Origin of the sequence: Halorubrum distributum JCM 10118 (assembly GCF_000337335.1) — an archaeon.
GTDB lineage: Archaea > Halobacteriota > Halobacteria > Halobacteriales > Haloferacaceae > Halorubrum > Halorubrum distributum.
The window spans coordinates 1-56,098 of record NZ_AOJN01000055.1; the positions used below are offsets into that span (position 1 = coordinate 1).

53 protein-coding genes (1 of these 53 cut by a window edge) are annotated in these 56,098 nt (G+C 70.0%); 24 read left to right on the forward strand and 29 right to left on the reverse strand.

Translation table 11 applies throughout. The features are described from left to right. Positions 1-326 precede the first annotated feature (326 nt). Positions 327-539: a hypothetical protein gene (locus C466_RS12160; RefSeq protein ID WP_004595684.1), complete on the reverse strand. Its 213-nt coding sequence runs from the start codon at positions 537-539 to the stop codon at positions 327-329. An 80-nt stretch (positions 540-619) separates the two neighbouring features. Next, positions 620-1,102, reverse strand: a complete 483-nt coding sequence (locus C466_RS12165) for a hypothetical protein (protein WP_004595683.1) — start codon at positions 1,100-1,102, stop codon at positions 620-622. Between the two features lie 261 nt (positions 1,103-1,363). Here C466_RS12165 and C466_RS12170 point away from each other — a divergent pair, with 261 nt between their 5' ends. From C466_RS12170 to C466_RS12190, 5 genes are all read left to right on the forward strand, one after another. After that, entirely contained in the window at positions 1,364-2,086 is a 723-nt protein-coding gene (locus C466_RS12170; protein ID WP_004595682.1) for a DUF726 domain-containing protein, read from the forward strand. A gap of 92 nt (positions 2,087-2,178) precedes the next feature. Then, positions 2,179-3,021, forward strand: coding sequence for a translation initiation factor eIF-2B (locus C466_RS12175; RefSeq protein ID WP_004595681.1), 843 nt, complete (start codon positions 2,179-2,181; stop codon positions 3,019-3,021). 145 nt (positions 3,022-3,166) lie between these two features. Further along, entirely contained in the window at positions 3,167-4,153 is a 987-nt protein-coding gene (locus C466_RS12180; protein ID WP_049908333.1) for a DUF7260 family protein, read from the forward strand. Positions 4,154-4,316: 163 nt separating this feature from the next. Continuing rightward, on the forward strand, positions 4,317-6,446 hold the full coding sequence (locus tag C466_RS12185; protein WP_004595679.1) for an AMP-dependent synthetase/ligase: 2,130 nt from the start codon (positions 4,317-4,319) through the stop codon (positions 6,444-6,446). Between the two features lie 63 nt (positions 6,447-6,509). Continuing rightward, complete coding sequence (locus C466_RS12190) at positions 6,510-7,685, forward strand: sensor histidine kinase (RefSeq protein ID WP_004595678.1); 1,176 nt, start codon at positions 6,510-6,512, stop codon at positions 7,683-7,685. A gap of 44 nt (positions 7,686-7,729) precedes the next feature. On the opposite strand, the gene C466_RS12195 is transcribed toward C466_RS12190, so the two are convergent. The 6 genes from C466_RS12195 to C466_RS12220 all read right to left on the reverse strand — a co-directional run bounded on the left by C466_RS12195 (position 7,730) and on the right by C466_RS12220 (position 15,734). After that, a complete protein-coding gene (locus tag C466_RS12195; RefSeq protein WP_004595677.1) occupies positions 7,730-9,055 on the reverse strand; it encodes a tRNA (N(6)-L-threonylcarbamoyladenosine(37)-C(2))-methylthiotransferase in 1,326 nt (441 codons plus the stop codon). A gap of 82 nt (positions 9,056-9,137) precedes the next feature. Then, positions 9,138-9,458, reverse strand: coding sequence for a helix-turn-helix domain-containing protein (locus C466_RS12200; protein WP_004595676.1), 321 nt, complete (start codon positions 9,456-9,458; stop codon positions 9,138-9,140). A gap of 73 nt (positions 9,459-9,531) precedes the next feature. Then, positions 9,532-12,102 carry a hybrid sensor histidine kinase/response regulator gene (locus C466_RS12205; RefSeq protein WP_004595675.1) on the reverse strand — a complete coding sequence of 857 codons (2,571 nt, stop codon included), beginning with the start codon at positions 12,100-12,102 and terminating at the stop codon, positions 9,532-9,534. A 114-nt stretch (positions 12,103-12,216) separates the two neighbouring features. After that, positions 12,217-13,086, reverse strand: coding sequence for a succinate--CoA ligase subunit alpha (gene sucD, locus C466_RS12210; RefSeq protein WP_004595674.1), 870 nt, complete (start codon positions 13,084-13,086; stop codon positions 12,217-12,219). After that, positions 13,083-14,228 (reverse strand): ADP-forming succinate--CoA ligase subunit beta, encoded by a 1,146-nt coding sequence (sucC, locus tag C466_RS12215; RefSeq protein WP_004595673.1) that lies wholly within the window; start codon positions 14,226-14,228, stop codon positions 13,083-13,085. The genes sucD and sucC overlap by 4 nt, the downstream gene beginning before the upstream one ends. A gap of 96 nt (positions 14,229-14,324) precedes the next feature. Then, positions 14,325-15,734, reverse strand: a complete 1,410-nt coding sequence (locus C466_RS12220; protein ID WP_004595672.1) for a class II fumarate hydratase — start codon at positions 15,732-15,734, stop codon at positions 14,325-14,327. A gap of 195 nt (positions 15,735-15,929) precedes the next feature. Between C466_RS12220 and C466_RS12225 the strand changes: the two genes are divergently transcribed. Beyond that, on the forward strand, positions 15,930-16,640 hold the full coding sequence (locus C466_RS12225; RefSeq protein WP_004595671.1) for a hypothetical protein: 711 nt from the start codon (positions 15,930-15,932) through the stop codon (positions 16,638-16,640). A 24-nt stretch (positions 16,641-16,664) separates the two neighbouring features. On the opposite strand, the gene C466_RS12230 is transcribed toward C466_RS12225, so the two are convergent. The 4 genes from C466_RS12230 to C466_RS12245 all read right to left on the reverse strand — a co-directional run bounded on the left by C466_RS12230 (position 16,665) and on the right by C466_RS12245 (position 20,119). Beyond that, positions 16,665-17,192, reverse strand: a complete 528-nt coding sequence (locus C466_RS12230) for a hypothetical protein (protein WP_004595670.1) — start codon at positions 17,190-17,192, stop codon at positions 16,665-16,667. Positions 17,193-17,231: 39 nt separating this feature from the next. Next, complete coding sequence (locus C466_RS12235; protein WP_004595669.1) at positions 17,232-17,555, reverse strand: BolA family protein; 324 nt, start codon at positions 17,553-17,555, stop codon at positions 17,232-17,234. A 39-nt stretch (positions 17,556-17,594) separates the two neighbouring features. Continuing rightward, positions 17,595-18,692 carry a TrmB family transcriptional regulator gene (locus C466_RS12240; protein ID WP_004595668.1) on the reverse strand — a complete coding sequence of 366 codons (1,098 nt, stop codon included), beginning with the start codon at positions 18,690-18,692 and terminating at the stop codon, positions 17,595-17,597. Positions 18,693-18,763: 71 nt separating this feature from the next. Further along, positions 18,764-20,119 (reverse strand): sulfatase family protein, encoded by a 1,356-nt coding sequence (locus C466_RS12245; RefSeq protein ID WP_004595667.1) that lies wholly within the window; start codon positions 20,117-20,119, stop codon positions 18,764-18,766. A 195-nt stretch (positions 20,120-20,314) separates the two neighbouring features. Here C466_RS12245 and C466_RS12250 point away from each other — a divergent pair, with 195 nt between their 5' ends. Beyond that, a complete protein-coding gene (locus C466_RS12250) occupies positions 20,315-21,568 on the forward strand; it encodes an ABC transporter substrate-binding protein (protein WP_004595666.1) in 1,254 nt (417 codons plus the stop codon). A 2-nt stretch (positions 21,569-21,570) separates the two neighbouring features. Then, a complete protein-coding gene (locus C466_RS12255) occupies positions 21,571-21,876 on the forward strand; it encodes a hypothetical protein (protein ID WP_004595665.1) in 306 nt (101 codons plus the stop codon). A gap of 314 nt (positions 21,877-22,190) precedes the next feature. Here the strand turns inward: C466_RS12255 and C466_RS12260 are convergent, their stop codons facing one another. From C466_RS12260 to C466_RS12270, 3 genes are read right to left on the reverse strand one after another with little or no spacing between them, the layout of a single operon-like run. Further along, positions 22,191-23,156: a carbohydrate ABC transporter permease gene (locus tag C466_RS12260; protein ID WP_004595664.1), complete on the reverse strand. Its 966-nt coding sequence runs from the start codon at positions 23,154-23,156 to the stop codon at positions 22,191-22,193. Positions 23,157-23,162: 6 nt separating this feature from the next. Next, the gene (locus C466_RS12265; protein ID WP_004595663.1) at positions 23,163-24,101 is read right to left on the reverse strand and encodes a carbohydrate ABC transporter permease; all 939 of its coding nucleotides are present in this window, start codon (positions 24,099-24,101) and stop codon (positions 23,163-23,165) included. A 4-nt stretch (positions 24,102-24,105) separates the two neighbouring features. Beyond that, the gene (locus tag C466_RS12270) at positions 24,106-25,155 is read right to left on the reverse strand and encodes an ABC transporter ATP-binding protein (protein WP_004595662.1); all 1,050 of its coding nucleotides are present in this window, start codon (positions 25,153-25,155) and stop codon (positions 24,106-24,108) included. A gap of 156 nt (positions 25,156-25,311) precedes the next feature. Between C466_RS12270 and C466_RS12275 the strand changes: the two genes are divergently transcribed. Next, complete coding sequence (locus C466_RS12275) at positions 25,312-26,835, forward strand: trehalase family glycosidase (RefSeq protein ID WP_004595661.1); 1,524 nt, start codon at positions 25,312-25,314, stop codon at positions 26,833-26,835. Positions 26,836-26,910: 75 nt separating this feature from the next. Then, a complete protein-coding gene (locus C466_RS12280) occupies positions 26,911-27,594 on the forward strand; it encodes a nucleotide exchange factor GrpE (protein WP_004595660.1) in 684 nt (227 codons plus the stop codon). A gap of 46 nt (positions 27,595-27,640) precedes the next feature. Here C466_RS12280 and surE read toward each other — a convergent pair whose 3' ends face one another. Continuing rightward, entirely contained in the window at positions 27,641-28,435 is a 795-nt protein-coding gene (gene surE, locus C466_RS12285; RefSeq protein WP_004595659.1) for a 5'/3'-nucleotidase SurE, read from the reverse strand. A gap of 147 nt (positions 28,436-28,582) precedes the next feature. Here surE and C466_RS12290 point away from each other — a divergent pair, with 147 nt between their 5' ends. Then, positions 28,583-28,888, forward strand: coding sequence for a DUF5798 family protein (locus tag C466_RS12290; protein WP_004595658.1), 306 nt, complete (start codon positions 28,583-28,585; stop codon positions 28,886-28,888). Between the two features lie 30 nt (positions 28,889-28,918). On the opposite strand, the gene C466_RS12295 is transcribed toward C466_RS12290, so the two are convergent. Continuing rightward, a complete protein-coding gene (locus tag C466_RS12295; RefSeq protein WP_004595657.1) occupies positions 28,919-29,467 on the reverse strand; it encodes an acyltransferase in 549 nt (182 codons plus the stop codon). 65 nt (positions 29,468-29,532) lie between these two features. After that, the gene (gene purD, locus C466_RS12300) at positions 29,533-30,816 is read right to left on the reverse strand and encodes a phosphoribosylamine--glycine ligase (RefSeq protein ID WP_004595656.1); all 1,284 of its coding nucleotides are present in this window, start codon (positions 30,814-30,816) and stop codon (positions 29,533-29,535) included. 142 nt (positions 30,817-30,958) lie between these two features. Here purD and C466_RS12305 point away from each other — a divergent pair, with 142 nt between their 5' ends. Together C466_RS12305 and C466_RS12310 are read left to right on the forward strand one after the other, a co-directional pair. After that, positions 30,959-33,187: a thioredoxin domain-containing protein gene (locus C466_RS12305; RefSeq protein ID WP_004595655.1), complete on the forward strand. Its 2,229-nt coding sequence runs from the start codon at positions 30,959-30,961 to the stop codon at positions 33,185-33,187. 94 nt (positions 33,188-33,281) lie between these two features. After that, positions 33,282-34,382, forward strand: a complete 1,101-nt coding sequence (locus C466_RS12310; protein WP_004595654.1) for a geranylgeranyl reductase family protein — start codon at positions 33,282-33,284, stop codon at positions 34,380-34,382. 61 nt (positions 34,383-34,443) lie between these two features. Here the strand turns inward: C466_RS12310 and C466_RS12315 are convergent, their stop codons facing one another. Continuing rightward, positions 34,444-34,929 carry a TRAM domain-containing protein gene (locus C466_RS12315; protein ID WP_004595653.1) on the reverse strand — a complete coding sequence of 162 codons (486 nt, stop codon included), beginning with the start codon at positions 34,927-34,929 and terminating at the stop codon, positions 34,444-34,446. A gap of 97 nt (positions 34,930-35,026) precedes the next feature. Here C466_RS12315 and C466_RS12320 point away from each other — a divergent pair, with 97 nt between their 5' ends. Both C466_RS12320 and C466_RS12325 read left to right on the forward strand, forming a co-directional pair. Further along, positions 35,027-36,265: a mandelate racemase/muconate lactonizing enzyme family protein gene (locus C466_RS12320; protein WP_004595652.1), complete on the forward strand. Its 1,239-nt coding sequence runs from the start codon at positions 35,027-35,029 to the stop codon at positions 36,263-36,265. A 168-nt stretch (positions 36,266-36,433) separates the two neighbouring features. Further along, positions 36,434-37,198 carry a DUF502 domain-containing protein gene (locus C466_RS12325; RefSeq protein WP_004595651.1) on the forward strand — a complete coding sequence of 255 codons (765 nt, stop codon included), beginning with the start codon at positions 36,434-36,436 and terminating at the stop codon, positions 37,196-37,198. 80 nt (positions 37,199-37,278) lie between these two features. On the opposite strand, the gene C466_RS12330 is transcribed toward C466_RS12325, so the two are convergent. Beyond that, positions 37,279-38,064: a PHP domain-containing protein gene (locus C466_RS12330; RefSeq protein ID WP_004595650.1), complete on the reverse strand. Its 786-nt coding sequence runs from the start codon at positions 38,062-38,064 to the stop codon at positions 37,279-37,281. Between the two features lie 198 nt (positions 38,065-38,262). On the opposite strand from C466_RS12330, the gene C466_RS12335 reads away from it, so the two are divergent. Beyond that, on the forward strand, positions 38,263-40,323 hold the full coding sequence (locus C466_RS12335) for a peroxidase family protein (protein ID WP_004599822.1): 2,061 nt from the start codon (positions 38,263-38,265) through the stop codon (positions 40,321-40,323). Between the two features lie 64 nt (positions 40,324-40,387). Here the strand turns inward: C466_RS12335 and C466_RS12340 are convergent, their stop codons facing one another. The 4 genes from C466_RS12340 to C466_RS12355 all read right to left on the reverse strand — a co-directional run bounded on the left by C466_RS12340 (position 40,388) and on the right by C466_RS12355 (position 43,743). After that, complete coding sequence (locus tag C466_RS12340; RefSeq protein ID WP_004595648.1) at positions 40,388-41,605, reverse strand: MFS transporter; 1,218 nt, start codon at positions 41,603-41,605, stop codon at positions 40,388-40,390. Positions 41,606-41,773: 168 nt separating this feature from the next. Further along, complete coding sequence (locus tag C466_RS12345; RefSeq protein ID WP_004595647.1) at positions 41,774-42,361, reverse strand: MOSC domain-containing protein; 588 nt, start codon at positions 42,359-42,361, stop codon at positions 41,774-41,776. Next, entirely contained in the window at positions 42,361-42,756 is a 396-nt protein-coding gene (locus tag C466_RS12350) for a hypothetical protein (RefSeq protein WP_004595646.1), read from the reverse strand. The genes C466_RS12345 and C466_RS12350 overlap by 1 nt, the downstream gene beginning before the upstream one ends. 57 nt (positions 42,757-42,813) lie before the next feature. Then, complete coding sequence (locus tag C466_RS12355; RefSeq protein ID WP_004595645.1) at positions 42,814-43,743, reverse strand: PLP-dependent cysteine synthase family protein; 930 nt, start codon at positions 43,741-43,743, stop codon at positions 42,814-42,816. Positions 43,744-44,008: 265 nt separating this feature from the next. On the opposite strand from C466_RS12355, the gene C466_RS12360 reads away from it, so the two are divergent. The 3 genes from C466_RS12360 to C466_RS12370 all read left to right on the forward strand — a co-directional run bounded on the left by C466_RS12360 (position 44,009) and on the right by C466_RS12370 (position 45,845). Continuing rightward, positions 44,009-44,392, forward strand: coding sequence for a DUF7475 family protein (locus C466_RS12360; RefSeq protein ID WP_004595644.1), 384 nt, complete (start codon positions 44,009-44,011; stop codon positions 44,390-44,392). Between the two features lie 142 nt (positions 44,393-44,534). Next, positions 44,535-45,152 (forward strand): glycosyltransferase family 2 protein, encoded by a 618-nt coding sequence (locus tag C466_RS12365; RefSeq protein WP_004595643.1) that lies wholly within the window; start codon positions 44,535-44,537, stop codon positions 45,150-45,152. 306 nt (positions 45,153-45,458) lie between these two features. Continuing rightward, complete coding sequence (locus tag C466_RS12370) at positions 45,459-45,845, forward strand: TlpA family protein disulfide reductase (protein WP_049908332.1); 387 nt, start codon at positions 45,459-45,461, stop codon at positions 45,843-45,845. Positions 45,846-45,856: 11 nt separating this feature from the next. Here the strand turns inward: C466_RS12370 and C466_RS12375 are convergent, their stop codons facing one another. Further along, a complete protein-coding gene (locus C466_RS12375; RefSeq protein ID WP_004599823.1) occupies positions 45,857-46,072 on the reverse strand; it encodes a hypothetical protein in 216 nt (71 codons plus the stop codon). A gap of 92 nt (positions 46,073-46,164) precedes the next feature. Between C466_RS12375 and C466_RS12380 the strand changes: the two genes are divergently transcribed. Continuing rightward, a complete protein-coding gene (locus tag C466_RS12380) occupies positions 46,165-46,908 on the forward strand; it encodes a ThuA domain-containing protein (RefSeq protein ID WP_004595641.1) in 744 nt (247 codons plus the stop codon). A 79-nt stretch (positions 46,909-46,987) separates the two neighbouring features. On the opposite strand, the gene C466_RS12385 is transcribed toward C466_RS12380, so the two are convergent. Beyond that, entirely contained in the window at positions 46,988-47,656 is a 669-nt protein-coding gene (locus C466_RS12385) for a helix-turn-helix domain-containing protein (protein ID WP_004595640.1), read from the reverse strand. A gap of 84 nt (positions 47,657-47,740) precedes the next feature. Here C466_RS12385 and C466_RS12390 point away from each other — a divergent pair, with 84 nt between their 5' ends. Continuing rightward, complete coding sequence (locus C466_RS12390; RefSeq protein ID WP_004595639.1) at positions 47,741-49,393, forward strand: NADH-quinone oxidoreductase subunit D; 1,653 nt, start codon at positions 47,741-47,743, stop codon at positions 49,391-49,393. A 306-nt stretch (positions 49,394-49,699) separates the two neighbouring features. Continuing rightward, a complete protein-coding gene (locus C466_RS12395; RefSeq protein ID WP_004595638.1) occupies positions 49,700-51,526 on the forward strand; it encodes a cation:proton antiporter domain-containing protein in 1,827 nt (608 codons plus the stop codon). A 97-nt stretch (positions 51,527-51,623) separates the two neighbouring features. On the opposite strand, the gene C466_RS12400 is transcribed toward C466_RS12395, so the two are convergent. The 3 genes from C466_RS12400 to pyrB all read right to left on the reverse strand — a co-directional run bounded on the left by C466_RS12400 (position 51,624) and on the right by pyrB (position 54,211). Next, on the reverse strand, positions 51,624-52,484 hold the full coding sequence (locus tag C466_RS12400) for a glycoside hydrolase family 10 protein (protein WP_004595637.1): 861 nt from the start codon (positions 52,482-52,484) through the stop codon (positions 51,624-51,626). A gap of 324 nt (positions 52,485-52,808) precedes the next feature. Then, on the reverse strand, positions 52,809-53,267 hold the full coding sequence (pyrI, locus tag C466_RS12405) for an aspartate carbamoyltransferase regulatory subunit (protein ID WP_004595636.1): 459 nt from the start codon (positions 53,265-53,267) through the stop codon (positions 52,809-52,811). Further along, the gene (gene pyrB, locus C466_RS12410; protein ID WP_004595635.1) at positions 53,264-54,211 is read right to left on the reverse strand and encodes an aspartate carbamoyltransferase; all 948 of its coding nucleotides are present in this window, start codon (positions 54,209-54,211) and stop codon (positions 53,264-53,266) included. Before pyrB ends, pyrI begins: the two co-directional genes overlap by 4 nt. A gap of 186 nt (positions 54,212-54,397) precedes the next feature. On the opposite strand from pyrB, the gene C466_RS12415 reads away from it, so the two are divergent. Continuing rightward, the gene (locus C466_RS12415; RefSeq protein ID WP_004595634.1) at positions 54,398-54,715 is read left to right on the forward strand and encodes an ASCH domain-containing protein; all 318 of its coding nucleotides are present in this window, start codon (positions 54,398-54,400) and stop codon (positions 54,713-54,715) included. Positions 54,716-54,823: 108 nt separating this feature from the next. Next, on the forward strand, positions 54,824-56,098 hold the 5' portion of the coding sequence (locus tag C466_RS12420; protein WP_080505955.1) for a short-chain fatty acid transporter. 195 nt of this gene lie beyond the right edge of the window; the window shows 1,275 of its 1,470 coding nt (coding positions 1-1,275); the start codon lies at positions 54,824-54,826; its stop codon lies off the right edge, out of view.

The following is a 56,098-nucleotide window of genomic DNA, read 5'->3' on the forward strand; positions in this document are numbered from 1 at the left end:
GTCGGACACCGCTGACGCGGTGTCCTTGTCCTCTTCGACTCGACAGCAGCAGCTCAGCAGTATCAACAATCTCCTACAGAAGAGCGCTCGATTATTTATAAACGGGCGGTTAGGGCTTCGGCGGTAGTCACTGTCGATCTGCTGGCGTCGATTCATAAACAGGCGGCTGGGACTTTGGCGATTCCCGGTGGTCCGCGGCCGCTCATTTATAAATAATCCCACGAGACGAGGCGCGTCGCTCTCAGTTCAGCGGCAACTGCTTATAAATGCGAACTCATCGAAATCGACGCCGGACTGCCGAACCGCCCCGACAGTCCCGACGGCCGTCACTCGCTGATGAAGTACCGGTAGCCACCGAGCGCGACGGCGAGGACGGCGGCGGCCGCGCCGACGAGGAACAGCGCGGTGCTGCCGGAGTCGTAGCCGTACGGGACGGCGAGGTCGGTCCACCGGTCCAACGCGAGGAGGGCGACCGCGAGGAGGGCGACGGCCGCGCCGACGGCCCTCCCGAGCGGGGAGTTCGATCGGCTGCCGGGCATACGCGGCGATTCCGGCCTTCAACTGAAGTATTTTCCGGCGTAACGGATGCTGCCGCCCGAACGGGGGTCGACCCGACCGCTCACCAGAAGCCGCCGTCGGAGTCGTCCGGTCCGCCTGCCTCGCCCGGACCTCCCGGTCCGCGGGGTCCGCTCGGCCGCGGGTCGGGGTTGATCTCGACGGGCTCCGCCTCCGCTTCCGGATCAATCTCTCGCCCCTCCTCGTAGCGGACGAACGAGAGGTAGAACGGCTCGCCGCAGCCGACGCCCTCGGCGTCGGGTTCCCGGTACGGCTCGTCGCCGCCGACGTCGGTGCCCCGCACGCCGTCGTGCGGGTCCCAGTCGACGCCGTCGCTCTCGCCGCAGACGAACCGGACGCCGTCGGCCTCGACGGCAGTGTCATCGCTCTCGCCGTCCTCCTCCCCGTCGAACGGCTCCGTGGGCGCGACGTACGTCCATCCCTCCAGCGGGTACGGCGTCACCGACTTGTCCGCGAGATACCCCTCGCGGTCGAGCGCGACGAGCGTCCCGCAGTGCGGACAGTAGTACGTGACCGGGTAGCTCATACGCCTCGTACGGTATCCATTTATAAACAGCCGTCGCCGCCGCGTCAGCTATTTGATCGTCCGGGGCGACGTTCCGACATCTCATCCGATACCCCCGCTGACGGCTCGGACGCATCGGACGGTCCCTCTGGCCTCGTCACGCGACGACGCCTCCTCTACGGCGCCGCGGGTGGAATCGGCCTCCTCGGGGGCGGCGGCCTCTACGTCGCGAACGCGCTCGACGGCGACGCCGGCGGGTACGAGGCGCCCGAGACGCAGCCGATGGTGTCGACGCGGGGGCGCCTCGACGCCGGCGACCCGACGGAGCGGTCGGGGGCGTGGGCGTTCGACGGGGCCGACTCCGTGGTCCTGTTCGTCCACGGTCTGGGGGCGGACGCGGAGTCGGCCCGAGATCTGGCGTACACCGCTCGGCTCGGACTCGCGGCGGCGAAGGAATCCAGCGAAGAGACCAGCGCCCGCCCCGTGATCGGCTACTCGTGGGCGTCCAACGTCGACTGGGGACCGGCCAAGGAGACCGCCGACGCCAACGGCGTCCCGCTCGCCGATTGGCTGACCGCCTGGGCGGACGAGGACGGCCGACCTGTCCACCTGTTCGCCCACTCGCTCGGCGCCCGCGTGACGGGCGCGGCGCTCCGCGAACTCGCCGACTGCGGGCGGCCGGACGCCCTCGCCTCGGTCTCGCTGTTCGGCGGCGCGATCCCGCGCGACAGCGCCGCCGTCGACGGCCGATACGGCCCCGCGATCGCGGCGATCGACGCACCGGTCTACAACTTCCACAGCCGGAACGACCGCGTCCTCGGCTGGGTGTACCGCGCCTCGGACCGGACGCGAGCGGTCGGGCACGGCGGGCTCGCTGAGGGCGCGACGGCGCCCGACAACTACGCCGACGTCGACGTCACCGACCTGGTCGCGGACCACTACTCGTACGTCGAGCCGGAAGAGGGGTGTCTGCCGCGCGCGGTCGACCGACTCGGGTTCGAGTAGTCCGCCGGGCGCCTCGGCGCGCCGGCGGCGATTCGCTGCGCCGCCGGCTCGCCCCCGGAACCCCTTTTACCGGCGCGGCCGACCGTTCGGGCATGATCGACGAGACCGTCGCCGAGATCCGGGCGATGCGGACCCACAGCACGTCGGCGGTGGCCGTGAAGGCGACGCGGTCGCTCGCGGACCTGCTCGACCGCGAGTACGTGACCGTCGACGAGTTCGAGCGCGACCTCGAACACAACGCGGGCGTGTTGCGCCGGTCGAACCCCTCCCACGCCGCGCTTCACAACGCGATGCGCGACGTTGAGCGCTCCATCGTCGGCGAGGCGACGAGCGTCGAGGGCGCGAAGCAGCTCTTGGAGGACGTGATCGCCCGCGTCGTCGACGACATCGAGACGGCGAAGGGCGAAGCGGCCGCCAACGCGGCCGAGCGCATCGAGGACGGCGACACGCTGCTCGTCCACGACTACTCGACGACGGTGCTGGAGGCGATCGAGAACGCCGCGCGCGACGGCGCCCACCTCACCGTCTACGTCACCGAGGCGCGCCCGCGCACACTCGGGCGCAAGACCGCTCGCGTCCTCGCGGGGATGTCCCGCGTCGAGACGCGGATGGTCGTCGACGGCGCGATGGGGTACGCCCTCCGGGACTGCGACCGCGTCCTCCTCGGAATCACTTGTATCACGGGCGGCACCTACTACAACCGGATCGGCACCTTCCCCCTCGTGGTCACCGCCCGCGAACTCGGCGTTCCCGTCACCGCGGTCGGCTCGGGCGCGAAGACCATCGAGGAGTTCCGCTTCGAGAACGAGTTCCGCGACGCCGTCGAGGTGATGCGCGAGCCCGTCGAGGACGTGGAGATCGAGAACCCCAGCTACGACGCCACGCCGATCGGGATGATCGACACCGTGATCACCGACGACGGCGTCCGGAACTGAGCGGGCCACGGGCAAGTCGCGCGTGCCGCACCGGTCACCGTCGTACTTCTCGAGCGTCGCCGCAGCCGCTCGAACGCCGCGTAGCCCGTCGAACGACTCCGTGCGGCCCAAAACGCTTTGTGCGTGTACCGTGTTAACAGGTACAATGAGCGTTCATCCGGGTTCGACGGCGGTCTTTCAGATTCCAGATCAGGGGGTGACGGGCGCGAACTGCGGGAGCGGCTGGTGCGAGCTGTGGGCGGTCGCGACCGAGCCGAGAGTGATCACGGCGGTCGCGCTCGCCGGCGTGCTCGCGCTGCTGGGGTTCGCGTACGTCCGCGACGCCGAGTCGGCCTGTCGCAGCGAGCGGCGCCGCGTCCTCGACGAGCGGGACGCGTTCGAGTCGTTCGCCGACCGGGTCGCGGGGATCGACACCGTCTCCGTCGCGACGGACGCGACGCCCTCCGGCGTGCCCGCCGGCGCGCTCCGCGGACTCGACGGCGCCGGCGGCGGCCGGCGCCCCGGAAACGGGCCGGCGGGCGACAACGGGACGCTGAGGCGGGTGATGGCCGCGTACCACGACACCGTGTTGTCGCTGCCCCACTACCGGGCCGAGTACGACGAGTCGGCCGCAGAGAGCCTGGCCGCCGAGCTCGGCCCGGACACGGCGACCGCGCTGGCGTCCGACGGGGGGTTGTCCGCCGGCACCCGGTCGGCGCTCGTCGACCGGAGCCGCCGCGCCGCCGAGGCGCGCGAGCGACTCGTCGACGCGATAGACGAGGAGATCGGTGAGCTGGGCGACCGAGAGGCGACGCTGTCGTCGATCGACCGCCGCCGCCGACGGCTGCTCGGTCACTTGGAGGGGATCCGGTCCGGCCGCGAGACCGACGCGGCGATCGACGTCTGGAACCGGCTGGCGGAGCTCGAAGAGGAGTGCGACGACCTCGCCGCCGATCGCCAGCGCTCGCTGGACGACCCGCCGCTGACCCCCGAAACGGCGCTCGACGGCGACCGCGAGCGCCCGTTCTACGACTACCTCTACGGCTCCACCGACGGGCCGCGGTACCCGATCCTCGCGCAGATCGCGGAGGTCGCCGACGGCATCCGGACGGACAGAGACCGCGTCGGCACGCGGATCACCGGCGGCCGCTGACCGCCTGGTAGTCGCTGTTCGCCCGCTGTTCGCCCGCTGTTCGCCCGCTGTTCGCCCGCTGTTCGCCCGCTGTTCGCCCGCTGACCGCCCAGCGACCGCTCCGAGCGGAGAGAAACTCAAAACTACCGGATTGTTTATGAAGGTAGGGCGGGACTGAGCGTGTATGAGTTGGCAAGCGGCGGAACGAGCGTTCACGGACGACGCGGTCGCCCGGGAAACGCTCTCCGAGATGTTCGAACGCACCGCGGAGCGACACGCTGACCGGATCGCGCAGCGGTACAAGGGGGGGATCCACGACCGGTCGCTCGTCGCCGACGGGGTCGTTCCGGAGGCGCCCGCGGGCGAGTACGCCGACCTGACGTACGCCGAGATGCGCGGGATCGTCCGGAACCTCGCCGCGGGCTTCCGCGAACTCGGCGTCGACGACGACACGCGGGTGGCGATGTACTCGCAGACGCGCATGGAGTGGGCCCAGACAGACTTCGCGGCGCTGGCCGCGGGCGCCGTCGTGACGACGGTCTACGCCTCCTCGTCGCCGAGGCAGTTGCGGTACCTGCTGGAGGACCCCGAGGCGACCGTCGTCGTCGCCGAGAGCCGCGAGATGCTCGAGGACGTACTCGCGGTGCGCGGCGACCTCGAACACGATCTCGACGCGATCGTGACCGTCGACGACGTCGACACCGACGAGATATCGACCGCGGACGTCGGTGTCGACGCCGACGCGCTCGACGACGGCGCCCTCGACGACGTGTACACCCTCGGCGAGGTCCACGAGCGCGGCGCCGACGCGTTCGACGAGGCGACCTACGAGGGGTGGATCGACGCGGCCGACGTCGGCGACCTCGCCAGTCTCATCTACACCTCCGGCACCACCGGGAAGCCGAAGGGCGTCCGCCTCACGCACGCGAACTTCCGCGACAACGTCTCGCAGTGTTACCGTCGGTTCGCCGACCGACCCGACCGCGACCCGGGGGTACCCGGTATCTCCGCGGAGACGACCACCCTCTCGTTCCTCCCGCTGGCGCACGTCTTCGAGCGGATGGCGGGCCACTACATGATGTTCGCCGCCGGCGCGACGGTCGCGTACGCGGAGAGCCCCGACTCGCTCCGGGAGGACTTCGGGCTGGTGCGCCCGACGACGACGACCAGCGTCCCGCGCGTCTACGAGAAGCTGTACGACGCGATCCGCGAACAGGCGGGCGAGTCGCCCGTGAAGGAGCGCATCTTCGAGTGGGCGGTCGGCGTCGGCCGCGCGCACCACGAAGCCGACGACCCCGGGGCCCTGCTCGACGCCAAGCGCGCGGTCGCCGACCGGCTCGTCTTCTCGTCGGTCCGGGACGCGATCGGCGGCAACGTCGACTTCTTCATCTCGGGCGGCGGGTCGCTGTCGGCCGAGCTGTGCGCGCTGTACCACGCGATGGACCTCCCGATCCTGGAGGGGTACGGGCTGACGGAGACGTCGCCGGTGATCTGCGTCAACCCGCCCGAGCGGCCGCAGGTGGGGACCATCGGCCCGCCGGTCGTGAACACAGAGATCGCGATCGACGGCTCCGTCGTGGGCGAGGAGGTCGCGGACCTGGCCGGCGACGTGGGCGAACTCCTCGTCCGCGGCCCGCAGGTGACGGACGGCTACTGGAACCGCCCGGACGCGACCGCGGAGGCGTTCGTCGACGCGGACGACCTCCCCGACGACGTCGTCACCGCCGGGACCCCGGCCGACGAGCGCGTTGGCGTCGACGGGGAGGGATCCGACGACGCGGACGACGACAGGGCGGCCGAAGACGCGGCGCCGGCCGCCGCGGAGCCGTGGTTCCGCACCGGCGACATCGTCCAGCTCAGGCCGGACGGGTACGTCGCCTTCCGCGAGCGCGCCAAGCAGCTGCTCGTGCTCTCGACCGGGAAGAACGTCGCCCCCGGCCCCATCGAGGACCGCTTCGCCGCCAACGAGTTCGTCGAGCAGTGCGTCGTCCTCGGGGACGGCCGGAAGTTCGTCTCCGCGCTCATCGTGCCGAACTTCGAGAAGATCGCGGCGTGGGCCGACGCCGAGGGGATCGACCTGCCCGACGAGCACGCGGCGATCTGCCGCGACGACAGGGTCCGCGAGCGGATTCAATCGGAGGTCGACCGCGTGAACGAGGAGTTCGAGTCGTACGAGAAGATCAAGCAGTTCCGACTCGTCGAAGAGGAGTTCACCGAGGACAACGACCTGCTCACGCCGACGATGAAGAAGAAGCGGCGGAACATCTTAGACCGGTTCGCCGACGAGGTCGAACTGATCTACGAGGAGGACTAATGCCGTCCGTCTCGGCGGGTCTCCCGAGAAAGTCCTAAACGTCGGGAAGGAGTACCGCACTCGATGACCTCCCTGACCCCCCGCGTCGGATTCGCCGCGCTCGGCGTCCTCTCTGCCGGGCTCGGCGCCGGACATCTGGCGCTCCAGGGGGGTGGCGTGGGCTCGCTGCTCGAGTCGGCGCTGATCGTCGGGCTCTCCGGCTTCGTCTTCTACACGGTGTACGACCTGCCCGACTGGGGAATCTCGGTGTCCGGCCGGTGGCGGGCGGTCCGGATCGCCGCCCTGACCGCCCTCTCGTTCGCCGCGCTCGCCGGCGTCGTCTGGCTCATCTGGCTGCTCGAACACCACGCGTTCAAGCTTTCCTTTCTGATCTCGTTCGCCGCGAGCCTCGGCGCGGCGGTCGGGTCTCGTGCGGGACCGTACGCGGTGAAGGCCGACGAACAGCTCGCCGAAGCGCAGGAGCTCGCCACCCTGCTCTCCATCAACGACCGCGTGCTGCGCCACAACATCCGCAACGAGCTGTCGGTCGGGCTCGGCTACCTCGACGGGATCGAGGACGTCGAGGACGACGCGGAGGTCGCGGAGCGGGCGGCGATCGCTCGGACGCACCTCGAAGCCCTCGTCGAGACGAGCGAGCGGACCCGCCGGATCGCGTCGATCTGGCGGACCGAGTCGCGTCAGTCGTTCGACCTCGTCGCCGTCGTCGAGGAGCGAGTAGCGGAGTTGACCGCGGAGGCGCCCGGCGTCGCCGTCCGGACGGAGCTGCCGGACCGCTGTCTCGTCCGTGCGCACCCGTCGCTCCCGCTCGCGATCGAGGAGGCGCTGCGGAACGCGATCGAACACAACGACGACGACGTGACGGTCACGGTGCGCGTGGATCGGGACGACGACGCGACGACCCTCTCGATCGCGGACACCGGGCGGGGGATCCCGGAGATCGAACGGGAGACGCTCCGGAACGCCGAGGAGACGCCGCTGGAACACACCGAGGGACTCGGGCTGTGGCTGATATACTGGACCGTGACCCGGGCCGGCGGAACGGTCGAGTTCGCGGAGAACGACCCGCACGGGACCGTCGTCCGGATCCGGCTCCCGGATCACCTCGAATCCGACGGGTCGATCGGCCCGGTCCCGGAGGCCGTCGGACTCGGCGATCGGGCGGAGAGGCCTTCCGGATGGAGCGATTCTGACTTCGCCGGAACCGGGAGAACGGAGCCGGATCAGGACGGGCCCGCCTGAGCCGACGCCCCGGAGAAATACCGCTGGCGACGTGGCTCGGGTCGTTACGCCGACGAAGCCGTCGATTCCGGCCGGTCGTCGCGCTCGACCGAATCGCCGTCGACCGGGTCGCGCTCGGTCTCGACCGGGTCGCCGAACGCGTACACCGTGTTTTGGCCGGTCACCTCGACGGTGAGGAAGTCGCCGACCTCGACGCCGCGATCGGTCGCGTTCTGGACGATGATCTGTCGGTAGGCGCCGTCGCGGCACTTCACGGAGTCGCCGGTCCCCTCCTCGACGACGAGCGCCTCGAACGTCTCGCCGACCATCGACTCGTACGCCTCGCCGACGACCTCCATCTTCAGCTCGGACATCGCCTTCGAGCGCTCCTTCTTGACGGTCCCGCCGAGCCCCTTCATGTCGGCGGCGTCGGTGCCGGGGCGCTTCGAGAAGCGGGTGACGTTGATCTTCTCGGGGCGGACCTCGGCGAGCAGGTCCATCGACAGCTCGTGGTCGGCCTCGTCCTCGGTGGGGAAGCCGACGATGAAGTCGGTCGAGAGCGTCCAGTGGTCGAGGCGGTCGTCGAACGTCTCGACGACCTCGCGGAACTTCTCGACGCGGTGCTGCCGGCGCATGTCTTCCAGCACGTCGTCGGAGCCCGACTGGACGGGCGCGTGGATGAAGTCGTACAGCTCCTCGTTCTCGGCGAACACGTCGGCGAGCTCCTCGTGGATCCCGTGGATCCCGCCGGGGTTCGCCATCCCCAGCCGGACCCGGAACTCGCCGTCGATGTCGCAGATGCGGTCGAGCAGCTCCGGGAGCTTCCGGTCGCCGTTATCCCAGCCGTAGACGCCCGTGTCTTGACCGGTGACGCGGATCTCCTTCGCGCCGGCGTGGACCAGGGCCCGGGCCTTCTCGACGTTCTCCTCGACGGACGGGGAGTCGACGCGGCCGGTGGCGAACTTGGTGATACAGTACGAGCAGTTGCTCATGCAGCCGCGCGCGATGGGGAGGATGCCGACGACGCCGTCGAGGACCGGCTCGGCGTCCGGCGTGACCGTCGGGCACTCGCCGTTGAGGACGTAGGAGGGAACCTCGTCCCAGTGGAGGATCTCGGCGTCGACGTCCGCGTCGGCGAACATCTCGCCCTGCGCGAGCGCCATACAGCCGGTGACGACGAGTTCGGCCGTCATATCCGACAGCTCCTCGGCGCGGCGGAGCATGTTTCGCTCGGTCTTCTCGACGACGGTACAGGTGTTGAGGATGGCGACGTCCGCGTCTTTGGGGCCGTCGGCCGGGCGGTGCCCCCCGTCGCGGAGGGCGCGCTCGATCTCCCGGCTCTCTCCCCGGTTCGAGCTACAGCCGTAGGTTTCGATGTGGTACGTCGCCATCGGAGTGAGTTTGCTACCGGTCCCGGGGGCAAAAGCGCGACGGATCGGGGCGTCGGTGGGACGAGGCGAGCACCTTCGGGCCTCAGTCCTCGGCGACAGCGGCGGCCGGCGCGTCGGCATCGGAGGCCGACTCGGCGGTCGCCTCCGGCTCGTCGACGGGATCGCGCTCCGCGGGCGGCACGGCCTGGTAGACGGAGCGGCGGGCGTCGCGGGGGCACAGCCCCTCCTCGACGAGCCCGACCTCGGTGAGCTTCTCGACCGCGAACCGGACGGTGCGCGTCGAGAGGCGGGTCTCCTCGGCGAGGCCGGTCTGGTCGAACCTCCCCTCCGCGTCGAGCACGTAGTAGACCAGCTTGGCGCTCGGCGGGAGCGGTTCGAGCAGCTTCCGGGTACCTTCGTCCATACGTTACGTACAGGGGCGATTCGCGCATAACCGTGGCCCGCCTGTGCGCCGGCCGCGCACGCCAACCCGGTTTTTATATACCAGCTTGCTGGCGGAACTCGAACCGAGCGCCATCGTCGCCGTCGATCGACAGCTCCCAGCCGTGCGCGGTCGCGATCTCGCGCACGATCGCGAGGCCGAACCCCGTCCCGTTCGACGCGCTCGAACGGCCGTACTCCGTCGCCGCCTCCGGGTCGATGTCGAAGCCGGCCCCGTCGTCGGCGACGTAGAATCCGTCCGGGAGCGACCCGACGGAGACGGTGAGGTCGGCGGCGTCGGTGTCGCCTTCGGCGTCGGTGTCCGAGCCGAGCTCGGCGCTGTCGTCGGGCTCCGACCGACTGTTCGCGGACCCGTGTTCCACACTATTTATAAACAGGTTCTCGAACAGCGTGCGGAGCCGCTCCGGGTCCGCCTCGACCGCGGCCGTCGCCTCGGAGACGTCGAGCGTCGCGTCGTCGGTGTCGACGGTGCGCCACGCGCGTTCGGCGGCCTCGTCCAGCGGGACGGACTCGATCTCGTCGACCGTCCGGCCCTGCCGAGCCAGCGCGAGGAGGTCGTCTATCAGCTGGCTCATCCGGTCGTGCGCGTCCTCGGCCCGGTCGAGCTCTTCGATGACGGCGGCGTCGTCCGTCAGCGACCGGGCCAGGTCGGCCCGCCCGGCGGCGACGTTGAGCGGATTCCGGAGGTCGTGGGAGACGAACCCCGCGAACTTCTCCAGCCGGTCGATCTCCCGCTGGAGCGCGGCGTCGCGGTCGCGGAGCTGCTCGGTCCGCTCGGCGTGGTCGAGCGCGACCGTGACGTTCGCGGCGAGGACGCGGGCCAGCTGGAGGTCCGTCTCGTCGAAGAAGCCCGGTTCGCGCGCCCCGAGCGGCATCGCGCCGTGGTCGCCGAGCGGCACGACCAAGAGGCTCCTGAGTTCGCCGTACCCGACCGCGGTGTCGACCGCGGCGAGGTCGTCGACCACGACCGGCTGACCCGTCTCGAACGCCTCCCAGACGCGGCCGTCGCCCGGACCGAACGCCGGCCTGTCACCGAAGGCCTCCGTCGCCTCCTCGCTTATCGCCGTCGGGCGGAGGACGTTCGCCTCGGGGTCGTACAGCCGGACGCCGCTGTTCGGGAACTCGAGGATATCGATCGCCGCACGGGACGCCAGCGCCGCGATGTCCGCGCGGTCCTCGCCGCCGAACATCTCGCGGGTCGTCGCGTGGAGCCGGCGCAGCGTCCGCTCGACGCGCTTCTGGTCCTCGATGTCGGCGTAGACGCTGTAAATGACTGTCTCGCCCGACTGTTTGACGGGAATGACGTGGAGGATGAAGTCGCGCATCCCGTCGGCGGTCCGGCGGCGGACCTGGCGCCGCGATGGCTCGTCGCGTTCGAGCACCGCCTCCGGTTCGAGCCGCTCGGCGGCGGCCGGGATGATCGCGTCCCGAACCTCCTCGTACCCGCTGTCGGCGCCGTACCCGAACGTGCGCTCGAACGCCTCGTTGGCGGCGTCGAGGCGGCGACCATCCTCGCCGAGGGCGACGGTGCGGACAGCCGGGAGCGGTAGGTCGTGGAACAGCGCCGTCAGCCGGTCGCGCTCCCGTCGGAGCTCGGCCTCCGTCTCGATCCGCTCGATCGCGTTCGCGGCGTGCGAGGCGATCAGTTCAGCGAACTCCACGTCGCGCTCGTCGAACGCGGCGTAGCCGTCGGAGACTGCCTGTAACACGCCGTGCGAGCCGATCGGAACGCTGATCGCCGACCGAATGTTGTCGGCGACCGGGTCGGCCACCGCCGATCCCTCCCGTCGGTCGGTCCCGGATGCGGACCGGCCCGGAGAGGAGGGGTCCTCCAGTTCGTCCGGGTCCGCGGGGTCGACGCTGAGGTTGTCGACCACGATCGTCTCCTGGTCGGCGACCGTGGTCCCGACGACGCCCTCGCCGACGTCGAACGTCCGGACCTCCGCCTCGGTGACGCTCTCTGAGAGGACCGCGGGGACGACCCGGTCGCCGCGCCGGCGGGCGGTGACGCAGCGGTCGAATTCGAGGATCTCCTCGGCCGCGTCGACCGTGCGCTCGAACACCGTCGAAACCTCGGTCACGGACGCCAGCGCCGTCGCGAACTCGTGGATCGCCGTGACCTTCGCGTTCACCTCGCGGAGGTCGCGCTCCGCTCGGCGCCGGCCGAGCGCGTTCGCGACGCTGTTCGCGAGCATCTCGTAGCGGTCCCGCCCGGCGCCCTTCTGGAGGTAGTCGGTGACGCCGGCGGAGATGGCCTCGCTCGCGATCTCCTCGCTCCCCTTGCCGGTGAACAGCACGAAGGGGATCCCGGGGCCGAGCTCGCGGACCGATTCGAGCAGTTCGAGCCCGTCGGCCCCCGGCATGTCGAAGTCGCTGACGACGCAGTCGACGCGCTCGCTCCGGACCGCGTCGAGCGCCTCGTCGGGGGACGTGCGAGTGATCGTCTCGATGCCGTCCACGAGTCGCTCGACGTGAGTGGCGGCGAGGTCGGCCGCCCCGGGCTCGTCGTCGACGAACAGGACGCGGGTCGCGCCCTCGGTCGGTCCCGACGCGTCGGTTTCGGCCGCACCGGCGTCGGGCGGCGTCTCGTCGGGACCCGAATTCATGTGCGTGTGTTACCCTACCGCTAATTTTAGCTTTCGCTCCGGCTACCGATATTGAAAACCGGAGTCCGAGCCGAAACCGGAGCCGACGGGGGACGCGATGCGTCGCGAGGCGCCCTAAAGGAAGTCCTCGACGTGGTCGGCGACCTCCTCGGGGGTGTCGCCGACGGGGACGCCCGCGTCGTTGAGCGCGTCGATCTTCGACTGCGCGGTGCCCGTACCGGAGCCGGAGACGATGGCGCCCGCGTGGCCCATGCGCTTGCCCGGCGGCGCCGTGCGCCCGGCGATGAAGCCGGCGACCGGCGTGTCCATGTGCTCGCCGATGAACTTCGCGGCCTGCTCCTCGTCCTCGCCGCCGATCTCGCCGCACATCACGACGGCGTCGGTCTCGGTGTCGGCCTCGAACGCCTCGAGGGCGTCGACGAAGGAGGTACCGATGATCGGGTCGCCGCCGATGCCGATCGCGGTCGACTGGCCGAGCCCGCGCTCGGTGAGGTTGTCGACGACCTGGTAGGTGAGCGTGCCGGAGCGGGAGACGAGCCCGACGTTCCCCTCGGAGAAGATGTTGCCGGGGAGGATGCCGAGCTTCGCCTCGCCGGGGGTGATGATCCCGGGACAGTTCGGGCCGATGAGGCGGGTGTCGGTCTCGCCCAAGCGCTTGTTCACCTTCGCCATGTCCTGGGTCGGGATCCCCTCGGTGATCGCGACCGCGAGGTCGAGGTCCGTGTCGAGCGACTCGAAGATCGCGTCGGCGGCGAACGCCGGCGGCACGAAGATGACGGAGGCGTCCGCGTCCTCCGCCTCGACCGCCTCGTCGACGGTGTCGTAGACGGGGACGCCGTGGACCTCCTGCCCGCCCTTGCCGGGCACCGCGCCGGCGACGACGTTGGTGCCGTACTCGATCATCTGGCCGGCGTGGAACTTCCCCTCCCCGCCGGTGATCCCCTGGACCACCACTCTGGTGTCGTCGTCGACGAAAATGCTCATTGGGTCACCTCATCCGCGTTCTTCACCGCGCGCTGGACCGCGTCCTCCAGCGTCTTCTCGACCTCGACGAGGTCGGTGTTCAGAATCTCCATCCCCTCCTCGGCGTTCGTGCCGGCGAGCCGGACGACCACCTTCTTGGGGATCTCGTCGAACTGCTCGAGCGCCTCGTTGATCCCCTTGGCGACCTCGTCGCCCCGGGTGATCCCGCCGAAGATGTTGAACACGACGGCGTCGACGTTGTCGTCGGAGAACACCATGTCGAGCGCCTGCGTGACGCGCTCGGCCTTCGCGCCGCCGCCGATGTCGAGGAAGTTGGCGGGCGAACCGCCGTAGTAGTCGACCAGGTCCAGCGTCGTCATCACGAGCCCGGCGCCGTTGCCGATGATGCCGACGTTGCCCGAGAGGCGGACGTAGTCGAAGCCGTACTCGCCGGCCTTGCGTTCGAGGTCGTCCTCGTAGGACTCCTGGGCCATCTCGGCGAGGTCCGACTGGCGGAACAGCGCGTCCTCGTCGATGTTCATCACGGCGTCCGCGGCGACCACGTCGCGGTCGCCCGTGATCATGACCGGGTTGACCTCGATCTCGGAGGCGTCGTTCTCCTCGTAGAGGTCGTACAGCGTCGAGAGGATCGAGGCCACGTCGAGCGCGACGTCGGCATCGACGCCGGCCTCGTAGACGACCTTGCGGGCCTGATACGGGTGGAGCCCGAACGCGGGGTCGACGTGCTCGCGCGCGATCGCGTCGGGGTTCTCCTCGGCGACCTCCTCGATGTTCACGCCGCCCTCGGTCGACACCATCAGGACCGGCTTCCCCTCGCCGCGGTCCATCGTGACGCCGACGTACAGTTCGTCGACGAAGTCGACGCCCGCCTCGACGAGGACCTGATCGACCGTGTAGCCCTTCAGGTCCATGCCGAGGATCTCCTCGGCGTACTGCTCGGCCTCCTCGCGGTCGGTCGCGATCTTGATCCCGCCGGCCTTGCCGCGGCCGCCGACGTGGACCTGCGCTTTGATCGCGGCCGGGTAGCCGATCTCGTCGACGGCGTCGAGGGCCTCGTCGACGCTCGTCGCGAGCCGGGAGTCCGGAACCGGGATCCCGGCGTCCGCGAAGAGAGACTTCGCTTGATACTCGTGAAGTTTCATCCGTGTGGGATCGGTACCGACATCGGCTTAAATGGTTCCGATCCGGCGCGAACGCTCCCCCCGACGCCCGCGGGCGAAACGCGAACGTTGGGTCCCTCAGTCCTCGTCGCCGAGGATGACGCGGTGGGTCATCGCCTCGGGGTCGAGCACCTCGTCGGCCTCCTCCTCGGTGAGGTAGCCGGCCTCGACGGCGGCCTCGCGGACGCTCTTGTCCTCCTTCAGGGCCGTCTTCGCGACCTTGCTCGCCTTGTCGTAGCCGATCGCGGGGTTCAGCGCGGTCGCCAGCGCCATCGACTGCTCCACGCGCGTCTCGCAGTGCTCCTCGTTGGCCTCCAGCTTCCCGACGAAGCGCTCGCCGAACGTCTCGGCGACGTTCGAGAGCAGCTCCGCGGACTCGAGGAAGTTGTGCGCGATGACGGGCTTGTACAGGTTCAGGTCGATCTCGCCGCGGGCGGCGCCCGCGGAGACGGCGGCGTCGTTGCCGACGACCTGCTTGTGGACCTGGTTGACCGACTCCGCGACGACCGGGTTGATCTTCCCGGGCATGATCGAGGAGCCGGGCTGGTTCTCCGGCTGCTCGACCTCGCCGAGGCCGTTGCGCGGGCCGGAGGCGAGCAGCCGCAAGTCGTTGGCCATCTTGTTCAGGCTGCCGGCGATGGTGCGGAGCGCGCCGTGGCCCTCCGCCATCGCGTCGTGGGCGGCCTGCGCCTCGAAGTGGTTCGCCGCCTCGCGGAACTCCGTCCCGGTCTCGTCGGAGATGTACTCCGCGGCGAGCTCGGGGAACTCGGGGTGGGTGTTGAGCCCGGTCCCGACCGCGGTGCCGCCGAGGGCGAGCTCGCGGAGGTTCGACTGGACGCCCTCGGCGCGCTCGATCCCCTTCGCGACCTGCGTCCGGTAGCCGCTGAACTCCTGGCCGAGCCGGATCGGGGTGGCGTCCTGGAGGTGCGTTCGCCCGGTCTTGACGACGCCGTCGAACTCGGTCTCCTTGGCCTCGAGCTCGGCGTGGAGCGTCTCCAGCGCGGGGACGAGGTCCTTCTCGACCGCCTCCAGCGCGGCGACGTGCATCGCCGTCGGGATCACGTCGTTGCTCGACTGCCCGTAGTTGACGTGGTCGTTGGGGTGGACGACGCGGTCGCCGATCTCCGCGCCCGCGATCTCGGCCGCGCGGTTGGCGATCACCTCGTTGGCGTTCATGTTCGAAGAGGTGCCGGAGCCGGTCTGGAACACGTCGACCGGGAACTGGTCGTCGTGCTCGCCAGCGATCACCTCGTCGGCGGCGGCGATGATGGCGTCGGCGGTATCCTCGTCGATGAGGTCGAGGTCCCGGTTCGCCTGCGCGGCGGCCTTCTTCACGACGCCGAGCGCGCGGATGAACCGCCGGCTCATCGGGATCCCCGAGACGGGGAAGTTCTCGACGGCGCGCTGGGTCTGTGCGCCCCAGTAGGCGTCCGCCGGCACCTGCATCTCGCCGAGGCTGTCCTCCTCCGTGCGGTAGTCGTCACCCATGCGCCGACCTTCCCGCGAGACGCTGTAAAAGGTACTGGAAGGCGCCAGCGCCCGGGAATATGCGAACGAATACCGAATTGAGTGGTAGCATGCGACACGGGTCAGGGCGGCCGGGAAAATCGAACAAAAACGGCCGAAAATCGGCCCAAACGCTTCGCCCTTATATATCGCTCCGTCGGCAACGGCCGGGCGCACATGAGCTCGAACGACTCTGCGATCGGCACGGCGCTCGACCGCGACACGGTCCGGTCGACGAGCAAGTTCCTGATCGGCGCGCTGGCGGTGGTGGGCGTCCTCGCCGTCGTCACGCTCCTGCCGGGCGTCGACCGGCTCGTCCCCTTCGCGCCCGTGACGTTCGCCGCGGTCGCGACCGCCGTCGTCGCGCTCGCGGTGGCGGGCATCCTCCTGTACGCCGCGCCCAAGTTCGCGCTGCTGACGCGCCTGGCGCTCGGCGAGGCCGACGCGGAGGGGGACGCTCGCCCGGACCGGATCGTCGAGAACGCGGGCGGCGTGGTCCACTGGCTCGTCGTCTTCGGGGCCGTCCTCGTCGCGTACCGCGGGCTCGCCGGCGTCGCGGTACCGGTGTTGAACGGCGCCGCGTGGGCCTACGACGCCGCGTTCCTGTTCGTCGCGCTCGTCCCCGTCGTGTTCCTGGTCGCCCGCCTGACGGTCACGGTCGACCCGCTCGCCGAATTGGTCGCCGACCGCGTCGCGGGCGAAGACGGCACCGCAGATAACGACGGGGCCGGCGACGACGGCACCGCAGATAACGACGGGGCCGGCGAAGACGGCACCGCAGATAACGACGGGGCCGGCGACGACGGCACCGCAGATAACGACGGGGGCGGCGGCGACTCCGCGGATAAATCCGACAGGACGACCGCGAGCGAGACTGACGACGGCTGATCGAAGCGTCGACACGTCGGCGCCTTATTTAAATACGAACGGGAGCGTCACGAGCGCTCCGTTGAACCCAAACGCGACCAGCACCAGCAGTCCGAGCGGGGGATCGTCGCCCGGGTAGGTGGCGAGGACGACGAGCGAACCGACCCCCAGCGCGGCCAGCCCAACCGTAAGCGCGGCGTCCGACCACCGGTTCCAGGCGTCGTCGAGCGCGGGTTCGAGCCGCGCGAGCGGCCAGTCGGGGTCGGAGTCACCGCGGGCGCGGTCGGAGCGGTCGGTCCACGGCGTGTCGTCGGCCGGCTCGTCGAGCCACGCGTCGCTCTCGGTGTCCGGGTCCTCGCTGTTCGCCGGGGTCGACTCGCCTCGGCCGAGCAGCCGCCGGACTCCCGACCGGCCCGCGGCCGCGAGCAGCGTCGCGGTCCCGAGCGCGGCGAGCCCGCCGAGGACGGCCGGGGAGGTGACGCGCGCTTGGAGCGCGAGAAAGAGCGCGACGAACGACAGCAGCGAGACCGCGGCGAGGATCCCACGCGCGGCGCGTGCGAGGTCGGATCGCATCGGTGTGAGGTATTGAAGGGCTTACGACGCGGGTGGGGGTCAGGCGTCGTCGACCGGGAGCAGTCCCGCCTCGCGGAGGTCGTCGTCGAGCGTGCCGTCGCCGTGTTCCGCGTACGCCTCGGGCGTGTACGTCTTGATCTCCAGGGCGTGGACGGACCGCGTCATGTGGTCGCCGACCGCGTCGTACACGCGCTGGTGCTGGTCGACGAGCGACTCGCCCTCGAAGGCGGGCGAGACGACGACCGCGGCGAAATGGGCGTCCTCGTCCTCGTCGTCGTGGATCCGGGGCGCGGTCACGCGGGCGACCGCGTCGGAGAGGTGCTCCTCGATGAGGTCCGCGACCGCGTCGGGTTCGATGGTCATGGTCCCGGTGGGTCGCGGACGGGCAAAAGTTGACCGGCGTCACTCCGCCGGTTCGGCGTCGAGTTCGGCGCCGACGCCCGTCACGCGGATCCGGTTCGCCTCCACCTCCTCGTAGGTCGCGCCCCACCCGCCGACGGTCCAGCGCCGCTCGCCGTCGTCGACGATCATGGAGGCGGTGCCGGTCAGCGCCAGCACGCTCGGGGCGCGGGCCTCGTCGGCGTCGCCCTCGGAGAGGTTTTCGGCGTCGACGACCTCCCCGGTGATTGTCACGGATCGGTCGCTGTCGGTCTCGCGCCCTTCGATCTCGACGTGGAGAGGTTCGTCTCCGCCGATCCGATCGCGGTTCTCGAGCAGGAACTGCCGAATGTCGGCGTACCGCTTCGGGCCCGTCGCGTCGGCCTCGTACGCGACCGGGGAGGGGATCCACATGAAGAGCAGGAAGTGCCAGAAGAAGACGTACGTGAACGACCGGTTGCGGAGGATGAGGCCGTAGTCCTCGACTGCGGCGGGGTTCGGCGCGAACGCCGTGCGGCGGAGGTCGGAGGTGAGCACGAACGGGCCGGGCCGGGAGAGGCGGTGTGCGACGCTGACGGCGCCCTCGTAGTCGGCGTCGTCGAGCGGCTCGTCGCCGTCGAGGGCGAACATCGTGACGTTGACCGTGACGCCGCGGTCGCGGGCGTCGGCCAGGTCGCCACGAAGCGCGTCGAACTGGTCGGGAGTGAGCGTCGCGTGGATCTGGGTGTCGGCGTCGCGGACGAACGTCCGCGCCGCCTCGAGCACCGTGTCGAACCGCTTGACGATGCTGACCGTCTGGGTGTCCAGCGTCGGCCGCTCGTAGCGGTCCTCGATCTCGGCGGCGGCCGATTCGAGCGCGCTCGCGCGGTCGGTGAGCCCGGAGACGATCGTCTCGGGGTCGGTCGCGCGCGCCTGGAACGTCTCCTGCTCGTACAGCTCCACGTACCCGAAGTCGTCGAGGTCGCGGAGCACGTCGTAGATCCGCGCGTCGGGCACGTCGCTGGCCTGTGCGACCTCGGTCGCGGACGCGGTCCCCAGTCCGAGCAGCGTGACGTACGCGTTCGCCTGATAGTAAGAGAGGTCCGCGGCTTGGAGGGTCTCCAGGAGTTCCTCGGTGTCCATGACGATCGATTAACTACCTCGGTGTATAAAAATCACCGAGACGCTGTCACTTCGCGGCCGGCCGGCACGCCTCACTCGATGTCCGGGTACGGCACGGGCCCGTCGAGGAGGGGGTCGTCGGTCGACGCCATCCAACTCTCCAGTTCGTCGCGCAGTCGGTCGAGGGCGTCGACGTGGGCCGGGTCCGGGTCGCTCGCCTCGGCCGCCGGCTCGAACGGCTTCTTGTCCGAAGCGAGGTTCTCCGACTCGTCCGGGTCGGCTTCGAGGTCGTACAGCTCCTCTGCCGGGCGCTGGGGGACGTGGAACTCCTCGTGGACCTCGCGTCCCGAAGCCGTCGGCGCGACGTCCATCGGGACGAACACCTTCGGCAGCACGGAGAAGTTGCGGACGTACTTGTACCGCTCCGTCCGGATCGCCCGGATCGGGTTGTAGCGGTCGTGCCACGTCATCTCGGCGAAGATCCGGTCGCGCTCGTCGTGCGGTTCCCCGCGGAGCAGCGGCGCGAACGACTCGCCGGAGGCGTCCGTCGGCGGGTCGACGCCGAGCAGGTCCAGCATCGTCGGCGTGAAGTCGGCGTTGGTGACGAGCGCGTCGTGGACTTCGCCGCCCTCGACGGCGCCCGGCTGGTGAACTAAGAGCGCGGTCTCGATCCCCGGGTCGTAGCAGGTCCCCTTCGCGCGCGGTATCGCCAGTCCGTGGTCGGTCGTAAACACGAAGACCGTCTCCTCGGCCAGCCCGGCGTCGGCGAGCGACTCGCGGTAGCGACCCACCGCCGGGTCGAGCACCTCCTCGATCAGGGCCGTGAGGTCGGCGGCGTCCTCGCGAACGCCCGGTTCGTCGGGAAGGTACGGGAAGTCGTCGAGGTCGACCGCGTCGGGGTCAGCGCCCTCGTACGTCTCGTCGGGCAGGTACTCCCGGCGGAACGGGCGATGCGGCTCCTCGATGCCGATGGAGACGAAAAAGGGCTCGTCATCGTCCACGCGCTCGGCGAAGAAGTCGTCGACGACGTCGACGAGTTCGAGCGCGCGCTTCGTCCCGCTGTCGACGTAGTCGTAGCCGAGCCGCTCTGGTTCGTCGGGGACCTCGTGCTGGAAGCCGAGCAGGGCCGTGTCGTACCCGGCCGAGCGGAGGCGCTTCGGGAGAGTCTCCCAGTCGTCGCCGAGCGCCCAGCCCATGTGCGCGAGCCCCATGACGCCGTTCTCGTGGGGGTAGTAGCCCGTCATCATGCTGGACCGGCTCGGCGAGCACTGCGGGGCCGTACAGAAGCTGTTCGCCATCCGGGCGCCGTCGGCCGCGATCCGGTCGATGTTCGGCGTGTCGACGTCGGCCCCGTAGCAGCCGAGGTGTTGACCGAGGTCGTGACAGTGAACAAGGACGAGATTCGGGCGGCCCGACGTGTCGGAATCGGAGTCAGCTCTGTCCGTCATATCCTCCACTACCGCCCGATACATCCATAAATAGCCGTGGTCGGGCTTCGTCATCGATCGGTTGAGATTAGTAACTATAGCGGTAATTAATAACCAAATTTGAAGTAACTGGGCCGAGTGGGTTGGGACGACATGTCCGATGATCGATCCTGTACTACGCGGCGGGACGTACTGAAGACGACCGGCACCGCGTCGGTGCTCGGGAGCGTTGCGCTCGCGGGCTGTTCCGGCAACGGTGGCGACGGTGGGGACGGCGGGGACGGCTCCGACGGCAGCGACGGCTCGGACGGCAGCGACGGCGGAAGTAACAGCCTCGAGATCACGGGCGTCTGGTCCGGCGGCGAGCAGGAGTCGTTCAGCAAGGTGATGGACTTCGTGGAGGAGTCGACGGGCATGAGCCTGGAGTACTTCCCGCGCGACACCGACAGCCTGCTCACCGGGACCCTGATGGACTACGAGTCCGGCGTCTCCTCCGCCGACATCGTCGTGATGCCCTCGCCGGCGCGGATCATCTCGGACGCCCAGAACGGCCACCTCGCGCCGGTCGGCGACGCGTGGAACGCCGACGACTTCGCGGTCGACCCGTCGCGGGTCACCGTCGACGGCGAGGTGTACGCCGCGCCGTTCAAGATGGACCTCAAGCCCGGCTTCTGGTACCGGAAGTCGTTCTTCAACGAGCACGACCTCTCGGAGCCGGAGAACTGGGACGAGTTCATGACGCTGCTCGACGACATCTCGGCGATCGAGGGCGTCGACGCGCCGATCGCCTCCGGGAACGGCACCGGCTGGCCGCTCAGCGACATCACCGAGGGCTTCTTCATGCGGCAGGAGGACGGCGCGTCGCTCCAGCAGGGGCTCATCGACGGCGACGCCTCCTTCACCGACGACCGGGTCGCGACGGCGTTCGACGAGATCAAGACCCTCCACGACGAGGGGTACTTCAGCCAGACCCGCGACTTCGGCGTCCAGTACGAGTACTTCTGGGACAACAGCCTCCCGCTGTACTTCATGGGCTCGTTCACGCCGGCGCAGGACGCGGTCCAGGACCCGTCCGACCTCGGCGTCTTCCGGCTGCCCGGCGTCGACGGCATCTCGTCGTCGGTCAACTGGTTCACCGTGCCGACGTACTCGGACAACGTCGACGCCGCCCGCGACGCCCTGAGCTCGTTCGTCTCCGCCGAGGGCCAGCAGGTGTGGGTCGAGGACGGCGGCTTCATCGCCTCCAACACCGAGGTGCCGGACGACGCCTACGAGATCGAAGTGATGGCGAACCTGCCGGACCTCGCCGCCGAGGTGACCGTCGTGCCGGACCTCGACGACGCGCTCGGGAACCCGTTCCAGCAGGAGTTCTGGTCGGTCCTCAAGGGCCTGTGGGCCACGCCCGACACGCCGACCGGGGACATCACCAGCGCGCTCGACGACGCCCACGAGGAGACGCTTAACGACTAACGATGGAGTCGATGTCGACCGCGGACGACCGAGACGACCGCCGCGGGTCGCTGGCGCGGATGTTCGACCCCGAAGAGCTCCGCCGCCGGAACCTCGTCTCGCTCGGGATGGACGTGCTCATCCTCGTGACGACCGGCTTCCTCGCCATCCTCTTCACGATGGGACTCTGGCCGTCTGTCATCGGGCTGGTCCCGATAGCGACGCTTCTGTACTTCGGGTGGGCCTCCTCGAAGGCGTTCTTCGTCGCGCAGGTGCTCGCGGTCGGCGCGTTCCTGCTCGGTACCGCGACCGGCGTGCTGCCGTACTGAGACGACCGACGCGGGGTTCCGTTTTCGCTCGCCGTGGACCGGAGTCGCGCTTAGCGCCGTCGCCGGCGCTCACTCCGAGGAGCGATGCCCGGGACCTCTCCTAACCGGGAATTAACGGACGTATCAGACGGGCGCGTGTGACTCCGGCATCTCGAGTGCCGCGACGAGTGCGGAATGAGTGACGCGACTCCCGACGGCGTCGTTCGCGCGTCGTCCGGCTTTGACGCCCTCCCAGAACGCGTCGCTCGGAGCGCGGGTCGACGGGGGCTGAAAAGCGAGTCGCCTCTCGACCCGAGAGCTCCCGCGGCGCAGACTCAGTCGGCCACCGCGGCCACCATCCCCTGCTTGTAGTACCGCTGGAGCGTGACGAACAGGAGGATGGGGACGATCATCGTCAGCACCGAGCCGGCGGCCACGAGCCCCCAGTCGATCTGGAGGCGCCCCTTCATCAGGGGCAGCACCTGCGGCGCGAGCTGGTTCTCGCGGGACCGCATGAACACGAGGGGGAAGAAGAAGGAGTTCCACACCCACGTGAACTGGATGACCGCCACGGAGACGAGCGCCGGGGCGGAGTACGGCAGCACGATGGACTTGAAGATCTGGTAGCGGGACGCGCCGTCGATCCGGGCGGCCTCCTCCAGCTCTTCGGGGAGCCCGAGGAGGAAGTTCCGGAGGAACATGACGACCCACCCCATCCCCCAGCCGATGTGGACCAGGATGAGCCCCATGTACGTGTCGAACAGTCCGGTCTGCCGCAGCGTGTTGTAGTTCCCCATCGCCACCAGCTCCGGCGGCGCCGCCATGACCACGATGAGCAGGAAGAACAGCCCGGTCTTCAGCGGGAAGTCGAAGCGGGCGAACGGGTACGCCACCATCGTCCCGAGCAGCGTCACGGCGAGGACGGACGGGATCGTGACGATGGCCGTGTTCAGCATCGCCTGCCGCATCGGGCCCGACTGGAACGTCCACGCGCGGGCGTAGTTCTCGAAGGTGACGGTGACCGTCTCGAAGTTCCACCAGCCCTGGATGATCTGGTCGAGCGGGCGGACGGAGGCCATGAACAGCCCGATCAGCGGGACCAGCCACAGGAGCGCGACGCCGATGGCGATCGCGTACCGGAGCGCGCGCGGACCGCTCGGCACCGACGCGCGGGCGCGCTCGAGGAGCGGACGGTCGGAGATCGGTGCGGTCTCCGGCGGCTCGTGGTACACGCGACCGCCGTCGGTCGTCGGCTCGCTGTCGGCCTCGGTCGGATCGTCTGAGTGGGTTGTGTCGGTCATAGTCGATCAGTCCATTGACGCGATGTACCACGCCATCGGGAGCGCGATCACGAGCTCGATGAGCGCGACGACCATCGCCTTGCTGTACTCGATCGGGACGGAGAACGCCGCCTGGTACACCTCGAGCCCGAGCACCGAGAACACCCCGCCGGGGCCCCCGGACGGGCCGCCGGCCGCGTAGACGATGGCGAAGATCCGGATCACCCAGATCATGCTCATGATCACTACGACCGCGGTCACGGGCTTGACGAGCGGCCAGATGATGTCCTTGAACCGGCGGAACCGACCCGCGCCGTCGACGCGGGCCGACTCCAGCAGCGCAGGGTCGATCCCCGCGAGGGCGGAGCTGTACAACAGCATGCTGAACCCGGTCTGGACCCAGACGCCGCCGGCGACCAGCGCGTAGATCGCGATCTGGGGCTCTTGAACCCAGTTCCGGACCATTCCCTCCAGCCCGATCGACCGGAGCAGCCCGTTGAAGATGCCGGCCTGCGGGTCGTAGACGAACAGCAGCACGAGCCCGATCACGACGGTCGGCGTCGTGAACGCCAGGAACACCATCGAACGGAGGACGCTCCGGCCGCGCAGGTCGGCGAACAGCAGCGCGAGTCCGAGGCCGAGCAGCGTGCTCAGCGGGACGTGGACGACCATCCAGATGATGTTCTGCGGGAGCGCCCCCATCGGGTACTGGAAGGCGAGGAGGTTGTCCCAGTTGATGATCGCGTCGTCCTGGAACGCCGCGATCCACGTCTCGAACCCGGCGAACTGCCCGATCGTGAACCCGTCCCAGGTGAAGAAGCTCCCGACCGCCGAGTAGAGCATCGGCCCGACCGAGAAGATGGCGAACAGCGTGAGGCCGGGGAGCATGAACACGAGGATCGCCGTGAGCTTCTCTCCGTCGAGGTCGCGGTCGAGCCGGTCCTCCAAGTACGATCCGACTGACATGGTATCAGGCCACCAGTTCCCCGTCCTCGTCGTAGAGGTACGCGTCGGTCGGGTCGAACGTGAGGTGAACGGGGTCCCCCGCTTCGGCCTCCGTCTTCGGGACCTTCACGTTCACCACGGAGCCGCCCACCTCCACGTTGACCAGCACGTACTCCCCGAGCGGTTCGACCGTTTTCACCGTGCCGGGCACCGTCCAGTCGGTGTCGGGCGCCTCGGTCGACACGTCGATGTCCTCGGGCCGGACCCCGACGGACACGGTCTGCGAGGACGTCTCGGCCGGCATCGGGAGGGAGTTGCCCTCGGCGAGCCGAACGGTGCCGTCGCGGTTCTCGCCCTCGAAGAGGTTCATCGGCGGCGACCCGATGAACTTCGCGACCCAGGTGGTCCGCGGCCGCTCGTACAGCTCCTCCGGGTCGGCGACCTGCCGGATAGTGCCGTCGTTCAACACGACGATCTTGTCGCCCATGCTCATCGCCTCCTCCTGGTTGTGCGTGACGTACACCGTGGTGATCCCGAGCTCGTTCTGGATCCGCTTGAGCTCGGAGCGCATCTCCAAGCGGAGCTTCGCGTCGAGGTTACTGAGCGGCTCGTCGAGGAGGAACACCGACGGCTCGCGGACGATGGCCCGCGCGAGCGAGGTCCGCTGGCGCTGCCCGCCGGATATCTCTCCCGGGTCGCTGTCCATCTGGTCCTCGATGTGGAGCAGCTCCGCGACCTGCGCGACCCGCTCGTCGCGCTCCTCCGGCGGAACGCCCCTGACCTTCAGCGGGTACTCGATGTTCTCCCTGACGGTCATGTGCGGATACAGCGCGTAGTTCTGGAACACCATCGCGACGTTGCGATCGGCGGGCGGCATCCCGTCGACTCGCTCGTCGTCGAAGTAGATCTCGCCCTCGGACAGGTCCTCCAGCCCCGCGATCATCCGGAGCGCGGTCGTCTTCCCGCAGCCGGACGGTCCCAGGAACACCACGAACTCCCCGTCGTCCACCTCCATGTCCAGCTTGTAGTTGGCGACCGTGTCACCCCCGTCGAAGTACTTGCTCACCGATCGCATGCTAATACGGGTCATCGACTACCCGCCGATATTCATTTATTACACTTATAATTAATCATGGATCGTGGATAAGAGGACCGTCGGCGGTGGGGTGTACCCGTTCTCTGTCCGGCTAATTCAATAATTACTTAGCAATCCTTTCACTACGTGAGGAGGATGAGTTCCGGTCTCTTCGATTACACCAATTTTCCGCAGATCTCCGGCGAACTCTTCCGCAACGTCCAGCGGCGGGACCTCTTCGACGACAGCAAGCGGTTCGTCGACGCCGAGCCCCGCGTCTCCCCGGATCTACTGTTCGAACGATACCTGACGCGTCGGGACGGAGCCGACTTCGACCTGGCGTCGTTCGTCGAATCCCAGTTCAGGCTGCCGGAGCCGGTCGCCGCGACACCGGACCTCGCCGCGTCGCGCTCGATGGAGGACCACGTCTCGTCGCTGTGGGGCGCATTGACCCGCACGTTCGAGGACGCCGATTCTGCGGGGTCGACCCTCGTCCCCCTCCCGAACCCGCACGTCGTGCCGGGCGGTCGCTTCCGCGAGATGTACTACTGGGACAGCTACTTCACCGCCGAGGGGCTGGCGGCGGCGGGCCGGACCGACCTGATCGCGGGGATGGTCGGGAACGTCGCGTCGCTGCTCGACCGGTTCGACTTCGTTCCGCTCGGGAACCGGGCGTACTACGACAGCCGGTCGCAGGTCCCGCTGTTCTACCGCATGCTCCGCGTGTTGGAGCGCGCGGAGGGGTTCGACGCGGTCGCGCCCCACGTCGAGGCGCTCCGGACGGAACACGAGTTCTGGATGGACGGCGCCGACCGCGTCGCCGAGGCAGACGGCCCCGCGGCGCACCGACGCGTCGTCGGGCTCGGCGGCGGAACGGTCCTCAACCGGTACTGGGACGACCGGGCCCGCCCGCGGCCGGAGTCGTACCACGAGGACCGGCGGCTCGCAGAGCGGGTCCCGGTCGACGAGCGGCCGAGGCTGTTCCGCGACGTTCGAGCCGCCTGCGAGTCCGGGTGGGACTTCAGCTCCCGGTGGCTGGCGGGCGACGGCCTCGAAACCATCCGGACGACCGAACTGGTGCCGGTCGACCTCAACGCGGTCCTCTTCGGCATGGAGTCCGCGCTCGCGGAGTGGCTTCCGCGTGTCGGGCGGGACGAGGCCGGCGAGCGGTACGCCGACCTCGCGGCCGACCGCCGAGAGGCGATCAACCGGTACTGCTGGGACGCGGACGCCGGGTTCTACGTCGACCACTCGTGGGCCGACGGCGAGCGGTCGGAGCGCCTCACGCTCGCCGGCGTCGCACCGCTCTTCACCGGGGCCGCGACCGACGACCGGGCGGCGGCGGTCGCTGACCGGCTCCGTCGCGACTTCCTCCGCCCCGGCGGACTGGTGACGACGCTGGAGGACACCGGCGAGCAGTGGGACGCGCCGAGCGGCTGGGCGCCACTCCACTGGATGGCCGTCACCGGTCTGCGCCGATACGGCCACGGCGGCCTCGCGGACGAGATCGCGGGCCGCTGGGTCGACCTCGCGCGGCGTTCCTTCGAGGAGACCGGCCGCATGGCGGAGAAGTACGACGTCCGGACGGTGGGCGAAACGACCGATCTGGGCGAGTACGAGCCCCAGTACGGGTTCGGCTGGACGAACGGCGTCGTCACGGCCCTGTCCGCCCGACAGTAAGGCACCGGACGGGCGCTCGGACTCGTCGCGTCGCGGTTCTGAACGCTTATCCCCGACGAACGACTTCGATCGGGTATGAGCGACGACGACGCCGTCGATGTCGAGTCCCCCGACGACGCCGAGGGCGACGCGGCGAGAGCGAACGGCACGGCGGAGGCGGCCGCCGAGGGAGCGAGCGGCGAGCCGGGCGGCGACGAATCGGCCGACGACGCCCGCCGCGACGGCGAGGCGATCGCCGCGGCCGTCGCCGAACACGACGAGGCGCTCGCCCGCGAGGTCGCGGCGCTGGAGGCCGACCTCGCCGAGACCCGCGAGGAACTGCGCGAGCGCGACGAGGAGGTGGAGGAGCTGACGAGCAAGCTCGCCCGCACGAAGGCGGACTTCAGCAACTACAAGGAGCGCGCGAAGCGGAAGCAGGAGGACATCCGCGAGCGAGCCTCGGAGGCGCTCGTCGAGCGGCTCACCCCGGTCCGGAACGACCTCCTGCGCGCGCTCGACCAGGACGAGGGGAGCGACCTCCGTCCGGGCGTCGAGTCGACGCTGGAGAAGTTCGACGAGGTGCTCGCCGACGAGGGCGTCGAGTCGATCGACCCCGAGCCGGGCGAGGCGGTCGACCCCGCGCGCCACCAGGTGATGCTCCGCGTCGACAGCGACCGCCCCGAGGGCACGATCCACGAGGTGTACGAGCCCGGCTACGAGATGGGCGACCGCGTGCTGAGCGAGGCGAAGGTGACCGTCAGCACCGGCGACGGCGAGTAGCGCGACGGGAGGAAGCCGGCGCGGCGCAGAGCGGCGCGGGCCCCCTTCACGACCGAAGCGCCGCCTCGTAGGCGTCTACCAGCTCGTCGAGCCCCGCGTCCGGCTCGGCGGCGTGCGGCACAGACAGCGGCGAGACGGACACCTCGCCGTCCACGACGGCCCGGCGGTCGGTCCCGACCGGGTCGGGCACGTCGCCGTCGTTCATCCGTCCCCAGATCGGGTCGGAAAAGCCCACGCGGCCGTCGCCGTTCCGCTCCGCGCGCATCCCGTACCACGTCGAGGGCGTCGTGACCCGGAGCGGCGCGCGGTCCGCGTTCGCGACGGGCGCGTTGACGTTGAGGTAGTCCGCGCGGTCGAACACCTCCGCGTCGACCGCCTCGTCGACGAGGAACCGCGTCGCGCGGATCGCGTGCGCGAAGTCGCTCGGCTCGAACTCGCGTTTCCACCAGTCGTCGCCGCCGGGCACGTACATCGAGGTCGCCACCGCGGGCACGTCGAAGAACGCCGCCTCGACCGCCGCGGAGACGGTCCCCGACCGGCCGAGCGTGTAGGCGCCGAGGTTCGCGCCCTCGTTACAGCCCGCGACGACCGCGTCCGCGTCCGGGACGAGCTCGTCGAGCCCGGCGACGACGCAGTCGACCGGGGTCCCGTCGACGACGTACCCCAGCTCGTGGTCGTCGACGGCGACGTCCGCGGAGAGGCGGCGGCCGACCGAGGACTGGTCGTCGGCCGGCGCGACGACGGTCACCGCGTACTCGTCGGCGAGCGCCTCGTACAGCGCGCGCAGCCCCGCGGCGTCGACGCCGTCGTCGTTGGTCAACAGGATCCGGTCGACGCTCATACCCTGATCACGGGCGAGTCGGGCAAAAGTCCACCGTCGCCCGGGACGTGACGGCACGGAAGCGGCTGGAGGCGTGCCCGCACCGAAGCGGCCGCGGACGCCGGACCGAACGGAAAAGCACACGTATCGCCGGGCCGACGCGTCGATATGGGATTCGGGGACACCGCCAAGAAGATCCAGACGCTCGCCGACCGCGCGGAGCGAACCTACAAGAAGATCAGCGAGCTGCGCGACGAGGTCGACGAGACGCAGGAGACGGTGATAGACACCTCCGAGCGCGTGAAGACGCTCGAAAACGAGATGGCCGAACAGCGGGCCGTCCTCGACGCCGTCGCCGAGGAGGTCGGCGTCGACTTGGAGCGCGTGAGCACCGAGGCGCACATCACGGACGCCGAGGAGTCGGCGGCCGACGACGCCGACTCGGATGCCGACGCGAACGAAGACGCCGCGTAACCGTCGGTTAGACCCGCATCGCCGCGCAGGTCAGTCGTCGCTCGCGGCCGCGTCCGTCCGCGAGACCACCTCTGCGGGCACCCCAGCGGCGGTCGCGCCCGGGGGAACGTCCTCCGCGACGAGCGAGTTCGCGGCGACGCGCGCCCCCTCGCCGACGGTGACGCCGGGGAGGACGACCGCCCCCGCGCCGACCATCGCCTCGTCCTCGACGACCACGTCGCCGAGCCGGTACTCTTCGTGGAGGAATTCGTGGCAGAGCAGCGTGGCGTCGTACCCGATTATCGCGTCGTCGCCGACGGTGATCCGCTCGGGCCAGAACACGTCCGGCGTCGACTCCAGCCCCCACGCGACGCCCGCCCCGACCGTGACGCCGATCCGCCGAAGCAGCCAGTTCTTCAGCCGGAGGCTCGGACAGATCCGCGCGAGGACGATGACGACGTAGTTACGGACGACCGCGAGCGGCGACTTCGCGTCCGGCCACGACCACAGGGAGTTGCGCGGGCCCGGCGTCTGAAACCGGTCGAGGCGGTCGCTCCGGGCGGGGTCCGCGTCGTCGCGCGTCGCGTCGTCGTCGGTCACGTCGTGTCGTTCGGACGGGGAGAATAAAAGGGTCGCTCCGGGTCGGCGGTCGGCGGGCGGTCCGGTCAGCTCCGAAGCTCGTCCATGTGGTCGATCCGGCGCTGGACGAGGTCCGCCTTCCCGATGTCGTGGCGGATGCGGACGCGGTCACCCGCGGCCGCCAGCGCGTCCTCGGCCTGCGCCTCGGCGGCCGCGATGGAGTCGCCGCGGCCGACGACGGCGAACGCCCGCGACGTGGTGGTGTACAGTCGGCCGTCGCGCTCGTCGACGCTCGCGTAGTAGAGGAGCGCGTCGCCCGCGCTCTCCTCGTCGACGGCGATCTCCGCGCCCGCGTCGGGGTCGGTCGGGTAGCCGTCGGGGACCGCGTACTTACAAACGGTCGCCTCGCCCGAGAAGGAGAGCTCGGGGAGCGGCTCGCCGTCGCGCGCGGCGGCGAGCACGTCGACGAACGGCGTGTCGAGGACGGGCAGCGTGTTCATCGCCTCCGGGTCGCCGAAGCGAGCGTTGAACTCGACGACCTTCGGCCCCTCGTCGGTGAGCATGAACTGGCCGTAGAGGACGCCTTTGTAGTCGGGCAGCGCGTCGACGACGGCGTCGAGGACGTCGACCGCGGCCTCGTAGTCGCCCTCGGCCATGAACGGGAGCGAGCGGCCCGTGTCGGAGTACGAGCCCATCCCGCCCGTGTTCGGGCCCTCGTCGCCCTCGTAGGCGCGCTTGTGGTCCTGGACCGCGGGCGTGGTCCGCACGTCGCCGTTCGCGACGAACGCCTGTATGGTGAACTCCTCGCCGACGAGCCGCTCTTCGAGGACGACGCGGTCGTAGTCGGCGTCGCGGAGGTACGCCTTCGCCTCCTCCGCGGTCACCTGATCGCCGATCACCTTCACGCCCTTGCCGCCGGTGAGGCCGGCGGGCTTGACCGCGAGGTCGCCGTCGTACTCGTCGACGTACTCGCAGGCGGCCGCCATGTCGTCGAACACCGCGTAGTCCGGACAGCCCGGAATCGCGTGCTCCTCCATGAACTCGCGCTGGTACGCCTTGTCCGTCTCCAAGCGCGCCTCCTCGGCCCGCGGGCCGAACGCGTAGACACCGGCGTCGTCGAGCGCGTCCGCGACGCCGGCCTCCAGCGCCGACTCGGGGCCGATGACCGCGAGGTCCGCGCCCACCTCGGTCGCGTAGTCGGCGACCGCGGCGGCGTCGGTCTCGTCGACCTCCTCGAAGCCCTCGGCGAGTCGTCGGATCCCCGGGTTCCGGACGCTCGCGCAGGCGTACAGCGCGCAGTCGTCCGCCACGGCGCGGGCGATCGCGTGTTCGCGCCCGCCGCCCCCCACCAGGAGTACGGTCTCCGTCATGCCCGACGGGTGTCCGCACGGTAGTGTAAACCTTACTCTCTGTTCGGCCCGAGATACGCATAATCGTGGATGTTTCTGAGATCGGGGGCCGGCGCTCGTTCCGGTGCGGACGCCTTTTGCCCCGCCGGGCCGAATCGGGCGTATGTCACAGCCGACCGAGCGGAACCGCCTCGACGGGGAGGCGAGTCCCTACCTCCAACAGCACGCGGACAACCCCGTCAACTGGCAGCCGTGGGGCGACGAGGCGTTCGAGCGCGCCCGCGAACACGACGTGCCGGTGTTCGTCTCCATCGGCTACTCCTCCTGTCACTGGTGTCACGTCATGGCCGAGGAGAGCTTCGAGGACGAGTCGGTCGCGGGCGTGGTGAACGAGTCGTTCGTCCCGATCAAGGTCGACCGCGAGGAGCGCCCGGACGTCGACAGCACGTTCATGACCGTCTGCCAGCTCGTCACCGGCGGCGGCGGGTGGCCGCTCTCGGCGTGGTGCACGCCCGAGGGGAAGCCGTTCTACGTCGGGACCTACTTCCCGCCCGAGCCGCGGCAGAATCACCCCGGCTTCCGCGGGCTCTGCGAGCGTATCGCCGACTCCTGGAGCGACCCCGAACAGCGCGAGGAGATGAAGCGACGCGCCGACCAGTGGGCCGAGAGCGCGCGCGACGAGCTGGAGTCGGTCCCGACGCCGGAGACGGTGGGCTCGGACGGTGAGGATACAGCCTCCCCGCCCGGCGACGACCTGCTCGACACGGCCGCCGCGGCCGCGCTCCGCGGCTACGACGAGGAGCACGGCGGCTTCGGGAGCGGCGGCGCGAAGTTCCCGATGCCGGGCCGGATCGACCTCCTCATGCGGGCGTACGCCGGTCGCGGCCGCGACGCGCTCCTGTCGGCCGCGACCGGAACCCTCGACGGGATGGCCAACGGGGGGATGTACGACCAGATCGGCGGCGGGTTCCACCGCTACGCGGTCGACCGTCAGTGGACGGTCCCGCACTTCGAGAAGATGCTGTACGACAACGCGGAGCTGCCGATGGCCTACCTTGACGGCTACCGGCTCGCGGGCGACCCCGCGTACGCCCGCGTCGCGAGCGAGTCGCTCGCGTTCCTCGACCGCGAGCTCCGCCACGAGGGTGGCGCGTTCTTCAGCACCCTCGACGCGCGGAGCCGGCCGCCCGAGGGCCGGCGGGGCGACGATACGGGCGACTCCGACGAGGACGAGGACGTCGAGGGCGCCTTCTACGTCTGGACCCCCGAGGAGGTCGACGCCGTCCTCGACGAGCCGGCGGCGTCGCTCGCGAAGGAGCGGTACGGGATCCGGTCCGGCGGGAACTTCGAGCGCGGCACGACCGTGCCGACGATAGCCGCGTCGGTCGAGGAGCTGGCCGCGGACCGCGACCGCTCGCCCGACGAGGTCCGCGAGGCGCTGACGGCGGCCCGAACGGCGCTGTTCGACGCCCGGGAGGAGCGCCCGCGGCCCGCCCGCGACGAGAAGGTGCTGGCCGCGTGGAACGGGCGGGCGATCTCCGCGTTCGCGAGAGCGGGGGATACCCTCGGCGAGCCGTACGCCGAGATCGCCCGCGAGGCGCTCGAATTCTGCCGCGAGCGGCTGTACGACGCCGATCGCGAGACGGGCGCGCTCGCCAGACGGTGGCTCGACGGCGACGTGCGGGGTCCGGGGTACCTCGACGACTACGCGTTCGTCGCGCGCGGCGCGCTCGACGTCTACGCCGCGACCGGCGACCCGGAGCCGCTCGGGTTCGCGCTGGAGCTGGCCGACGCGCTGGTCGACGAGTTCTACGACGCCGACGACGGGACGATCTACTTCACCCGGGACCGCGATGCCGACGGGACGCCGGACGACGACGCCGGCCCCCTCATCGCGCGGCCGCAGGAGTTCACCGACCGGTCGACGCCGTCGAGCCTCGGCGTCGCGGCCGAGACGCTCGCCCTCCTCGACGGGTTCCGGACCGACGGGGAGCTCCGCGAGATAGCGGAGCGCGTCGTGACGACGCACGCCGACCGGATCCGCGGGAGCCCGCTGGAACACGCCTCGCTCGTGCGGGCCGCGAACGTCGTCGAGACCGGCGGGATCGAGGTGACGATCGCCGCCGACGAGGTGCCGGACGACTGGCGGGAAACCCTCGGCGAGCGGTACCTGCCGGGCGCCCTCGTCGCGCCGCGACCGGCCACAGAGGACGGACTCGACGAGTGGCTCGACCGCCTCGACATGACGGCGGCCCCGCAGATCTGGGCGGACCGCGGGGCGACCGACGGCGAGCCGACCGCCTACGTCTGTGAGGGCTTCACCTGCTCGCCGCCGCGGACCGACCTCGACGCGGCGCTGGAGTGGTTGGAGACGCGGGAGGGGTCCGCGTAGCGCCGACGCGCGGCTCCGTCTCCGCCAGCGACCCGCCTGCCCGCCTCCGGTACGGCACGCCGTAATTATATATCCGCGTCACCACGCACCCTCTATGTACGATTTCGTCGTCGTCGGCGCGGGCCCGCCGGGCTCCCGGTTCGCTCGGCGCGCGGCGGAGGCCGGCCGCGACGTCGTCGCCTTCGAGAAGGGGTCGGTCGGCGAGCCGCTCGCCTGCTCCGGCCACGTCTCCGACGACGTGTGGGAGTACGTTCCCGACGGCGCCCGCGACGCGCTCCTCCAGAACCTGGTGTACGGCGCCCGCTTCCACGTCGACGGTCCCGGGTCGCGGGCGTACCCGTTCTACAAGCGAGAGCCGGTGTCGAACGTGATCGACCGCGTCGGGCTCGACCGGACGCTCGCGGAGGCCGCGCGCGAGGCCGGCGCCGACGTCCGGGAGGACCACACGGTCGTCGGCATCGATGAGCGGTCCGACCGGGTCGTCGTCGACGTCAAGACGCCCGCTGGCGGCGTGGAGCGTGTCGAGGCGCGGATGGTCGCCGGCTGCGACGGCCCGACCTCGCGGGTGCGCCGCGCGCTCGACCTCCCCGAGCCGGACGAGCTGCTCCACGGGGTCCTCGGCTTCGATCCCGAGCCGGACGCGGGCGACTACGTCGACGTCCATCTCACCGCGCCGACGTTCTTCGCGTGGCGGATCCCGCGCGGCGACGCGGGCGTCGAGTACGGGCTGGCGGCGCCGCCGAGCGAGGACGTGTCGGCGCGGTTCGACCGGCTCACCGACGCGTACGGCGGGACGACGGACCGACGCTGCTCGGGCGCGATTCCGGTCGGCCCGCCGTCGCGGACGACCAGCGAGCGCGGCTTCCTGATCGGCGACGCCGCGGCGCAGACGAAGCCGTTCACCGGCGGCGGCATCCTCTACGGGATGCGCGCGGCCGACGTCGCGGCGTCCGTCATCGACCCGGAGGACCCCGAGACGCTCGCCGACTACGAGTCCGAGTGGCGCGCGGAGCTGGCGACGGAGATCCGGCTCGGGAAGGCGATACGGCGGTGTTACTCGCTGCCGGAGCCGGTCCAGCGGGTCGGCCTGCGAGCGCTCTCGGGCGAGATCGGCGTCCACATGGACGAGCCGTCCTCCTTCTTCTCGCCGTCGAACCTGCGGGCGCTGTTCTCCCGGGGCGAGCCGCCGGAGTGAGAAGGAACGCGTGAGGGCGCGCGGGTCGCGAGGCGGAGGCGGGAGCGTCAGGCGGGCGGCGCTACTCCTCGACGACGTTCGCGAACGAGACGTTCTCGCGGACGCTCGTGATCTCGACGGTCGGCTCCTCGCCGGGCTCGGCGTCGGGGACGATGACGACGTAGCCGCGCTCGATCTTCGCGATCCCGTCGCCTTTGTCGCCCAGGGTCTCGATCGTCACGTCGCGCACCTCGCCCTCCGAGACGGGCGGGTCCGGCTGGACCGCGCCGGCGGCGCCGCGCGAGGTGGGGCGCTGCCCGTCGTCGGAGGGTGCCCCCCCGGAGGAGCCGTTCGCGTCGGGGGTCGTCGCGGCGTCGCCGTCGGCGGCGGCCGCCGACTCGCCCTCGTCGGGCCCGGCGCGGTCTAAGACTGCGATCCGATACGTTTCGCCCTCGGTGACGCTGCCGTGTTCGATCTCCGAGGCGGGGACGGTGACGACGTAGTCGTCGCCGCGGGACTCCACCCGGCCCGTGTACAGACACGCGAGAGAATCAGTAATTTCGACCATGCCCCCTTTTTGAACGTACGGGGATGAAAAGCCACCTGTTCGGGCGTGCGGCGCGCGAAGATAAACGTTTACCCTGTTCCGAATGAACCACCCGGTCATGAGCCGAAACTACGAGTCGCTCCACGACCCGAACGCGGAGTACACGATGCGGGAGCTCTCCGCCGAGACGATGGGGACCACGGGGACGCGCGGCGGCGGCCGCGACGTCGAGATCACGGACGTTCAGACGACGATGGTCGACGGGAACTTCCCGTGGACGCTCGTCCGGGTGTACACCGACGCTGGCGTCGTCGGCACCGGCGAGGCGTACTGGGGCGCCGGCGTGCCCGAGCTCATCGAGCGCATGAAGCCGTTCGTCGTCGGCGAGAACCCGCTCGACATCGACCGCCTCTACGAGCACCTGATCCAGAAGATGTCCGGCGAGGGCTCCGTCGAGGGCGTCACCGTCACGGCCATCTCCGGCATCGAGGTCGCGCTCCACGACCTCGCCGGCAAGATCCTCGACGTCCCCGCCTACCAGCTGCTCGGCGGCAAGTATCGGGACAAGATGCGCGTCTACTGCGACTGCCACACCGAGGAGGAGGCGGACCCCGAGGCCTGCGCCGACGAGGCCGAGCGTGTCGTCGACGAGCTCGGCTACGACGCCCTGAAGTTCGACCTCGACGTCCCGAGCGGCTTCGAGAAGGACCGCGCGAACCGCCACCTCCGTCCCGGCGAGATCCGGCACAAGGCGGAGATCGTCGAGAAGGTCACCGAGCGCGTGAAGGACAAGGCCGACGTCTCCTTCGACTGCCACTGGACGTTCTCGGGCGGCTCCGCGAAGCGCCTCGCGGACGCCATCGAGGAGTACGACGTGTGGTGGCTCGAAGACCCCGTGCCGCCGGAGAACCTCGAGGTCCAAGAGGAGGTCACCAAGAGCACGACGACGCCGATCACCGTCGGCGAGAACCGCTACCGCGTCACCGAGCTGCGCCGCCTCATCGAGAACCAGGCGGTCGACATCGTCGCGCCCGACCTGCCGAAGGTCGGCGGCATGCGCGAGACCCGCAAGATCGCGGACGTGGCGAACCAGTACTACGTCCCGGTCGCGATGCACAACGTCGCCTCGCCGATCGCGACGATGGCGGCGGCACACGTCGGCACCTCGATCCCGAACTCGCTCGCCATCGAGTATCACTCCTACGAGCTCGGCTGGTGGGAGGACCTCGTCGAGGAGGACGTCATCGAGGACGGCTACATCGAGGTGCCGGAGGAGCCCGGTCTCGGCCTCACGCTCGACATGGACACCGTTGAGGAGCACATGGTCGAGGGCGAGACGTTGTTCGACGAAGCGTAGCTTCGTCGCGCTCGATAGGCGCGCGGGAACCTCCGTCGGCGGGTTCGTGAATGACCATTTATTTTACCGTTCCCCGCAGAGGAAGGTATCATGTCGTCCCCCGACGATAGCGAGCCCTCCCAAGTAGCGACCCGGGCGAAACAGACCGGGCGATCCCTGTATTCGCGCGTGTACGATTCGCTGATCACGGGCGTCGCGATCATGATCCCCGTCGTCGTGACGCTGTACATCGTCAGCATCGCGATCGGATTCGTTCGAAACGCGCTGGACCCGCTCATTCGGGTCCTGCGGTGGGCCGGTCTCATCCAGCGCATCGAGTCGGGCGGGTTCGTCCAGCTGCTCATCGAGATCGGGATCTACGCCGACGTCGTGGCGTTCGTCTCCGAGCTCATCGCGATCGCGGTCCTCGTGCTCGTCATCGCCGTCGTCGGGGTCGTGGGACGCAACCGCTACGGGCAGCGGGTCGTGGACGTCTTCGATCTGGTGGTGTCTTCGATCCCGGGCGTCGGGACGGTGTACAAGAGCTTCCGGCGGATGGGAGACGTGGTTCTCGACGAGCAAGACGACAAGTTTCAGGACGTGAAGCTCGTCCAGTGCTTCGACGAGAACGTCTACGTGCTCGGGTTCAAGACCGGCGAGGCCCCGGTGACGATCGAGGAGTCGACCGGTCACGAGGAGATGGTCTCGATGTTCCTGCCGTTGGCGCCGAACCCGGTGACCGGCGGGCTGTTGACGTACATCCCGCAGTCGGACGTACACGACATAGACATGACCATCGAGGAGGGCATTCAGAGCGTCCTCACGAGCGGTGTCGCGACCGACCAGGGTGCCTCGGGGACCCTCGACATCGGCCTCGAAGAGCTACAGAACTCACAGCGGTACCAAGACATTCGCAGCGCGGTGGTTACGACCGACTACGACGACGAGGACTGAGAGTAGACGGAGCGGCCGTGACGGCCCGGGAGGGTCTGCCGTACCACGTGCGGTGTCGTCGGAGTCGATAGCCGAGCGCGTCAGGCCCGTTTCACCACGCGGTCGAGCCCGACGGGCTCCAGCCCGCGCCGGTCGAGTTCCGCCTCGATCTCCCGTACCCGGGGCGCGATCGCATCCGGCTCGTGGCTGTCGGTCCCCACGGTCACGTCGACGTCGGCGTCGACGAGGCGGTCGAGGAACGCGGGCGCCGGGTGGAACTCGCCGTAGTCGTCGAGCAGCCGCCCGGCGTTGATCTCCGGGACGGTCCGCGAGTCGCGGAAGGCGTCGGCGACGGCGGCGTAGTGGTCCTCGGTCGCGAAGCCGCGGAGGTGGGGGTTGCGCTCGATCAGGTCCGGGTGCGCGGCGACCGCGAACAGCTCCGACTCGGCCAGGGCGACCAGCTTCTCGAAGTAGCGGTCGACCAGTTCGCGCCGTTCCGCCTCCGGCTTGTCGGCGAAGTGGGAGCGCGTGTGGACGTTCGCGCCGTCGAGGTCGTGGACGCTGCCGACGGCGTAGTCGAAGCCGGCGTCGGCGAGGAACTCGGCGATCGCACCTTCGTGGGCGGGATCGTAGTCCATCTCGACGGCGTCGAACACCTCGATCGCGGCGTCCTCGCGGACCGCCTCGATGGCCTCGCGGCGCCGCTCGTACGTCATGTCGAGGTTGAACCCCAGCGCGCGCTTGTAGCGCCGCGCGCTCGGCTCCGGCGACACGTTACAGTGGTCGGCGAACCCGATCCCGTCGAGACCGGCGTCCGCGGCCGCGTCGACCATCCAGCGCAGGAACGCCCCGTCCGAGTAGTTCGTGTGGGCGTGGTAGTCGTACACGGCGGACGTACGGTCCGATCCGACTCGAAGGTTCGGGTCGCACGGAACGCGTTCACACGCGAGACCCGGTCGGCAGGCCGCGATCGAACCAGCAACATGATCCGCCAAACCCGTTGAAAGTTCATTTAGAAAATTTTTTCTCGCTGATGATTGGTTTATGGTAGCATGGGTACTACTGGCAAGATATGCTGTCGCGTCGTGGACGGTGACGACCGGCCCCTGGCGGGTCGGGTCGTGGTCGGGGAGCGACGGGGCGGCGACGGGGACCGGATCGGCTACTGGACGACCGGCGACGACGGGGAGTTCGTCCTCGATGCGGACGGCGGCGTCGACGTCGACGACGTCTCGTTCACGGTTCGGAACCCCGCCGGCGGGGGCGACACCGAGCCGGTCCGGGGGCGAGACCGGCCGGAGGGGGGCGAGACGACGCTTCGCCTGACGGTGAATGCGCACAGCGTCGCGATCCACGGCGGGACCGAACACCGGGGGATGAACGACGCGGCGTGTACGGCGGCGGGTCCCGTCAGGAGCCATCGGTTCCACACGCAGTTCCCGGGGCTCGACCCGTACGACCGCGACGAGGACCTGCTCCGGACGCTCGGCGGCGCCGACGGCGAGGCGGGCGCGCCGATGATGGAGTCCCCGGACGACCCGGTCGGCGACGCCGACACACCGGCCGGCTACGGCATCTTCGGCCAGTTCGTCGACCACGACATCACCTTCGACCCGACCTCGGACATCGACCGGCGCAACGACCCGGCGGCGCTGCGAAACTTCCGGACGCCGGCGCTCGACCTCGACTCCCTGTACCGGACGAACGCGGAGGCGGCGCCGTTCCTCTACGACCACGAGACGGACGAGCGCAAGCTGCTCACCGGCGAGGCGGCCGCGCCCGACGCGGAGGACGGCGGCGGCCTCTCGGGGCTCCCGGGGACCGACCTCCAGCGGAACGATCAGGGGGTGGCGCTGATCGGCGACCCGCGTAACGACGAGAACGTCGTCGTCTCCCAGCTCCAGCTCGCGTTCGTGAACTTCCACAACCGCGTCGTCGACCACCTCCGAGGCCCGGGCTCCGACCTTGTCGAAGAGGGCGAGTCCGTCCTCGAAGCGGCGCAGCGGCTCGTCAGGTGGCACTACCAGTGGGTCGTGCGCCACGACTTCCTGCCGCGGATCTGCGACCGATACGTCCTCGACGACATCGAGGAGCGCGGCCGACAGCACTTCGTCCCGCCGGGCCGCACGCCGGCGATTCCCGTCGAGTTCGGCGGCGCCGCCTACCGCTTCGGTCACAGCATGATCCGTCACGCGTACGACGTCAACGACGAGGTCGGCGAGGTGCCGCTGTTCCCGACCGGAGCCGGGGGCGGGCGGAACCTCCGCGGCGGGCGCCCGGTCCCGAGCGACCTCGTCGTCGACTGGTCGCGCCTGCTGGACACCGGCGACGGCGACTACCAGCCCGCGCGGAAGACGGAGCCGCTCCTCGCGCCGACGCTGTTCGACCTGCCGATCTCCGGGGACACCTCGCTCGCCGTCCGGAACCTCCGCCGCGCGAAGGCGCTCGGGATCCCCTCCGGACAGGACGTCGCCGCGCGGATGGGGTACGATCCGATCCGGAACGAGGCGTTCGGCGAGGACTCGCCGATCATGAAGGTGCTCCGGGCGCACGGCCGCGGCGCCGACCCCGACTCGCCGCTGTGGTACTACGTGCTCGCCGAGGCGGAGTACCAGCAGGACGGGGAACGCTTGGGCGCGGTCGGCAGCCGGATCGTCGCCGAGACGCTCATCGGGCTGATCGAGGCCGACGAGACCGCGTACCCGAACGCCGCGCCCGACGACTGGGAGCCGAGCCTCCCGCAGCCGACCCCGACCGAGGGGTACACGCTCGCCGATATCACCGAGTTCGCGGCGGAGGCGAACCCGGACGGACTCGTGATCGACGCCGTCGACGCCGGTCCCGGAAGCGACGTCGGCGACGCGGCGGGAGACGTTCTCGACGAGTCGGTGACGCTGCGGAACGCCGCGGACGACCCGATCGACCTGACCGGCTACGTCATCGACCTCGACGGCCAGCGGGGCGACCTCCCGGGCGCCACGCTCGGTCCCGACGAGACCCTGACGGTCCACGTCGGCGCCGGCACGGACACGTCGACCGACCACTACCTCGGACGGGGCGCGCCCGTCCTCGACGACGAGGGCGAGGTCGTCGCCGTCTGCGGCCCCGACGGCGAGCGCTCGACGAGGCGACGCTACGTCGGGTGACCGCGGAGGGGCGTCGGTGGGCCGCGGAGGCCCTGGACTCCGTCGCGGGCGCGGCCCGGCCGCGTCACCGGCCCTCGCCGACGAGCGCGTTCGTCGAGATGACGAGGAACGCGAGCCCCGACAGGCCGGCGATGACCGCGAACGACGCCGCCCAGCCGAAGAGGTCCGCGACGAGCCCGACGCCGACGGAGCCCGCCGAGCCGATCACCGTGTAGACGGTCCGGATCAGCCCGAAGCCGGCGCCGCGCTCCGCGTCGCCGAGCGCGTCCATGAACCGCGGGTCGATGGCCGAGAAGAACGAGGAGCCGAGGCCGGCAAGGAACACGGCGATCCCGAGTCCGGCGAGCGCCGGGAGCGCGGGCAGCCCGACCGCGGTCGGGAGTTCGACGAGGTCGGGGAGCGCGACCAACCCGCCGAGGCCGAGCGCGCCGCCGAGGAGGGCGGCGGCGATGCTCGCGTCGCGGCCCAGCCGGTCGGAGAGCCGGCCGAGTCCGACCTGCGCCCCCGCGCGGACGACGAAGAACGCGGAGAAGACGCCGCCGGCGAACGCCGGCGAGTACCCGCGGAGCTCGACGAGGAACGTCGGGAGGAAGGAGATGACGCCCTGCGCGACGTACGTGCCGAGCGTCGCCACCGCGAGCGGGACGAGGACCTCGCGCCGCCCGATCAGTTCGAGCAGTGGCGCGAGTCGGAGCCGCTCCGCCATCGGCTGGTCCAGGCGCCGGGGCTCGGTCGGCCGGACTCGCCGCGCGAACAGGACGAAGATGGGGACGCCGACGAGCGCGGCCAGCGCGACGCCCGGGCGCCACCCGTACCTGAAGCCGACCCAGGTCGCGGCGACCGGCGCGACGAGCCCGGCGAGCGGCCCGCCCAGCGAGTGGATCCCGACCGCGGTACCGAGGTCGTCGAACGTCCGCGAGAGCAGCGTGGTCGCCACCGCGTAGTGGAGCCCCGCCGCGAGCCCGAGAAGCACCGCCGCCAACACGAACGCGGGGAAGACCGGCACGACGGCGAGCAGGATGCTCATCGCGGTCGTCCCGCCGACAGCGACGAGGATCACGCGGCGCTCGCCGAACCGGTCGGCGAGGATCCCGCTCGGGAACTGGGAGAGCCCGTAGGCGAACCACATGCCGGAGAGCGCGACGCCGACCGCGGTGTTCGACACCGCGAAGTCGTCGATGATCAGGGGGACGACCGGGCTGATCGCCAGCCGGGCGAAGTACGTCACGAAGAAGGCGAGCATACACAGCGTCAACACCGTGTGGCGGTAGCGCCAGTTCACGCCGACCGCCGCCTCCGCGGAGCCGGATCCGGTCGCCTCCCGGGCGCGGACGTCCGAGCGTTCGTGGCGTCGACTGCGCGGTTCACGTCTCGTCTGGGTCCTCTCGTGCGACCCGTATAAACTGTCCTCTCCCGGCGAGCGGTCGGGGGGTTTCCCCCGGTCCGCGGTTCACTCCCGGTCCGCGAGCCGCTCCGCGATGGCCGCGCCGGCGGTCCGCGGGTCGGCCTCGCGGATCCGCACCGCGTCACCGACGGCGACGCGGCCGGGCTCGACCACGTCACAGCAGAGGCCGCCGCGGTTGCGGAGCGCCGACGCGAGCCCGGCCTCGCCGGCGAGCTCCTCGACGTGGGCGCAGGGAGGGCGCCGGCGAGTCGGTCGCAGGAGGGCGTCGCCGACCGCGACGGTCGCGTCGAGGAGCGCGTCCATCTCGGCGCCGAACCCGTCGACGACGACGTTCCGGCGGTGACGGCCGTCGCGCACGTCGATGCCGGTCTCCTCGCGGACGGCGGCGAGCGCCTCCGCCGCGACGAGGGTGACCGCGCAGGCGTCGAGCTGGAAGTGGCCGTCGCCGCTGCGGTAGCGGTCGCCCGCGACGCCGTCGGGGCGGATCTCGACCGCGTCGCGGCGGACGGGGGGCGCGCCGCTCTCGGGAGCCGTGACGAGCGCGTCGACCGCGCCGGTCGTGGGCTCGGTCCCCGCGCCGGTCGCCGAGCCGGCGTCGTCCGCGGACCCGCCGGAGGGTTCGCCGGGCGGCATCACGGGCCCCCGAGGAGGGCCGCGTCCTCGGATTTCAGCCACTCGCGGTGTGCGTAGTAGACGGCGGCGACCGGCGGCGCGGGGAGCGCGGCGAACGCGTAGAGCCATTTAAAGACCCCGAGGTCGACGACGCGCCGCTCGGCGAGCGAGAGCGCGTCGAGCAGGATGGTCGCGGTCGCCAGCGGCGCGAGCAGGTAGCCGTGCGCGAAGCCGACGGCCGCACCGAGCGCCGTCTCGGGCGTCAGAAACGCCCAGTCGAGAGCGTACAGCAGCGTCCACGTTCCGACTGTCGCCGCGAGCGCGGCGAGCCACGGCCCGTCGAAGCGGCGGTCCGAGGGGTCCGATCGGTCCCCCGTCCCCTCGTCCGGCGGGGCCGATTCTGCGCGCGTGTTCATCGTGCGATCTGCGCGCCGGACGCTAATCAACTCCCGGGTGGCGGCGGAGCGCGGCGTTCACGCCTCGTCCGGTCCGTCGAAGGTGCCCGCCGTCAGGTAGCGCTCTCCGCTGTCCCAGAAGACGGTGACGACGAGGGGCTTCTCTCCGGCGAACGCGCCGCTGTCGCGGAGCTCTGCCGCCACGTCCTTCGCGGCGAGGTTCGAGGCGCCCGACGACTGGCCGACCAAGATTCCCTCCTCGCGGGCGAGTCGGCGGCACTCCGCCTCGGCGGCCTCGAGCTCGACGGTGTGGACCTCGTCGATCAGGTCGACGTCGAGGTTCGGCGAGACGAACCCCGGCCCCATTCCCTGGAAGTCGTCGACGCTCGGCTCCTCGCCCGAGAGGACGGCGTTGTCCGCGGGTTCGACGGCGTCGATCCGGACGTCCGGGAACGCCTCGCGCAGTCGGCGACCGATCCCGGAGAGCGTGCCGCCGGTGCCGACGCCGGCGACGAGGGCGTCGACGGTCCGGTCGCCGACCTGGTCGAGAACTTCGGGCCCCGTCGTCTCGTAGTGGGCGCGGGGGTTCGCGGGGTTGTCGAACTGGCGGAGCTGGACGGTGTTCGGCTCCGCCTCCAGCTCGTCCGCGCGCTCCTTCGCGGCCGAGATGTCGCCGTCGACGAGCTCGACGGTCGCGCCGTACGCCTTCATCAGGCGGCGGCGCTCGATCGACTTCCCCTCGGGGATGACGAGGGTCACGTCGTAGCCGCGCGCGGCGCCGACCATCGCCAGCCCGATCCCGGTGTTGCCCGAGGTCGGCTCGACGATGCGGTCGCCCGGCTCGATCTCGCCCGCCTCCTCCGCCGCCTCGACCATGTACAGCGCGGGGCGGTCCTTCGCCGAGCCGCCCGGGTTCCGGGACTCGACCTTCGCCGCCACGGTCGTTCCCGCGGGCGCGTCGACCCGCACCAGCGGCGAGCCGAGCGTCGACAGGATGTCGTCGTCCATTACCCGAACGGAGGCGGCCGCGACCCAAAGGCCTCGCGGACTGCGGCAATCGATGTCGGCGGGGGAAGCGGCGACCGGCGGACCGAATGCGCCGCCGACCGCGAGCGAGCGAACCAGTCGTGCCCCTATTCCCCACTTCGAGCGGCGTCGGCCGCAACCGCCGCGACGGAAACTCCGCACGCGAACCGACGACAGGACGCGCTACGGCACCGCGGAGCGAGTAATAACAGTACTTATCTGCTGTCGGGAGCGAGTTAGTATTGTAATGAATACGCAAAACGACGCCGCGGGACGGGCCGGATCGCTCGGCCAGCTCCAGTGGCTCGCAGTCGTGCTGGTCGTCGTCACCGGCGTTCTCCACCTGTACGCCGGCGTCGTCGAGGGACGAGCTCCCGTCGCGCTTGCCGGCGTCGGTTACGGCGGCGCGCTCGTGCTCTTCTTCCGCGCCTACCGACGGCGACTGCTCTACCTGATCGGCGTTCCGTACACCGCCGTCCAGTTCCCGATCTGGATCGTGGCGAAGACGGAATACGGGGTGGTCGACTACGTCGACAAGGCGGCACAGGTCGCCCTGATTATCGTGTTAGTCTACCTCTATCTCAACTCGCCGTCCGAGCCCGACCGAGGAACCGCGACAGCGGCCGACTGAGCGCGGGTTCGCGGAGCGTCGGTCGGGGTCGGCAACGCCGGATCAGCGGCGCCGTCGAGATCGGCGAGATCTGTGGGGCCGACCGCTCGGACACGGAGCGCGCGTTCAGCAGACATAATGTGGTGGAACTCCGTCACCTCCCATGGAAGACGTCACCGTCGTCGTCCCGGCGTACAACGAGGCGGGCCGGATCGGGACAACGGTTCGGGAGCTCGTCGAAGACTACTCGGTGTTAGTGGTGGACGACGGGTCGACCGACAGCACCGCGTCGGAAGCGGGCGCGGCGGGGGCGACGGTGATCGAACAGCGTCGCAACGGGGGCTACATCGCCGCGCTGAAACGCGGGTTCCGAGAGGCCTCGTCCGACGTCGTCGTGACGTTCGACGCTGACGGGGAACACCGACCGACGGATATCCGGAGGCTCGTCCGGCCGATTCGCGAAGACGGGTTGGACTTGGTTCTGGGGGCCAGAGCTACCATTCCCCGTCCCTCAGAACGGCTGCTCAACCGCCTGACGCGGTTGAAGATCGACACGCGGGATTCTGGCACCGGGCTTCGTGCCCTCCGTCGCTCCCTCGCGGTTGACCTCGAGCTCGACACGGCGTGTACCTGCGGCACGTTCGTCCTCGAGGCGGCGGCGAACGGCGCGAGGATCGGGGAAGTGCCGGTCGAGACGCGCTCGATCCAGAAGCCGCGGGGGATCGCCTGGCAACACGGGAAGCAGCTCTTCCACGTCGCGCGCTACCTCCTGCGCGCCTGACACGCTCGGTCCTTCGGAGGCGGAGCCGCCATCCGTATCCGGCGTCGCCGGTCCCAGACGGAATACGGAGTCGAGAGTCCCCCGGCACGTGGTGACACGCGTCGAGAGTCACCGCCCGATAGCCTCGCCGTCCGCCGCAGGGGGACCGACCGCGTCGGCCGCGGGAGGCGTCCGCCGTTCGCAAGCGGGTCGCGAATGCGCACGGCCGGGCTTGCCGGCGGCGTCACTGACCGCTCGCGACCGCAGTTCGTCCCCGCGTTTGCCACCGACGCGCGGTTTACGTGTCCCGACGACCTACCGGGCGCCATGACGCTCGAAACGCTCGCGCCCGCCGACGACCTCGACGCGGAGGCGTTCGACGATTCGGTCCTCGCGGCGCTCGGAGCCGACGACTTCGTATTTAAAGTGTGGGGCGGCGACTGGTGCGGCGACTGCCGGCGACAGCTCCCCGAGTTCGGCGCCGCGCTCGCGGCCGCCGGGGTCCCTGACGACCGAATCGAGGCGTACCCGGTGACGAAGGGGCCGGACGGGAAGGAGGGCGAACTGGTCGGGGAGTACGGAATCGAGCTGATCCCGACCGTCGTCGTCGAGAGCGCGGACGGCGAGGAGCTCGCGCGGTTCGTCGAGGAGGAGCCCGTCTCGATCGCGGAGTTCCTCGCCGAGCGACTCGCCGACGTCGAAGCGACCGCCTGAGTCGCGCGGACTCAGCCGTCTTCGGAGTTCACGTCACCGGCGTAGTAGAGGACGGCCATCGTCACGCCCATCGTGACCGCGTAGACCGTCGTCGACGTGTCGAGGAGGACGCCGACGCCGAGGACCGACGCGGTCACCACGGCTCCGGTGAGGAGGGCGTACCGAACTCTGGAGAGCCCGCGCGCCCAGTCGTCGGCGCGGCGGTACAGCTGACGAGGACTTGCCATGTCCCGCCCTGTCTCGCCACCGCGAAGTGTTTTCCGGTCGGTCGGCGACGGACGAGGCGAGCGCTCAAGTCGGTCCGGCGTCGACCCCGCGTATGGCACGCGTCACGGTCTGGAACGAGCACCGACACGAGCGCGAGAGCGACGTCGTCGCCGACGTGTATCCCGAGGGGATCCACGCCGTCGTCGCCGACGCGCTGGAGGAAGGCGGCCACGAGGTCCGGACCGCGACCCTCGACGAGGGACCGGAGCACGGGCTCAGCGAGGCGGTCCTGGACGACACCGACGTGCTCGTCTGGTGGGGCCACGCCGCCCACGACGAGGTGCGCGACGCGGTCGTCGACCGCGTCCACGAGCGCGTCCTCGACGGGACGGGGCTGATCGTCCTCCACTCCGCGCACTACTCGAAGATTTTTAAGAGATTGATGGGCACCAGCTGCTCGCTGAAGTGGCGCGAGGCCGCCGAGCGCGAGCGGCTGTGGACGGTCGAGCCGAGCCACCCGATCGCGGACGGGATCGGCGAGCGGATCGAGCTCGACGAGACGGAGATGTACGGCGAGCGCTTCGACGTCCCGGCGCCCGACACCCTCGTGTTCACCTCCTGGTTCGAGGGCGGCGAGACGTTCCGCTCCGGCTGCTGTTACCGCCGCGGGAGCGGGAAGGTGTTCTACTTCCGCCCGGGCCACGAGACGTACCCGATCTACTACGACGAGGACGTGCGGCAGGTGCTGCGGAACGCGGTCGACTGGGCGGAGCCGGGCGACGGACCCGAGCCCGAGTTCGGCAACGCCGACCCGATCGAGGAGATCGACGCGAGCGACGACCGGACGGTTCACTGAGGCCACCCCGCTATCCGTGACGCCGTCGTCCGCCCGCCCAGGCCGCGTCGACGGTCACGCGTCTCGTCTACCCGCCCGGTCAGGCCACGTCTCGGAGTTCGATGAACGCCTTCATCAGCGCCGATTCGGCCTTCCGGAGGTGTTCGGACGCGGTGCTCGGGGCGGCGGCGATCCGCTCGGCGACCTCCTCCACGGAGGCCGTCCGCGGGGACTCGTAGTACCCACAGTCGACGGCGGCCGCGAGCGCGTCGAACTGCCGGTCCGTCAGGCCCGGGTCGAAGAGGTGCTGCCGCCAGTCGTACTCGCCGATACGGAGGACCTCGCTGTCGATTCGCTCCGGGAGCCCGGCGAGCGCGTCCCGGAGCGGCCCGTGTTCCCCGAGCACCGTCAGGCGCGCGACCCCGTCGGGACGGAAGTCGATCGGCGGGACGACGACGACGCCGGTCCGTCGGAGCGACTCGAACATCGCCTCGTCGACGGCGTCTCGTCGCTGCGTGAGGAAGACGTAGTACCCGCTCTCGTCGATCCGGGTGACCTCGAACTCCCGGATCCGGTCGACGGACCGCAACGCCTCGGCGTACACGTCGATATCCCCTTCGACGTAGAACAGGAACGTGTCGGCCGTCTCGTCGAAGAGGCTGCCGTGGAGGAGCACGTCCCGCTCGACGGCGTCCGACTCGTCGACGAGCCGGTGTACCGGGTGGATGAGATCGGGCGGATACCGAAGTTCGAGCCGCAGGTACTTCACGTCGAGCAGTGACGACGGCGATCTTATAAATGCCCGTACTGAGCCGGCAGAAGCCTCGGGTCGCGCGCCCGCCTCTCTTCGACCATGTCGACGGAGCTGCTGCGCGACCGCGACGACGAGGAGGCGGCCGATCCGTTCTCGTCGATCCGCGAGCTTGTCACGGCGCGTGAGGACCATCTGAACGCCCCGGCCGCCCGAGTCCGTCCCGACTCGGTTCAGGAGGCGCTCACCGCGCTGCGAGACGAGGCGGGGTACGACCACCTCGCTTGCGTCACCGCACAGGAGTACGAGGGGCGGTACGAGTCGATCTACCACCTGCGTTCGTACGACGACCCGACGCGTGCGGTCAGCGTCGTCGTCCCCGCCGACAAGGGCGATCCCGTCTCGGAGTCGGCCGCACCGGTGTTCCGAACGGCGGACTGGCACGAGCGCGAGGCGTACGACCTCGTCGGGATCGAGTACGACGACCACCCGGACCTCCGGCGGATCCTGCTCCCCGAGACCTGGCAGGGGCACCCCCTGTCGATGGACTACGATAAGGATCAGCCGCAGATCGCCGCCCTCTCCGAGAACGAGCCGATCGAACCCGGGTCGTCGACCGCGACCGGCAGCGACACCATGCTCCTCAACATCGGGCCGCACCACCCGGCGACCCACGGCGTCCTCCACCTTCAGGTGACCCTCGACGGGGAGCAGGTGATCGGGGTGGAGCCGGACATCGGCTACATCCACCGCTGCGAGGAGCAGATGGCCCAGTCCGGCACGTACCGCCACCAGATCATGCCGTATCCGGACCGCTGGGACTGGGGCGGCGGCGGACTGCTCAACGAGTGGGCGTACGCCCGCGTCGCGGAGGACCTCGCGGACATCGAGGTGCCCGAGTACGCGCAGGTGATCCGGACGATGGCCGCGGAGTTCAGCCGGGTCCTCTCGCACATGCTGGCGATGGGGGCGTACGCGCTCGACGTGATCGGCGACTTCACGGCGACGTTCATGTACGCGATTCAAGAGCGCGAGCGCGTCCAGGACATCGTCGAGGACCTGACGGGCCAGCGGCTGATGTTCAACTACTTCCGGCTCGGCGGCGTCGCGTGGGACCTCCCCGAGCCCCGGGAGGAGTTCCTGCGGAGCGTCCGCGAGTACCTCGATGGGCTCCCGCGGCGCATCGAGGAGTACCACGACCTCCTGACCCGAAACGAGATACTACAGCTCCGCACGGTCGACACCGGTGTCCTCCCGCCGGAGGTCGCGAAGGAGTACGGGACGACCGGTCCGGTGCTCCGGGGGTCGGGCGTCGACTACGACCTGCGCCGCGACGACCCGTACGGCTACTACGACGAGCTCGACTGGGACGTCGTCACCGAGGACGGCTGCGACAACTACAGTCGGCTGCTCGTCAGGATGCGCGAGGTCGAGGAGTCGGCGCGGATCGTCGAGCAGTGCGTCGACCTGCTCGAAGGCTGGCCCGAGGACGAGCGGACCGTCCAAGCGAACGTGCCGCGAACGATTCGCCCGGACGACGACACGGAGGTCTACCGCGCGGTCGAGGCCGCGAAGGGGGAACTCGGCATCTACATCCGCGCCGACGGGACGGACGAGCCCGCCCGGTTCAAGATCCGCGGGCCGTCGTTCTCGAACCTCCAAGCGCTCCCCGAGATGGCCGAGGGCGAGGCGATCCCCGACCTGATCGCGTCGCTGGGGAGTCTGGACACGATCATGGGCGAGGTCGACAGATGAGTTCGGGCGAGCCCGGTCGAGCTGATTGCTCTCGGACGAGCCTGCGGCTCAGCGCTGTAGAGTGACCGCCGCTACGGCGCGGACGTTGAAAGGCGGCCGCCTCACGCGAACGCGAGACGACCGGTGTGTCGCACGCCGGCGGCCGGTCGAGTAGGCGTCGGCCGCCGCCGTATATAAACCCTCGTTCACGGGAGTGACGGCGGAGACGGACCTCAGTGCGCAGCCACGGCGCCTTCAGTGGATTTATTCGTCCGTCTGATAAAACCGGAGAGAGGCTCAACCGTGTCGACTCAGCTGATCCCGTTGGTGGCGGCGATCATCGCTATCGGGGTGTTCGCACAGTTGCTCGCCGACCGTCTCGCGGTCCCAAGCATCGTGTTCCTGCTGATCGCCGGGCTCGCGCTCGGCCCCGAGGGCCTCGGCGTCATCACGCCGAACACGTTCACGGCACTGCCAGCCATCGTCGGCCTCTCGGTCGCGATCATCGTCTTCGAGGGTGCGTTCCACCTGCGGGTGGAGGACATCCGACGCGCCACGACGGTGAGCGTTCGCCTCGTCACGGTCGGGGCCGCCATCTCCCTCGTCGGTACGGCGCTGGTCGTCCGGTTCGCGCTCGGTGCCGACTGGGGTGTGTCGTTTCTCATCGGGGCGCTGCTCGTGGCGACCGGGCCGACGGTGATTACCCCGATTCTCCGCGTCGTCCCGGTCCGCGACCGCGTCGCGACCGCCCTGGAGACAGAGGGGATCGTCAACGACGTTACCGCGGCGATCCTCGCCGTCGTCGTCTTCAAGATCATGCAACTGGAGGAGCCGACGGTCGCGGCGTTCCTTGAACTGTTCATCGCTCGGATCGGGACCGGCGTCGGCGTCGGCGTCCTCGTCGCGGCCGCCCTCTGGGTCGTCCTCCGATACATCGATCTCTCTCCCGGGGACGCGCCGCGAAACGCTCGGCTCGTCGTCTTGGCCGGCGCCCTCGTCGCGTTCGGCGCCGCCGACACCGTCGCCAGCGAGGCCGGGGTGGCCGCCGCCGCGACCGCCGGAGTCATCCTCGGTAACGCCAACGTCCCGTACGAAGCGCAGATCGCCGAGTTCAAAGGCGACGTGACGCTCATCGTGCTCTCGTTCATCTTCATCGCGCTGGCGGCGCTGCTCGAATTCAGCGATCTGATGGCCCTCGGCGTCGGCGGGGCGGTCGTGGCCGCCGCCGTCATCTTCGTCATCCGGCCGCTGGACGTGCTGGTCTCGACGCGCGGCACCGACCTCACCGGTTCCGAGCGGCTGTTCGTCGGCTTCGTCGGGCCGCGCGGCATCATCCCGGCCTCGGTCGCGACGCTCTTCGCGGTCGAGCTACAGAGCGCCGGCGAGTCCGAGGCCGCGACGCTGCTGGTCGGAACGGTCTTCCTCGTCATCTTTTCGACGGTCGTGTTACAGGGCGGGTTCGCTCGCCGGATCGCGGAGTATCTCGACGTGATACCAATGCGTGTACTCATCATCGGCAGCGGGCGGGTCGGCCGAGAGGTCGCCGCTCGCCTCGAAAGCAGGGGAGAGAACGTCGTCATCATCGAGAACGACGAGACAGCCGTCGAGCGAGCGCGGAGCGAGGGGCTGACGGTCCGCATCGGGGACGGAACGGACGTGGAGACGCTCCGGTCGGCGGGCGTCGAGAGCGCAAAGACCGTCATCGCGGCGACCGGAAGCGACGAGGTCAACCTGTTCGTCGGTCAACAGGCGACCACGAACTTCGACGTCGACCGCGTCGTCTGCCGCGCGAACGACCCGAGCAACGTGGAGGCGTTCAACGACCTCGGCGTGGACACCATCTCCTCGACGTTCACCGTGGCGCAGGCGATCGACGACATCATCGAGCGCCCGGCGATGGCGCAGTGGGTGAACATGCTCGGAGAGGAGGGCGACGTCCAAGAGGTGACGCTGCGGAACCGGGAGTTCGTCGGCCGACCGATCAACGAGGTGGGCCCCGAACTCCCCGGGCGCTGTCTCATCGTACTCGTCACTGACGACGAGGAGACGTTCGTTCCGGAGGCGACGTACGAGCTCCGCGAGGGCGATCGCCTCACGCTGGTCGGCGAGTACGACGACGTTCAGGCGGGCGTCTCGCTCCTCACGGACGAGTAGCACCACCGGCACGAGGGGCGGGAGACGGTCCCCCGTCACTGCGGAGCGGTATCGGCCGCGCCAGCGCGCCGGTCGCGCGGAGGTCGCGGGCGCGGAACTACTCCGGCCGGTGGACCTCGCCGTCGCGCGAGTCGGCGTCCTTCCGGCGGAGCGCGGCGGCCGCGTTGTTCGCGTCGTAGCCGAAGAACACGTCCTTCGCGTACGTCTCGGCGACCTCCGTCGCGTGGATCAGGTCGTCGACGTCGACGTCGACCGCGTACAGCTCCAGCGAGAACGGCGTCTCCGGCGGCGCGCCGTGGAGGTCGTAGTCGCCGCCGAGCCGCGAGCGGAACCCGCGAGCGATCGCCTCCAGCCAGTAGGTCGTCGCGTACTCGGTGTCGTACAGCGGGACGACGAACTCGTCGACGTGCTCGGCGAGCCGATCGAGGTCGAGGCCGGCGCGCTCGTAGAGGTGGTCGGGGTAGGGGTCGGGGTACAGCGTGAGCAGGAGGCGTCCCGGAACCAGCTCGGCCGCCTCGGCGACGAACTCGGTGATCACGTCCGCGCGCCAGTCGGCGAAGTCGTCGCGATCGCTCTCGGCGAACAGGCGCTCGCAGCGGTCGCAGTGGCAGAACCCCTCGCGGGGGAACCCCACGTCGTCGAGGCGGACGTCCCCGTTCTCGGCCGCGCAGTCCGCGACGATCTCGAAGAGGCCCTCGCGGTACTCCGGGTGCGTCGGGCAGATGTACGCCCAGTCGAAGTACTCGCGGTCGCGAGTCGCCGGCTCGCCGCGCTCGTCGACGGGAACGAGGTCGTCGTTCTCGCTCGCGGCGGCGTTGTCGCCGAAACACGACACCATGTTCACGGCGTTCGGCAGCGGCTCGGCCGCCCGCCCCGTGACGTCTTTGACCTCGTAGAAGCCGAGGTCGAACGGCTCCATCGCGACCTCGTCGGCGTTGCGCGTGACGACCCCGTACATAGGGCCGGATACGGGACTGGTCGGTAAAAACGGACGGTATCGCAGCGATCGGCCGCAGGCGCGGTCGACGCGCGATGCGGGTCCCGTGCGATTCGGTTCGACGCGCGATTCCCTTCGCGGAGGGCGCGAACGCGGCGCCGCGCGGTTACTCGACTTCGACGGGCTGCTTGTCGCCGGCGAAGAGGAAGTACGCGAGCGCGACGAGCGACAGCACGAGGACGAGCTTGGCTTTCTTGCTCATACTCGATGCGTCGGGCGGCGGGCGCTAAAATCTACCGGAGGGAGAGTCGTGAGGGTATCCCACACCGAACGCGAGCCGACGCTTCAAACGTCGATGTGGTCGGCGATGTCGGCCCGGAGGATCGTCGAGCAGTAGTCGCAGCGGACGCCGTCGGCGACGACGTCGAAGCGGGTCTCGATCGGCTCGTCGGCGTTGGTGATACAGTTGCGGTTCGGACAGGAGAGCACGCCCGTCACGCCGTCGGGACGCGTGACGCGGTTCTTCTCGACCACCTCGAAGTCGCGGACGATGTTGATCGTCGCCTCGGGCGCGATGAGCGAGAGCACGTCGACCTCCGACTGCGACAGCTCCCGGTCTTCGACCTTCACGATGTCCTTGCGGCCGAGCCGGTCGGAGGGAACGTTCATCCCGACCGAGACGCCGAACCCCTCGGAGCCGTCGATCCCGAGGATGGCGAGGACGTTCAGCGCCTGTCCCGCCTCGACGTGGTCGATGACGGTGCCGTCGCGGATCTTCGAGACGCGCAGTTCGTGTTCGCTCATCGGTCCACCTCCGTCCCCTCGTCGCCGTCCGGATTCGCGTTCTCCAAGAGGGTGTCGAGCAGCGCCATCCGCACCGGGATCCCGTTGTGCGCCTGCTCGAAGTAGCGCGCGTGCTCGGTCTCGTCGACGTCGGGCGCGATTTCGTCGACGCGCGGGAGCGGGTGCATCACGGTGAGGTCGTCGGCGGCGGCGTCGAGCGTCTCGGCGTCGATCCGGTACTCGCCGGCGACGCGGTGGTACTCGTTCTCGTCGGGGAACCGCTCCTTCTGGATCCGGGTGACGTACAGCACGTCGAGCTCGTCGAGGACCGGGTCGAGCTCCTCGTGTTCGCGGATCTGCGCGCCCGTCTCGTGGAGGTCGAAGCGCACGGAGCGGGGGAGCCGCAGCGACTCGGGGCTGATGAAGTGCTGGTTCGCGTCGAACTCCGTCAGCGCGGCCGCCAGCGAGTGGACCGTCCGCCCGTACTTCAGGTCGCCCATGATCCCGATCGTGAGGTCGTCGAGCCCGTGGTCCTCCCGGATCGTGTGGAGGTCGAGCAGCGTCTGGGAGGGGTGTTGCCCCGCGCCGTCGCCCGCGTTGACCACGGGGACGTCGACGCGCTCGCCGGCCAGCGTCGCGGCGCCCTCGCTGGGGTGACGGAGCACGAGCGCGTCGGCGTACCCCTCGATGACGCGGACGGTGTCCGACAGCGACTCCCCCTTCGACACCGACGAGGAGTCGACGTCGCCCATGTCGATGGTGTTCATCCCGAGGCGCTTGGCCGCGCTGTCGAAGCTCATCCGGGTGCGCGTGCTGGGCTCGAAGAAGCAGAGCGCGAGCACGCGCCCGGCGTGCCGGTCCGCGTAGGCGGCGGGGTCGTCGGCGACCGCCCGGGCCCGGTCGAGCACGGCCTCGATGTCATCCCGCGAGAGCTGGGTCGCGGTGATGAGGTGGTCCTGTCGCATCGTCTGAGATGGGACCCGGCAGTATCTTGAATCCCTCGGCTCGGCCGCCGAGTCGGGTGTTCACGTCCATGTGGATCCCCGCGACCAACGGTTTCGAGATTCGCAGAACGCGGTGACCGTTCGCACGCTCGGCGACCGGCGACACTCGCCCGCGCTTATAAACCGATCCGCGCCGAACGGTAGAACATGTCCGAGAACGATCCGGCAGACCTGCTTCCGAACGACCGCGTAAAGCAGGCCGCCCTCGACGGCGAGGTGACGCAGCTCCACCGCGGGAACCGGTACGGCAACGAGGGCGACAGGTTCGAGATCGAGGGCGTCGCCTTCGAACTGACCGAGGTCACCGAGCGCACGCTCGGCGACATGACCGACGAGGACGCGAAGCGCGAGGGGTCGCCCTCGCTGGAGGCGTACAAGGAGCGCATGGTCCGCGCGCACGGCGGCAGCTTCGAGTGGGACGAGGACGCCGACGTGGTGCGTCACCGCTTCGAGCGGGTCGAGTAGGGCACGGCAGCGCGTCCGCGGGGCGACGCCGCTACCCCGGACGCGAACGTGTCACGCGATACGACCGTATCCCATTATTTATACTGTAGGATACTGGAGACGGGATGTATGTCAGCGAGTGACGGGGCAGGCGTCATCGAACGTATCGGATTCCGAATGTCGGAGGTGGTCGAACGGTGGATGCCGAGCCCGTTCGTCTTCGCCATCCTGTTGACGTATATCGTCTACGTGGCCGGGCTGGTGGCCACGGACTCCGGGCCGGTGGAACTGTTGGAGTTCTGGTACGGCGGCTTCTGGGCGTTCCTCGGGTTCTCGATGCAGATGGTGCTCATCCTGATGACCGGGTTCGTCATCGCGTACCACCCGCGGGTGAACGCGATCTTACAGCGGCTCGCCGAGGTGCCGAACTCCGGCGCGCAGGCCGCCGCGTTCGTCGGCTTCATCTCGATGTCGCTGGCGTGGGTCCACTGGGGGTTCAGCCTCATCATGGGCGCCATCTTCGCCCGCGAGATGGGGAAGATCGCTCACAAGAAGGACATCAACATTCACTACCCGCTGCTCGCGGTCGCCGGCTACATGGGGCTCGGCCTGACGTGGCACTGGGGCATCTCCGGCTCCGCGCCCCTCCAGCTGACCGACGCGAACAACATCGGCGAGGGGACCGGGTTCGAGTTCCTGACGTCGACCGTGCCGGCCGCAGAGACCATCTTCCACCCGTACGCGCTCACGCTCACCGCGCTCTCCATCGTCTTCGCGAGCGCCGTGCTGTACGTCCTCGCGCCGTCGGGCGACCGCGCGAAGGGGGTCACGGAGTACGTCGACGAGGCGGACCTGTTTGACTCCGCGGCGGACGGGGGCCGCGCAACTGACGACGCGGCCACCGACGGCGGCACCGACGCCGCCGACGCCGCCGACCCGGTGGACGAGCCGCCGGCCGAGGTCGCCGACGTCCCCGCAGAGCGGCTGAATAACAGCCGGATCATCGGCGGGCTGGTCGCGCTGTCGGGCGTCGCCATCCTCGCGCTCCAGTTCGCCGGGCAGGGGCTCGGCGCGTTCACGCTGAACGCCGTCAACTTCGGCTTCCTCTTCGCCGGCCTGCTCATCTACCAGCGCCCGGCGTACTACCGCGACCGCTTCAACGACGCGGCGGGCGCGGCGGCCGGCATCGTCCTGCTGTTCCCCTTCTTCGCCGGCATTCAGGGGATCATGGCCAGCTCCGGGCTGGCGCTGCTGCTCGCCGAGGGGCTGCTGGAAGTGTCGACGGCGGCGACGTACCCCGTTATCGCGTGGGTCGTCGGCTCCGTCGCGAACCTGTTCGTCCCCTCGGGCGGCGGCGAGTGGCTCGTCGTCGGCCCGTCGGTGCTTCAGGCCGCGCAGGAACTC

Coding starts and splice junctions, on each gene's coding strand:
- sucD (WP_004595674.1), bottom strand. CDS start 13,086: ATGAGCATTTTCGTCGACGACGACACCAGAGTGGTGGTCCAGGGGATC.
- C466_RS12390 (WP_004595639.1), top strand. CDS start 47,741: ATGTCGACGGAGCTGCTGCGCGACCGCGACGACGAGGAGGCGGCCGAT.
- C466_RS12190 (WP_004595678.1), top strand. CDS start 6,510: ATGACCTCCCTGACCCCCCGCGTCGGATTCGCCGCGCTCGGCGTCCTC.
- C466_RS12315 (WP_004595653.1), bottom strand. CDS start 34,929: ATGGTCGAAATTACTGATTCTCTCGCGTGTCTGTACACGGGCCGGGTG.
- C466_RS12370 (WP_049908332.1), top strand. CDS start 45,459: ATGACGCTCGAAACGCTCGCGCCCGCCGACGACCTCGACGCGGAGGCG.
- C466_RS12220 (WP_004595672.1), bottom strand. CDS start 15,734: ATGGGTGACGACTACCGCACGGAGGAGGACAGCCTCGGCGAGATGCAG.
- C466_RS12245 (WP_004595667.1), bottom strand. CDS start 20,119: ATGACGGACAGAGCTGACTCCGATTCCGACACGTCGGGCCGCCCGAAT.
- C466_RS12195 (WP_004595677.1), bottom strand. CDS start 9,055: ATGGCGACGTACCACATCGAAACCTACGGCTGTAGCTCGAACCGGGGA.
- C466_RS12380 (WP_004595641.1), top strand. CDS start 46,165: ATGGCACGCGTCACGGTCTGGAACGAGCACCGACACGAGCGCGAGAGC.
- C466_RS12305 (WP_004595655.1), top strand. CDS start 30,959: ATGTCACAGCCGACCGAGCGGAACCGCCTCGACGGGGAGGCGAGTCCC.
- C466_RS12180 (WP_049908333.1), top strand. CDS start 3,167: ATGAGCGTTCATCCGGGTTCGACGGCGGTCTTTCAGATTCCAGATCAG.
- surE (WP_004595659.1), bottom strand. CDS start 28,435: ATGAGCGTCGACCGGATCCTGTTGACCAACGACGACGGCGTCGACGCC.
- C466_RS12270 (WP_004595662.1), bottom strand. CDS start 25,155: ATGCGATCGGTGAGCAAGTACTTCGACGGGGGTGACACGGTCGCCAAC.
- sucC (WP_004595673.1), bottom strand. CDS start 14,228: ATGAAACTTCACGAGTATCAAGCGAAGTCTCTCTTCGCGGACGCCGGG.
- C466_RS12400 (WP_004595637.1), bottom strand. CDS start 52,484: ATGTACGGGGTCGTCACGCGCAACGCCGACGAGGTCGCGATGGAGCCG.
- C466_RS12320 (WP_004595652.1), top strand. CDS start 35,027: ATGAGCCGAAACTACGAGTCGCTCCACGACCCGAACGCGGAGTACACG.
- pyrI (WP_004595636.1), bottom strand. CDS start 53,267: ATGAGCGAACACGAACTGCGCGTCTCGAAGATCCGCGACGGCACCGTC.
- C466_RS12275 (WP_004595661.1), top strand. CDS start 25,312: ATGAGTTCCGGTCTCTTCGATTACACCAATTTTCCGCAGATCTCCGGC.
- C466_RS12280 (WP_004595660.1), top strand. CDS start 26,911: ATGAGCGACGACGACGCCGTCGATGTCGAGTCCCCCGACGACGCCGAG.
- C466_RS12230 (WP_004595670.1), bottom strand. CDS start 17,192: ATGCGATCCGACCTCGCACGCGCCGCGCGTGGGATCCTCGCCGCGGTC.
- C466_RS12365 (WP_004595643.1), top strand. CDS start 44,535: ATGGAAGACGTCACCGTCGTCGTCCCGGCGTACAACGAGGCGGGCCGG.
- C466_RS12265 (WP_004595663.1), bottom strand. CDS start 24,101: ATGTCAGTCGGATCGTACTTGGAGGACCGGCTCGACCGCGACCTCGAC.
- C466_RS12355 (WP_004595645.1), bottom strand. CDS start 43,743: ATGGACGACGACATCCTGTCGACGCTCGGCTCGCCGCTGGTGCGGGTC.
- C466_RS12360 (WP_004595644.1), top strand. CDS start 44,009: ATGAATACGCAAAACGACGCCGCGGGACGGGCCGGATCGCTCGGCCAG.
- C466_RS12345 (WP_004595647.1), bottom strand. CDS start 42,361: ATGCCGCCCGGCGAACCCTCCGGCGGGTCCGCGGACGACGCCGGCTCG.
- C466_RS12165 (WP_004595683.1), bottom strand. CDS start 1,102: ATGAGCTACCCGGTCACGTACTACTGTCCGCACTGCGGGACGCTCGTC.
- C466_RS12200 (WP_004595676.1), bottom strand. CDS start 9,458: ATGGACGAAGGTACCCGGAAGCTGCTCGAACCGCTCCCGCCGAGCGCC.
- C466_RS12170 (WP_004595682.1), top strand. CDS start 1,364: ATGGTGTCGACGCGGGGGCGCCTCGACGCCGGCGACCCGACGGAGCGG.
- C466_RS12185 (WP_004595679.1), top strand. CDS start 4,317: ATGAGTTGGCAAGCGGCGGAACGAGCGTTCACGGACGACGCGGTCGCC.
- C466_RS12160 (WP_004595684.1), bottom strand. CDS start 539: ATGCCCGGCAGCCGATCGAACTCCCCGCTCGGGAGGGCCGTCGGCGCG.
- C466_RS12205 (WP_004595675.1), bottom strand. CDS start 12,102: ATGAATTCGGGTCCCGACGAGACGCCGCCCGACGCCGGTGCGGCCGAA.
- pyrB (WP_004595635.1), bottom strand. CDS start 54,211: ATGCGACAGGACCACCTCATCACCGCGACCCAGCTCTCGCGGGATGAC.
- C466_RS12175 (WP_004595681.1), top strand. CDS start 2,179: ATGATCGACGAGACCGTCGCCGAGATCCGGGCGATGCGGACCCACAGC.
- C466_RS12260 (WP_004595664.1), bottom strand. CDS start 23,156: ATGACCGACACAACCCACTCAGACGATCCGACCGAGGCCGACAGCGAG.
- C466_RS12255 (WP_004595665.1), top strand. CDS start 21,571: ATGGAGTCGATGTCGACCGCGGACGACCGAGACGACCGCCGCGGGTCG.
- C466_RS12415 (WP_004595634.1), top strand. CDS start 54,398: ATGTCCGAGAACGATCCGGCAGACCTGCTTCCGAACGACCGCGTAAAG.
- C466_RS12235 (WP_004595669.1), bottom strand. CDS start 17,555: ATGACCATCGAACCCGACGCGGTCGCGGACCTCATCGAGGAGCACCTC.
- C466_RS12350 (WP_004595646.1), bottom strand. CDS start 42,756: ATGAACACGCGCGCAGAATCGGCCCCGCCGGACGAGGGGACGGGGGAC.
- purD (WP_004595656.1), bottom strand. CDS start 30,816: ATGACGGAGACCGTACTCCTGGTGGGGGGCGGCGGGCGCGAACACGCG.
- C466_RS12310 (WP_004595654.1), top strand. CDS start 33,282: ATGTACGATTTCGTCGTCGTCGGCGCGGGCCCGCCGGGCTCCCGGTTC.
- C466_RS12375 (WP_004599823.1), bottom strand. CDS start 46,072: ATGGCAAGTCCTCGTCAGCTGTACCGCCGCGCCGACGACTGGGCGCGC.
- C466_RS12225 (WP_004595671.1), top strand. CDS start 15,930: ATGAGCTCGAACGACTCTGCGATCGGCACGGCGCTCGACCGCGACACG.
- C466_RS12290 (WP_004595658.1), top strand. CDS start 28,583: ATGGGATTCGGGGACACCGCCAAGAAGATCCAGACGCTCGCCGACCGC.
- C466_RS12240 (WP_004595668.1), bottom strand. CDS start 18,692: ATGGACACCGAGGAACTCCTGGAGACCCTCCAAGCCGCGGACCTCTCT.